Origin of the sequence: Billgrantia antri (assembly GCF_017868935.1) — a bacterium.
In the GTDB taxonomy this organism is placed as follows: domain Bacteria; phylum Pseudomonadota; class Gammaproteobacteria; order Pseudomonadales; family Halomonadaceae; genus Halomonas; species Halomonas antri.
The window spans coordinates 3,759,818-3,812,550 of record NZ_CP053383.1; the positions used below are offsets into that span (position 1 = coordinate 3,759,818).

Consider the following 52,733-nt stretch of genomic DNA (forward strand, 5'->3'; position numbering starts at 1 on the left):
AGTTATGTCGAGGACGAAAACGAAAAAATAAAACTCGTACAAGCGAGAGACACAAGACTAAGCGGACTTCAATCAAAAGTTTATAAAGTAATGGCTATAGAGCTTGAGCAAGGTATAGACCTGGAAGCTTTGTCCAGAATATTTGAAACACTAAACAGAACTGGCGTCCGCTTAAATGCATTCGATTTAATGGTAGCATCCCTCTATCCGAGTGGCTTCCATTTAAGGGATGAATGGGAAAATGCATTGAGCTACTATGAAATAATAAGAAAAATCTCACCCGATGCTTTAGAAATTTTGAAGCTTACATCTCTTGTAGTCAGAGAAACTGTCGGGAGAAAGTATTCCAAGGGTGTAAGGCAAGGTGACATACTTAGCATAGACCGATCACTAATCATTAATAATTGGCCAACATCTTTGGAACTCTATGCCAAGGCACTAGAATATTGCAGAAATAATTTTGGCATCACGACCGGCAATCTCGTACCTTATTGGTCGATGATATTAGGAGTAGCTGCATGGTTGTTAAAGGGAGAAGAAGACGATCGTTTAATAAGCCAATGGTGGACCTCAAGGCTAAGCACCTTGTATTTTTCACAAGCTGCAAATACCAGAATTGTTTCCGATTTCGAAGAAATTTGTAACGGCACCATTAGAACAAACATACAAGATGAAAATTTACGTGAAATACTACTAGAGCCGGCAAAAAGGCATTCATCACTAATGAAAGGCATTGCAGGCTTACTTATTAGGAACGGCGCAACAGACATTTTAACAGAAGAACCTCTCACCAGCACCGAAGAAATCTCCTTTATGGCATATGAGGATGGGAAAATAAGAAAGCTAACCCAACAAGACGGCTTAGCGCGCCTATTCATACTCTCCAAGACTTCCTTTGACAAAATAAGGAAGGGGCTTGACATAGATAAGAACAACCATGCTCACATGGATTCGTTAAAAAGACAAAATGCGAAAAATGACTATGCCGAGAGGGCTAATTTTATTATCGACCTCCTGCAAAGTTAAGGGCAAAGAGAATGAATAATTTTTCAAAGAAAGGATTAGCCGCAATCCTTGCAGCAGGGGTACTTCTTTGGCTTTCCACTTTCATACTGATCCCTTGGGCCGCACAAAGACTAGCTGAATTATCTGCTTACTGCAATGGGGACATTTTAACTGATCGGTGCTATCAATCATTGGTAATCTATGGTTCGATTGGTGATATGTTTGGCGCTACCGCAGCGTTATTTTCTGGGTTAGCTTTATTTGCCGTCGCTGCAACTCTCTGGATAGACATAAATGCTAGACGTGAAGGGAGAAAGCCACTCGTAATCTCCATGCTGGATCAAGAATCGATCTTGTTTAAAAACCCATCCATTAAAAATGGAAGGGAGCTGACAATATCAATCTCTTTAGCTTTATCCAACCAAACTGAGGAAGCCGCCATTAATGTAATGACTTATGGCCAATTAGTGAGCGAGGGGTCAACCGAAACATTTGGCCCATCACATCTTCAAGCTCCTATAATAAAAGGGCCATCGGAATCCATTACAATAGAAAAAACCATAAACGGACACAATCTAGATAAGTTTCTAACCAAACTGACTGAACAAGGATGCATTTTTCTAGAACTAATAACCAGCTATGAAAGTTTGGAAAATGTAAAATGGTCAACCCGCACTACTTATATATTGACAAGCAATGATACCACAAGCACTAAAAGATTGAATGCGATTCGATCAGGAATCACAGAAGATGAAGATTTTGAAGTGCTCTGGGGAAATAAAGCAGCCGCCTCTTTAACCTCTGATGTCAAGGAGGGTTCCTGGAGACACCAAAGGGAAGAATAAAAGAGTGCATTAAACAACACTGCCTCGTTAAAAACCATGCGAGGCAGCGTTAGTTGTCCACTCTAGGAAATCAGCCCCACGTGACATGCTGCATGGCCGCAAGAGGAACCTAAGAATTAAAGTTAGTAGAAGAATTGCCGATCTATACTATATTTTGGAGGCATAAACCATGCAGGCTTCACTTTCAACGTTGTTCGGCTTTCTCGCTATTATTCCAGCTGCGGTTGTTTCACCACTATTAGCCATCTACCTTCATCGTGGTCAATTATGGAAGACAAAGCGCGAGCAAATAAAGGAAATAATAAACGCTTGCAGCACCATAGACACGAGTACTCAATTTTCACATGCGGACCGTGCCCACCTAGAAAGCGCAATATATGACAAATATGGCTCTGGACTATCCTACCGGGCAGTATTACATCTTTTTCGGCGAGAAGAGTTCCCGAGAAACATCAAAATTTACGCCAAGATCCGTCGGCTCATTAGTTATGAAAACAACAACTTTGTATATAAGAACAGCAAACTTGGAAATCTGATAGCCCCTCCCACTGCCAGAAGAATAAAGATTTACGAGAAAATTGGAATTTACTCAGTCTTACTATGGGGAACTCTTACTGTTCCTATCACATTCTATGCAATCGCTTACAAGGAAATGCTCGAGCTGTTCGCGGCCTGGATATTGCTAACCATCCTATATTTAGTGTTAATTTATTTTTTAGGAGCCATCCTGTCCGACATGCGACTTGCACATATCTTACTAAACACCAATAATGAATCCAGCTCCCATCAGCAACCTAAGGAAAAAATTCCGATGCAGTCTTTATCGGAATTAGAATAAGCAAGCGGCTTTCAGACATGCGGACAGAGTTTTTCATAGCCAACAAATAGCCACTTCATCCACAGTACTTAGAGTTCAAAAGCTCTGGATCGACGGTGGCTGCATAAGATGGGCAAGCAAAGCTGGCTTCACCTGAACCTGTACGGCCATCGTCTTTCGTCAGCCAGCCGTCACAGCCATTCAACAATGGTGCTAGGCAGATCGCTATCCAGTTACTTTCAAACTGCACGACGAAGACGTCAAAGCTTTACACAGACTTCGGCCATTGATAGTTCACTCCCTTGGGTCGAAAATTACGCATAATAAGCATTTGCGAATTGAGGCCATCATGCCCCTACCCCAGCTACCCGCCGAAAAGCGCCAGCGAATGAGCGCCTCGGCGATGCGTACGTATCCCAGCATCGCCAACGACTGGGGGCTTAAGGGGCAGGAAGCCGCCTTGCTCCTTGGCGTGCCTGAGTCGACCTATCGGCGCTGGCGCAAGCAGCCTAGAACGGCACGCCTCGACGTCAATCAGCTTGAGCGCATGTCGCTAATCTTGGGGATCTACAAGGCCCTCCAGATCCTGCTGCCGCGCGCCGGCGCCGCGGACTCCTGGTTACGCCGGCCTAATCGCAACCCCCTGTTCGCAGGCCAGTCGCCTCTAGACCGGCTGCGCAGCGGCTCGGTGCAGGATCTCTATGTCGTCCGCCAGCACCTCGATACCGCCCGAAGTGAAGGTCATGAATGACTTTTCAACTCAACGCGAGGACATGACCATGGGCCGTAACATTTTCGAGGAACTCGTCGAAGGCTTCGATGCATTGGCAGATGAGCGCCAAGGCAAGCGCACGCTACGCTCCCACTCCGTACTAGTGCCATTGAGCGCTACGGCACCGAAAACCGCACCTCCTCCACCCTCACCCGAAAGGACGGAAAGTACGCCTCCGTGCCGAAGTGATTGCCTGACTCGACCTGGGTGGGCAGGGTGAAGCCTTCGAAGTTTTGGAAGTCGTCCAGGTAGCCGCCGAAGGGCTGGAGCCGCCACTCCTTCTCCGGGTTGGCGTTGCTCCAGCGTTGGAACTGCACCCAGCGCGGTTGGCCGTTTTCGGCCACGGCGATCTCGATGGCTTGTTCCAGGGTGCCGTGGGTGACGATCGCTCGTGCCAGGTTGGGCTCGCCGGTCTCTTCCCAGCGCACGCCGGCCTCTTCCCAGTGCACTCCGTGCTGGGGCAGCAGGGCTGCCGGGGCCCAGAAGGCGGCTTCCGCCACCGATCGGCCGAACGAGGCGCGCAAGTGATTGTCGTCACCCCCGGCCCTGGCGACGGGCAGCGTGCCGTTGAGCCAGAAGCGCGTCCAGGAGCGGCCATTGGCCATGCCGTCCGAGCCGCTCATCTGCATCAGGCCGGCGCCGGCTCGTTCGAGCCGCCAGAGGAAACCGTGTGGCGGAGCGAGTAGCTGGCGAGCCTGCATGGGGCGATAGCCGGGCGCTTCCTTGGTGCCGAGGCCAATCTCGCCCCTCATTTGGATCTCACTGACCACATGAAGCGGCGTGCCTGGGGCGATGGTGTAGAGGAAGTAGCGCCGTGCCGCCTCGGGCAGGGCTTCCACCATGGCGGGATCGAATTCTTCGACGGTACCGGGCGCATGGGATTGCAGCCAGGCCCAGGCCTTGTCCTTCGCGCGGTTGTCTGCCAGTCGCCAGGCCTGCATGGCCAGTGCCGCTACCAGCAGCAGGCCCACCGCCGTTGCCAGGTACGCCATCCGGTTTCTCCTGCGCTCTGTTCTTGTTCTCTGCTCTTGTTCTCTTCTCGTTCCGCTCTTCCCTACACTGTGCCTTTCTTGTGCGGGGCCCTGATTACTCAACGGGCAAACCCGGGATACCTGGGTAGCTCATCGGCCAGCTCGAACCACTCGGCCTTGGACGAGACCCAGGCGTGGTAGCGCTTGCTGGGTGTTACCGGCGTATCCAGGGTGCCCAGCCTCAGGCGTTTGACCTCGGGCCGGTCGTCGCGGGCGCTGTAAAGCGGACTGCCGCACTCGGCGCAGAATACCCGTGCCTTGTTCGGCGTGGCGCGGTACTCCTTGAGGTATTCCGTGCCCTGGGAGATACGAAAGTCGGCCGAGCGGATGGGCGCCACGGCGGCAAAGGCCGAGCCCTGGGCCTTTCGGCACTGCCGGCAGTGGCACATGGAGACTTCATCGATCTCGCTGCGGTACTCGTATGTCACTTTCCCGCACAGGCAGCTTCCCTGGTGCATCGCGTCTACTCCGGTGGCTTTCGCTTATCTTTCGCTTACGATAGCCCTTTCGTTACTCGATGGCTGATACCGGCGTCAAACACGGCCTGAAGGTGGTAGGGTTCGAGGGAACCCTACCCAATGGCGCAGCGACCATGCCCCACGTCGATATCACCGTGATCTCCGATGCCATCTGCCCCTGGTGCTTCATCGGCAAACGCCACCTCGACCTCGCCTTGGCCGAGCTGCCAGAGGACATCAGCGTATCGGTGGCCTGGCATCCCTTCGAGCTCAACCCCGACATGCCTGCCGAGGGCCTGTCGCGGCGTGACTACCGCACCGCCAAGTTCGGCTCCTGGGAGCGCTCCCGGGCGCTCGACGCCCAGGTGGAGGCCGCTGCCGCCCAGGCCGGTATCAAGATCCACCACGAACGCATGACGCGAACGCCCAATACCTTCAATGCCCATCGGGTGATCTGGCTCGCCGGGGAGCATGGCGTTCAGACAGCCGTGGTCGCAGCGCTCTTCCGCAGCTACTTCGTCGAGGGTGAGGACATCGGTGACGGCGCGGTACTGGCCAAGGCCGCCCGAGACGGCGGGCTGGCGGATGTCGACATAGCCGCCTTTCTGGCGAGCGACCAGGGTCACAGCGAGGTACAAGCAGGCCTCGACGAGGCGCGGCGCCTGGGCGTGAGCGGTGTGCCCACCTTCATCCTCAATAACGCAATCGGCCTGTCGGGTGCCCAACCGCCCGAGACACTGCGCCAGGCGATTCTCGAGTCGAGCGGCAGCGGTCGAGCGCCAGTCTGAACCCGCCTCTACATGCTTGCCCCCTATCGGCGTCGGTGTCATCGTCGTTGGTGATCATCAGCCGCCTGAATCACAAGGAGCTTATCGTGTTCATCGCCATGAACCGTTTTCGGGTCAACCCCGAGAGAGTGGAAGAGTTCGAGCAGATCTGGCTGGAGCGTGAAACCCACCTGCAGGGTCTGCCCGGTTTCGTCGAGTTCCACATGCTGCGCGGCCCCGAGAAGGAGGACCACGTGCTCTACGCCTCGCACACCATCTGGCGCTCGCGCGAGGATTTCGAGGCCTGGACCCACTCCGAGGCGTTCCGCAAGGCCCACGCCAACGCCGGCCAGAGCAAGCGCGAGGGACTCTACCTGGGCCCGCCGAACTTCGAGGGCTTCGAGGTCATCCAGACGGTCGGCAACGATGGCGATGCCTGAGGCCATGCAGCGTATGAGGGCCGGCGCATGAGCGCGGCACGGCGCACGCCGCCGCTGACGCGCCTGGGCGGCCATGACGTGCTGTTCGCGATGGCGGCCGAGGCCGAATACGGGCCGCAACTCAGGCAGCGCTTTACTCCGATCATGACCGGCGTCGGCCCCGTGGAGGCGGCGGTGGAGCTCACCGCTTCCCTGGCCGCCCTCGCCCGTGAAGAGCGCCTGCCGAATCTGGTGGTGTCACTGGGCTCGGCAGGCAGTCGGACGCTCGAACAGACCGAGATCTACCAAGCGACTTCGGTCGCCTATCGCGACATGGACGCCTCGCCGTTGGGCTTCGAGAAGGGCACCACGCCCTTTCTCGACCTGCCGGCGATCGTTCCCCTGTCGCTGCGTATTCCCGGCATACGTGAGGCCACGCTTTCCACCGGCGCCAATATCGTCTCGGGCGAGGCCTATGCCGCCATCGCCGCCGAGATGGTGGACATGGAGAGCTACGCCTGTCTGCGCGCCTGCACCCGCTTCAATGTGCCGCTGATCGTGCTACGCGGCATTTCGGACGGAAAGGCGGAGCTGCACCACGTGAATGACTGGACGGAGTACCTGCACGTCATCGACGAGAAGCTGGCCGCCGCCGTGGACCGCCTCGGCGCGGCGCTGGCCGAGGGGCTATTGAAACGATGACGGTGCGCTGGCTATCCCTTGCCTTCAACCACTGAAGTCGCGGCCGGCATGTATCGCCGGGTGGCGGCCCAGAACGTCAGTGCGACCAGGCTGACCGACGCCCCCAGGACACAGACGCCCTGCCAGCCGGCATGGGCGTAGGTGGCTGTCGTGCTGATCGCTCCCGCCCCGCTGCCGACTGCATAGAACAGCATGTAGAGGCCAATCAAGCGGCTGTGCGCCTCCGGCCGGGTGCGCAGGATCATGCTTTGGTTGGTCACGTGCAGAGCCTGTCCGCCGAGGTCCAGCAACACGATCCCGATCACCAGCGCCCAAAGCGACCACTCCATCAGCGACAAGGGCCACCAGGCCAGCAGCAGCAGTACCAGGGCAGCTGCGCTGCTGCGTTGCCCCAGCCCTCGGTCTTCCCATTGCCCGGCACGCGCGGCGGCCAGCGCCCCGACCACGCCGACCAACCCAAAGGCGCCGATAACGGTATGCGAGAACTCGTAGGGCGGCGCGCTCAACGGCAGCACCAGTGCACTCCAGAAGATGTTGAAGGCAGCGAACATCAGCAGCGCGAGCACGCCGCGGATTTGGAGTGCCCGTTCTTCTTTTGGCAGTTCCAGCATCGAGGCGATCAGGCTCGCATAGCGCATGTTGCCCGGTGCGGCAGCAAGCGTCGGCAGCCGTCGCCACAGCGGTACCGCGAGCGCCAGCATCAACGCGGCGGCACACAGGTACACGCTTCGCCAGCCGGCCAGGTCGCTGACGCCGCCCGCGAATACGCGAGCCAGCAGCAGGCCGATGAACACGCCGCCTTGGGCCGCACCGACCACGCGGCCCTGCTCGTGGGGCGCGGCGGCACTGGCGGCATAGGCAATCAGACCTTGCGTCATCGCTGTACCCAGTAGACCGACGGCCAGCATGCCAGCCAACAGCACCCAGGCGGCTTGGGCCAGCCCTACCACGCCCAACGCGGCAACCAGCGCCAGCAGTTGCCCGGTCATGAGACGGCGACGTTCCACAAGATCCCCCAGCGGCACGAGGAATAGCAAAGCCAAGGCACAGCCAACCTGGGTAGCCGTGATCACGCCGCCAACGGCCGCATGGCTGATACGGAATTGCACGGCCAGGGCGTCCAGCAAGGGCTGCGCGTAATAGACGTTGGCAACGCTCAAGCCACTGGCCACGGAGAACAGCCATACCAAGCCACCGGCCATGCCCGCATGGGGCGAGACGGTGCTGTCGTGGCACGGCGATGCCATCGGGACATGGGTAGTCTTCATGATCCTCAGCCTCATATCGGTTTCAAAATGAAACTCATTGAATGCTGGATCATGCAGTTTTAAAATGCAACCACTAGACCCTTAGGCGAACCCGAAGGGAGGTCCCATGCCTCGCCGCAAGTCCTCGAGTGACGACCCCTGTCCAGTGGCACGCTCCGTCGACGTGATCGGCGATCGTTGGTCGCTACTCATCGTGCGGGATGCGTTTGACGGGGTGCGTCGCTTCGGAGACTTCCAGCGCAGCCTGGGGGTCGCGCGCAATATTCTCTCCGACCGCCTGCATCAGCTTGTCGAAACGGGCATTCTGGCAACCCGGCCAGCATCGGACGGCACGGCGTACAAGGAGTACGTGCTGACCGAGCAGGGAGAAAGGCTGTTTCCCGTGGTGGTGGCGTTGCGCCAATGGGGGGAGCACCACCTGTTCGCGCAGGGTGAGCCGCACTCGCGCTTGGTCGACAGGAAGACGGGCAAGCCCATTCCCTTCATGGCCCCCAGGGCCGACAACGGCGACGAGCTGGCACCCGGCGAGGCCGAGGTGCGGAAACTGACGTAGCCACACGGCCATCGTCGACTGGCCCGGCCATGGCCTGAGAGGCAGGCATTCAGGGTCGGGCAGTTCCCATCGCGTCGTTCAGGCTGGCGCCCCGATCAGGTACGGCTCCAGCCAGCGCTTGAGCTGCGGCCCCTGCATCAGCCCGGCCTGGCGGGCGACCTCACGCCCCTGCTTGAACACGATCAGCATAGGAATGCTGCGGATGCCGAAGCGCCCGGCCAAGGCCTGTTCCGCCTCGGTGTCGAGCTTGGCGAAGCGGATACGCGGCTCCAGCTCGGCGGCGGTCTGGGCGAAGATTGGCGCCATCATCTTGCAGGGGCCGCACCAGCCGGCCCAGAAGTCGACCACCACCGGCAGCTCGCTGCGCTCGATCAGCGCGGCGAAGTTGGCGCCGGTGAGTTCCAGGGGTGTGCCGGTGAACATTGGCTGCTTGCACTTGCCGCAGCGCGAGGCGGCCAGACGCGCCGTGGCCACGCGGTTGATGGCCAGGCAGTGGGGGCAGGCCAGGTGCAGGGAATCGGACATGGCAGGGCTCCAGATGGAATGACGACTGACATGACTATGGAGGCCTTTGCGAGGAATGCAAAGCCAGGCGCAGTCAGGTCGGCACGAGATGAGCCGAATGGTAGACGGTTCAGGCATGCCATCCTATGCGCTGGCGGTGGTGACGAGCACCGACTCCACCGGTCGGCGCAGCGAGCGCGGCATCGTCTTGCCCCGGCCGAACCGCACCACCAGGTCGGGGCGCCCGCCGACGATCCCCAGGGCCTCGGCGAACGCCGGGCGCACGCTCGCCTCCTCGACCGGCTGGTTGATGAAGGCATTGCAGATGCCGAGTGCCGTCGCCTGCAGGGCAAAACGCTGGTAGCAGCGCCCGGCTTCGACCCAGTGCGCCTGGTCGTCGGCTTGTGAGATGAACACGGCAATGCCGGCGGAGCTGCGCACCTGACGGGCGACCTTGGCGTTCTCGGCGTCTTGCCGCAGCAGTGCGCGAAACAGCCAGCGGCCCAGCCATCGCGGGGTCGGTGGGCTCCCCATCGAGCGGGCGAAGAGCCCATCCCCGGCCGTGATCGCCTCTTGGTCGCCGAAGCGGATCCAGGTCTCGAGTTCCTGCCGGAACGCCCGGTTGCCAATCTGCAGACCGTTGGCCTTGAGCACGTACTCCAGCACGTTCTCGATGGCTTTCTTCTCGGTCAGTAGGCTGATGGAGACCCCCTGCCCGGTTCCCGCAGCCTGCAACAGGCTCAGTTCTTCATCGTTGATGGGCGAGCCGTCATAGTCGGTGCGCGAGCACTGGCGTACCGGAATGGCCTCGAACAGCGGGGAAACCTCGGGCTGGCAGGGCGCCAGCGTGACGTGCACCTCCCCGGCCCCTTCGGCATGGAAGCTGACCTCGCCCTGCATGCCGAGCGCCCGCGCCGCCAGGCTCAGGTTCTCGGCGGCGCATCCCAGCGAGACGTAGAGGTGGTGGTCATCCGGGTCGACCACCGGGGTGCGCCGGGTGAGATCCGGCAAGATGGATATGGCATCCTCGGCGATGCGAAAGCGCCAGCACTGGGTGTTGTGGCCGGAGGGGGCCAGGGTGGCATAGCGAATGAGTTCCTTCACCCTGGCGGCCTGGTCGGGCAGTTGCCCGTCTCCATGGCGCCAGAGGTTCTTCACCACCTGCTCGTAGTTCATCGCCTGCCCCATCCCGTCGTCGCCCCTTGCTGACTTCAGTTTAGCGCCAACATTGCTCGCGAGCGCAGGTGACACGCCATGTTCGATGCACTGCCTTGCCAGGTCATTTGCCGGGGTGGCTTCGGGTAACTAGGCTGTTCTCGTCATGTTCGGCATTGCCGGATGACGTCTGTTCGCCGCACCGTTTTCGACAGGAGGTTGAAACCATGTCCAGCCCTGAGCACAAGCAGAAGATATGGAAGATGATCAAGGAGATACAGGTCGGCATGCTGGTTACGCTGGATGGCGACATGCCCCGCGCCCGGCCGATGCACCTTGTGCAGGACGAGTACGACGGCACGCTGTGGTTCTTCACCCGGCGCAGTGCCGAGAAGGTCTCCGAGACCAACCGCGACCACGACGTCTGCCTCAGCTTTTCCGACCAGGAAGAGGGGGTATACGTCTCGCTCTCGGGCAAGGCCAACCTGACCGCCGACCGCGGGCTGATCGAGAAGTACTGGAATCCGTTCGTCGCGGCCTGGTTTCCCGACGGCAAGGACGATCCTGATCTTGCGCTGCTGGAGGTCAAGGTGACCATGGGCGAGCACTGGAAGGCCAAGGAGAGCAAGGTGTTCCAGCTCTATGAGTTCGCCAAGGCCAATGTCAAGAAGGATGCCACGCCGAACCTGGGCGAGAACGAGAAATTCGGCGGCTGACGTCGTGCGCGGGCAGCCCTTGTAAGGCCCTTGCCGCGCGGCTTCGCCATGGCTCCGCAGAGGTGTGCGGGTGAGCGGAGAGCTTACATTTTTTCCGTTGAGCCCGCCGCCTTGCCTCAGGCAGGATGAAGGTAGAAAAGCAGGTTGGTAGACAAGCAACGGCATACCGCTGGAGGAGCCACATGCAACCGCTGAGCTATTACTACTACAACGTGCTGGAAGGTCTCGAAAAGCCGTGCGACGTGCCGTCATCCCAGCTGCAGGAGGGCTACGACATCCTGTATCGACATGGCGGGCGCATCGAAATGGACTTGATGCGCAAGGCCGAGGATAGCAATGCCCAGGGCGCGCCCTACCACTGGTACGAGGCCCTCGATGAAGAGCAGCGGGCGAAACTGCACAAGGCCCTGGACGACGAGAACCCCGCCAAGATTCTCAAGCTCATTCAGCGCAACGGCTATGCTGGCGTGCTCTACCATCATGCCTGGCATCACTTCCGGGAGCCGGGAGCGGCCTGAACCGCTATCGAAAATCCCAGCATGTCGGGTAGGTGATACCGACTGCTAAGTCATCCGTAACGTACAGGGCCGCTTTCCCAGGGAAGCGGCCTTTTTGTTGCCCAGGTCAAGGCGTGACGGTTTGACACCGTCGCCGCTCTGTATTTAACTGCTCTCAAGTTTATATAGATCGGTCTATATAGGAGCGTCTTCAATGCCAGCCTCAAAGCGCGACCAGCTGCTCGCCACGGCCGAGCGTCTCTTCTATGAGCAGGGGTTCCACGCCACCGGCATCGACCGCATCGTGGCGGCGGCCGGCGTCGTGCGCATGACGCTCTACAACCACTTCGCCTCCAAGGAGGCCTTGGTGGCAGCGGTACTTCAGGCCCGCCATGAGCGCTTCATCGCCAGCCTCGATGCGGCGGTGGCCTGCGCCCCGCCGGACCAGGCGACACGGGCCCTGGTCGAGGCCCATGGGCAATGGCTGGAGCGCAACAGCCAGCAGGGCTGCATCATGGTCAAGGCGATGGGCGAGTTCGCCGAGCACAGCGCCGAAGTCCATGCGCTGGCAATATCCGCCAAGCGCGACCTGCTGGCACGCATCGAAGCCGCTGTGGCACGCGATGGCCTCGAGCGTCAGGATGACCTGGCGCGACGCCTCTTCATGGTCTTGGAAGGCAGCAATACGGCCGTAGTGCTGCTGGGCATGCAGAGGGCCCTGGACGATACCCGGGCGGTGACCGACGCCCTTCTCGATACCGCCCTGAGCGAGACTCCATGAGGCCCCTCTCTTCCCTCGGCATGGCGGCCCTCGGCAGCGGGATCATCGCCATCACCTACGGGCTGGCCCGTTTCGTGTTCGGGCTGTTCCTGCCCTCGATGCGCGACGAACTGACCATCTCGCCGACCATGGCGGGGGTGATCGGCGCCCTGCCTTTCCTGAGCTTCGTCTTCGCCATACTTGCGGGCCCCTGGGTCACCCGCCGCCTCGGGATCCGGCACGCCGGGGGCGCGGCCGCCGGCCTGGCCGGCATCGGGCTGATCACGATCGCCCTGGCCCCTTCCTCGCTGCTACTCGCCGTGGGGGTGCTGGTCTGCGGTATCAGCACCGGACTCTCCTCGCCGGCGATGGCGCAGGCAGTCTCCCGGATCGTATCGCCCGAGCTGCGCGGAAGGGTCAACGCCACCATCAATGCGGGCACTAGCGTGGGGATCGCGCTGGCCATGCCCGCGGTGCTGATCTGGGCGGAAGCCTGGCGCAGCGCCTATCTCGGATTCGCCGTCCTGGCGGCACTCGCCGCCTTGGCGGCCCTCTGCTATCTGCCGCGGGAAGCGCCACGCACCCCGACATCACGGTCTCGCCTGGCCGACATGCCGGTGAGCCGTGAGGAGTGGCTGGGGATCGCTCGGCTGAGCGGCCTGGCGGTGGGCATGGGCTGCGTGAGCGCAGCCTATTGGGTGTTTGCCCCCGATGCTGTGATCAACGCCGGCGGGCTCGCGCCGAGCCAGACTGCCTGGATGTGGCTAGCCGTCGGCCTCGGGGGGCTGACCGGCGCTGGCGCCGGCGATCTCATCTCACGCTTCGGGCCGTCCGTGAGCCATGCCACCGGTCTCTTGGTGATGTCCGCGAGCCTAGCGATTCTGGTGATTGATCCCGGTAGCTTCGCCCTCGCCCTGGCATCGGCGGCCCTGTTCGGCGCCGGCTACATGACCTTGACCGGCTTCTATCTGGTGAGAAGCATCCAGATCATGACCGAGGTACCCGCCTTCGCCCCGGTGCTGCCGCTGCTGGCCACCTCGGTCGGCCAGGTCGCCGGCTCTCCGCTGGCCGGCTGGCTGGTCGGGGCGGAAGGCCATGCCGCCACCTTCCTGCTCTTCGCCGTTCTGGGGCTCGCCGTCGCCGGGCTGGGGTCGTGGTTGCTCAAGGAGAGAGCCACCGCGAGCTTGCGCGCTCCCGGATAGCTAGTCCTTTAGCTTGGTCAGCGCCGAGTCCTTGTGCATGGCGATGTGGTCGGTCTTGTCGCTCTGGATCTCGTATTGCGGCTCGTCCTCACTGGCGTGGCGCTTGCGCCCCTTGAACTCCGTCTCCTGGGTGTGGACGCGGATGATCTTGCCACTTACCCGGCCCGCCTCGGAGTTCCAGCTAACGTGATCGCCCACCTTGAAACGTTTGGCCATGCTCACCTCTCCCTGGGAAATGTTTCACGAGCTGAAGCATAGCCCAGGCCCTGAAGGCCTTCCGCCTAGGGGACTTCCGTCACGAGCGCCTTGTCGTCATCGAACGCCAGGTATCCGGCAATCGTCTGCATGCCTTCCAGCGGCTGCTCGTAGCTCCATGCCACATCGGCCCGGTCGTCAAACGAGAAGTAGGCGGCATCGCCCTTGAACGGGCAGTGGGTCACGGTATCGGAACGGGTCAGCCGGTCCATGCGCACCTCTTCGCGGGGAACGTAGAACCGCGGCGGGTAGCCGCGCTCGCGCAGCTCGAGAGCGCGGGTGGTATCGGCGAGCCGGGTGTCGCCGATTGTCACCTGTACCCGGTGCCTCAGCGGATTCAGGGTGATACGAGGCTCGGTGGAGGTCATCACTTCATCTCGAAACCGCGTTGGGTGAGGAAGTCGCGCATGTGGGCGCGCAGCTTGCTGTCGAACAGCGGGGTCAGGTTCTTCGACCAGTTGGCGTCCTTGTTGCCGCCGCGACGCTCGACGTAGTAGCGCTGCATGGCGTCGTCGAAGGCGGCGACCTGCTCGCTGTCGTCAGTGTAGACGTCCTCCTTGAGGATCGCTTCCACAGGCAGGCGCGGCTTGACGTCAGGGTCGGCGTCCGGATAGCCGAGGCACATGCCGAACACCGGGTAGACATGCTCAGGCAGGCGCAGCAGGTCGCTGACGGCCTGGGGATTGTTGCGAATGCCACCGATGTAGCAGATGCCGAGGCCCTCGGATTCGGCGGCGATGGCGACGTTCTGCGCCATCAGCGCGGTGTCGACGCTGGCTACCAGCAGTTGCTCGGTCATGCCGCGCACGACGTTGGCGCCGGTGCGCTCGGAGGCTTCGGTGGGTCGCTTCATGTCGGCGCAGAACACCAGGAAGTCGGAAGCGGAGGCCACATAGGCCTGCCCGCCGGCCAGCTCGGCGATCCTCTCGCGGTTGGCCGGGTTCTTCACATGGATGACGGTGTAGGCCTGGACATGGCTGGAGGTCGCGGCGGCCTGGCCGGCGCGAATCAGCTCGACCAGCAGCTCGTGCGGGATCTTCTGGTCGGTGAATTTGCGAATCGAGCGGTGGGATTTCAGCAGTTCGATGGTGGGGTTCATGTCGCCTCACGGTATGCGTGTCGTTTCGTTACCCTGCTCATTATCTTTCATTCCGGCACGCATTGCATTTCGCCAGGCGCCGGGCTGACCGCTATCTTTGGCATTATCGTCGCTGAAGGGCACTTACATTTAGCCCTTCCAGGCCCTCCCCTGAAGCTCCGGTCAGCCGACACGCAGGAGGCGCAACATGGACCAGTACACCGGCGGTTGCCTCTGCGGCAACGTGCGCATTGTGGCGTCGGGACGCCCCTACCGGGTCGGCATCTGCCACTGCCTGGACTGCCGCAAGCATCATGGCGCGCTCTTCTATGCCTCGGCGGTGTTCCCCCAGGAGGCGGTAACGATTGAAGGCGAGACCCGCGACTACCAGGGGCGTTTCTTCTGCCCCCGTTGCGGCTCGTCGGTATTCGCCCGCACCGGAGATGAAATCGAGGTGCACCTGGGCGCCCTGGACCTCCCCGATCAACTGAAACCCACCTACGAGAGCTGGGTCGTGCGCCGCGAGACCTGGCTGCCACCGTTTCCGTACATGAAACGCTACGACTGCGATCGCGACGAGACAGGGCGGGCTGAGTAGCAGTAAGGAGCAAACGGCCACGTTGGCTGGCGGCTCAGCGGGACAGACTATGTGCCTGACGCCTTTACCAGCTCGATAAAGGCGCGTAGCGCAGCCGGCACGTGGCGATGCCCGGGGTAATAGAGCATCAAGCCGGGGTATGGTGGGCTCCAATCTTCCAGCAGCGCCACCAGCTGGCCCGAAGCGAGGCGCTCGCTGGCGACGATTTCGGGCACGTAGGCAATGCCGAGGCCGTCGGCTGCCGCTTCGGCCATGAGCTCGTTGTCGTCGAGCGTCAGCGCGCCGGGAACGTCGATGGCGATTTCCTGTCCTCGCCGCTCGAACTCCCAGCGGTAGCGCTTGCCACTGGGTAGCCGCTGGCGGATGCAGCGATGCTTGTGCAGGTCGTCGGGCACGCCCGGCGTGCCGAAGCGGTGCAAGTAATCCGGCGAGGCCACCGCCAGGAAGCGCATGGTGTCAACCAGCTTCACCGCGATCATGTCCTGGGGCACCGCCTCGCCCAGCCGAATTCCGGCATCGAACCCCTGCTCGACGATATCGACGAGCCGCCCTTCGCTGACGAGGTCAAGTTCCACCGCCGGATAGCGGCGCAGGTAAGCCGGCACCACATGGGCAAGCAGCAGCCGAGCCGCCGACCTGCTTGCATTGATGCGCAGGATGCCGCTGGGCTCGCCGCGGTCGTCGGCGAGGGTATCCAGCGTGGCGTTCAGTTCACTCAAGGTCGGCGTGATACGCGCCAGAAACCGGCCGCCCGCATCGGTCAGGGAGACGCTGCGAGTGGTGCGGTGGAGCAGGCGCACGCCGAGCTGCTCTTCCAGATGCCGCATTCGGTGGCTCAACGCCGAGCGCGAGACGCCGATGACATCGGCAGCGCGGCGAAAGCTGCGTTCGGCAGCCACCACTGCGAAGGCCTCCAGATCGGCCAGGCTGGGCTTCAGGGTCGGCTTGGTCATGTTCGATCTCGTCATTAGTGAAATTCTCTCACGGATCCATACAACAGTAGCCTACTTCTGCATTCCAATCGGCAGCGCCACCATGGCTTCGTCAATCCACCCGAAGGAAGGAACGGAACGATGAGCAAGACATGGTTGATTACCGGGGCAAGCTCGGGCCTCGGCCGTCTGATGACGGAAAGCCTGCTGGCGCGTGGCGATCGCGTGGTCGCCACGCTGCGCCGGGAAGGTGCGCTCGACGAACTGCAGCAGTCCCATGGCGAACGCCTGATAGTGTTGAAACTCGACCTTACCGATGTAACGAGGATTCGCGAGGCCACGCGCGAGGCTTTTGCCCGGATGGGCAGGATCGATGTAGTGGTATCCAATGCCGGCTATGGGCTCTTCGGTGCCGCCGAGGAGCTCAGCGATGGGCAGATCGATCACCAGATCGCTACCAACCTCACCGGTTCGATTCAGCTCATTCGTGCGGCGCTGCCCTACCTGCGCGATCAGGGCGGCGGGCGTATCGTGCAGGTCTCCTCCGAAGGCGGCCAGAAGGCCTACCCCAACTTCTCGCTCTACCACGCGACCAAGTGGGGTATCGAGGGTTTCATCGAGTCAACGGCCCAGGACGTCGCGCCGTTCGGGATCGACTTCATCATTGTCGAACCGGGCCCCACCGCGACCGACTTTGCTGCGGGCCTCGTGCGTGGAATGCCAATGGCCGTCTATGACGCCACTCCCGCCGGCGATGTCAGGCGCGCCCTGGCAGATGGCAGCTTCGAGATAAAAGGCGATGCCGGCCGAACGGTGGAGGCCATGATCGCCGCCGCCGATGAAGCACATCCGCCCTTTCGGCTGGCACTCGGCAGCACGGCCTATACAGGTATCAAGCAAGCCCTGGAAGAGCGGCTCCATGCGCTCGAGGCACAACGCGACGTGGCCTACTCGGCCGATGTTGGAGATGTCGTGGCGTAACACGGCGTTGATGATAGGTCCTGGAAACAGGACTCGCGCCGAGAAGTTTTGAAGCGCCGCCGTAAGGCGGCGCCCCCTTTGGATTACTGGCTACAGTTTCCAGGTGTTGCCATGCTCAGCTTGCTCACCTCTTCCATGCCCTGCTCTTCATCGACGAGCCGAAGGTTGGCACCACCGACGAACGCCCCAATCTTGATGTACTGCTCGACAAAATAGTTATTTCCCGACTCCGTCATGAGGCTCAGCGTATTGGGAGAAAACTCCGACTCGGTGGCAACCTCGTGTTCTTGACCACCTTCTACTTGGTGATAGAAGAAAACGCCTCGGGCACTTTCACCGATGCACTCGCCGTCGATCCAGATATCTTTCTTAAGCGCAGCCCCGAAAGGGGATTGTTTGCGAAAGACATACACACCTGCCATACCCTCTTCCGGGGCTTCGAACTGCTTGGCTTGAGATGACTCCTGCTGCGACGCCATATTGACCGAGGCGCACCCCGTCATCAGAGCCAGTACCGCCATGGCAGCTGTGGTTTTGAGTAGCTTCATTTCAGTTCCCTTTCTTTTGCGTTTCCAGCAGCTTCAAGCCGCTTTTACTTACTGGCCCCATAGGACCGCGCTTTTGGCTGTTGCCAAAATCCTTCCATTAGGAAAAAGACGCCACGCTTCGCTCTCACAATTTCCGAGAGCGAAGCGTGGCACTCTGGGCGTTTTCCTTGAATCGACAAGTATGATGATAAGAAGTCTGGGCAGTCGCTTATCACTGGGCATCCTTGCGTGCGCTATTGCGTATTGGCAACAAGATTACCATTCCCGGCCGTAAAATCCGGTGCGCCAAGTCAACGGAAAGCAACGAAGCCAGCGTCAGGATCTGACCATGAAACCCTCCCCAGCCAACGGTAGCCACACGTGCTCGTAGCCGATGGTTATCGCGACCCACACCAGCAGCGCCGCCATGGCAAGGCTGAAGCCCTTCAGCAGCCAGGGGTTGGCAAGCCGGTGGCCCACCACGGCGCCCATCAGCGCATAGCTGCCGGGGGCGCCAAAGGCCAGTACAGCCAGCCCCAGCGACCAGAACAGCAGGCTCACGCCATGGATGCCGGCGGCGGGGAACTGGAGGGTGACGATCGGCAGGGTCGCGATCATGGCCTTGGGATTGCACAGCTGCATGATCAGGCCGTCGCGAAACTGCAGCACACGCGGCGCCTGCCGAGCGGCACCCAGATCTATGGTGGAGCGGGCGACCTTGATCGCCAGGTAGAGGATATACCCGCAACCCACCGCCCCCACCACGGCGAGCATGTCGCCACGCATCCAGGCCGCGCCGGCCCAGCCGAACAGCAGGAAGAGCGTGAGCATGGCCAGCCCCACGCCGACGAAGAAGCCGAGGGAGGTTCTGGCCTGGCCGTTGAGGCCGGCGTTCAGGCCGAGCAGATTCACAGGCCCAGGGGTGTACATGACGCCCAGGGCATAGGCGACGATCTCCATGGGAGTCTCTCCGACAGAAGTGTGTTGAAAACCGAGCGGCAGCAGCCAAGCGTCGCTAGGTGACGCTGCGCTGGTACTGATGCGGCGTCTTGCCGTAGATGCGCTTGAAGCGGCGGTTGAAGTGGCTGAGGTCGGTGAAGCCGTAGCGGAAGGCCACTTCCGAGGGCGCCGCACCGGCCTCCAGGGCACTGCGCGCGGCATTGACCCGGCAGCTCAGCACGTACTGGTGTGGGGTGATGCCGAACTGCTGGCGGAACAGACGCAGGAAGTGATACTTGGAGAGGTGGGCGGCCTGGCTGATGTCATCCAGCGAGAGATCCGCCTCCAGGTTGGCGAGGACGTACTCCTTGGCGCGCCGCAGCAGCGCATCGGGACGGCTAACCCTACCGCCAGGCTGGAACCTGCCGGCGCGCTGCACCAGACGAGTCGCCATGCGGTGCAGGGCGTGCTCCTGATCGATACGCGTGCCCTGCCGATGGATCATCAACTGAGCGAGATCGAGGATGGCGTGGCGCAGCTCGGGGTCGGCCAGCAGGGTTTCACTGCCGTGAAACCGAGCGGCACACTCGCTTCCCGCCGCGTCAGCGAACGAGGCCTCGAGCTGGGCGGCGGGTACGTAGATCATCACGTAGCCCAGCGTGGTGTCATCCCCCGGGTGGCCGTCGTGCACCTGCTCGGGGTTGAACTGGATGACATTGCCCGGCGGGCTGCGATGAAACTCACCGCCGCTGAAGAAATCCTGGCGCCCGGAGAGCGTCACGCCGAAGGCGTATTCCTCGTGGGCATGGCGGTCGTAGCTGAAGTCGCTCAGCGACGCCTGGAGTACCGTGAGTTCGGGTATCTGCCGGCTCTTGTAGTAGTCGAACCGGCTGGATTGCCTGGCCATGTCGCGCCTCCCTGAACGTCATTCAGACATAGCGTAAGCCGGGCCCAGGGGAAAGGCTTGGACATAATTGCGGAAACGCCGGCAGCAGCCATCTGCACTGAGCCGTTACTATGTCATGGCTTGCGCGTAGCCCTCACGCCCTTCCAGTCTTCGAGGTCCAGCTCGGGCCGCTCGGCGCGGAAGCGGGCATAGAGATCGATGCCGCGCGTGTCCTCCAGAATATCCACCTGGATCCCTTTTTCACGCAGTAGGGTTTCCGTGCCCGAGGCGTTGGTGACATCGCCCACCACCACGCGGGAGAAGCCGCGCATGTGGAGCAGGGTCGCGCAGATCTCGCAGGGGCTGAGCGAGGTAAAGAGCGTGGTCTGGCTGAAGTCGAGGCGTCCGGCATCGCGGATGGCGGAGGTTTCGCCATGATTGTAGGGATGATTCTCCTGCACCAGGGTGTTGTGTCCCTTGCCGAGAATGCGCCGCGAGGCGTTGTCGACGATTACCGCGCCGATCGGACAACCGCCCTCGTCGTGGCTCTTCTGCGCCAGCAGTACGGCAATTCGCATGAGGTCGGCGTCGGTCAATCGCTGGGCGAACGCTTCGTCCATCAATACCGGCAGGCTCGCCGTCGGCATGTGGGCGATGGCGGCCAGCGCGGCCTGCGTTATCTCCGTGCGAGAATCCAGCAACGTTTCCATGGCGCCTCCGATAAATGATCAGTAAGGGAAAGCGTACCAGCAAAGCCCGTCGCTGCCGTGCTAATCTCCAGTCCATTAGCTCCGTAATGGACTTCATCATGGAAGAGATCGGCCTGAGATGGCTGCTCGGGCAGGGTGTCAGCCTGGTGGCCCTGACCCTGTGCATCGTGGCCTTCGCCAGCAAGCGCGACGACCGGCTGTTCGTGCTGCTGCTGTTCGCCAACGTGGCCTTCGCTACCCAGTTCGCGCTGTTCGAAAGCTGGGTGGCCGCCGGCATCTCGGCGCTGATCGTACTGCGCATTGCCCTCGTGCGCCGCTTCCGTCGCAACCGCGCCTTCATGCTCGGCATGCTGCTCGCCACCCTGGCGGTGGCTGCGCTGACCTGGAGCGGCCCACGTGACATCCCGGCGCTGGCCGCGGGCCTGCTGGGCACTTACGGCATGTTCATGCTGAGTGGCATCCCCATGCGCATCGCCCTGGCCGGGGCGGCGCTGTGCTGGGTCGCCAGCAATGTCCTGGCAGGTTCCATCGGCGGCACCGTCGCCGAAAGCCTGATCTTCCTGACCAACGTGCTCACCATGCTGCGCTTGAGGCGCGATGCTCGAATCCAGTACCCGGCAAGCGAAACCTAATGCGAATCGCATGCGAAACAATTACAACCATATGAATTTAAAAGAGAAATTGACCAACCCTGCGATTGGCCATAGGATAGCCTCATTCCCCTCGCGCTAATGGAAAGGTTCCGCATGAAAGGCAAGCAGAACATCATCGACGCTCTGAACGGGCTGCTAGCGGCGGAGCTCGCCGCCATGGACCAGTACTTCATTCACTCCGAAATGTACGCCGACTGGGGCCTCACCAAGCTCTACGAGCGCATTGCCCATGAGTTCGACGATGAAAAAGGGCATGCCAAGCAGCTGATCGAGCGGATCCTGTTCCTGGAAGGCAAACCCGACATGCATACCCGCACCCCGGTGCGCATCGGCCAGGACGTGGAGGAGATGCTCGGCAACGACCTCCAGCTCGAATACGAGGTCGGCGACGCCCTGAAGGAGGCCATCGCCCTGTGCGAACGGGAGCAGGACTTCCAGACGCGCAACGTGCTAGTAGGCCTGCTGGCCGACACCGAGGAGGACCACGCCTACTGGCTGGAGCAGCAGCTGCGGCTGATCAAGATGCTGGGCAAGCCGAACTACCTGCTCTCGCAGATGTAATCTCTATTCGCCCGATAGAGCCCGACGGCCCTCTGCCGCGGGCTCGACTGGCGGCAGCTAGAATGCCGGCCGCGGTTGAGCGAAGTCCACCACGGGGCGAACCTCGATGGCACCGATGCTGGCCAGGGGGTGACCGCTGGCAACCCGGACGGCGTCTTCAAGATCCTCAGCCTCGATGAGAATGATCCCGCCCAGTACCTCCTTGGTTTCCATGAAGGGACCGTCGGTCGCCAGTACTTTTCCATCTCGCTTTCGCAGCACCCGAGCCGTTTCGGGCAGTTCCAGGGCCTCCCCCATGACGAAATGGCCGCTCTCCCTCAGTACTTCGTCATAACTCGTGCATTTCTCCAATGCGGCGTTGGCTTGTGGGCTTCCGCCAAATAGCAGCTTGGGATCGTAGTAGATGAAGCAGGCATAGCGCATGCTGTTGCTCCTTGCATTGTGTGGAGGGTCATTATCGTTTTGGCGCTCATGATTTCGACATGGCATGCCCTGTCGAAATTACAGCGACTCAACCGAATAGCAGGAGTCAGCACAATCGACTAAACCTCTGACACCACCCTATGGAGTTTGCATATGTCGCGCATGATCTTCGTAAACCTGCCCGTTGCCGACCTCGCGAAGTCGATGGCGTTCTACGAATCGCAGGGCTTTACCAATAATCCGCATTTCACCGACGAGACTGCGGCATGCATGGTATTGAGCGAGACGATCCACGTGATGCTGCTCACCCACGCCAAGTGGCGCACCTTCACCGACCGTCCGATTCCGCCGGCCGATACCAGCGAGGTAATGCTCGCCCTCTCGTGTGAGAGCCGCGAGGCGGTAGATGCCATGTGCGAGGCAGCTTCAGCCAACGGCGGCACGGCGGATATCAACCCGCCACAGGATCATGGCTTCATGTACGGTCGTGCGCTGGCGGACCCCGACGGTCACGTCTGGGAGGCTTTCTGGATGGACCCGACGGCCATACCGTCGGATGCGGCTGCAAACTGACAGGAGTGCTACGCCAACGAACTGACCAGCGCTGCCGATGGCGCGGGCAGCCTTGAGCAGTTCCTTGGCGCGCTTGCGCTGCTGCGCGAGATTTAAGCTACACGGGCGCATGGGGGAGGCGTGGAAAGACGTTTTCTCCCATGCGCCTGTGCCCGTCAGGCAGGCCGGGAGCCGTATGGAATACGTGTTGTGAAGCGATGAGTGCAGCCCTTTCCGCGGACGGGGGCGCCTTGCGGCACTGCTTTAGCCTTCCCGAAGAAACTCAGAAGCCTCAACCCGGGCTCACCCCCGTTCCTTGACCCGCCAATTTATCATGATAAATTTCATGGTATGCGTCGGTACTCCCCTCGCCGGCGCCCGGCGAACAAGGACAACGACATGAGTACAACCGAGCAGGCGCTGACACAGCGCAAGAAGAAGTGGTACCAGACGGTACCCGACCCCATGGTTCTGATCTTCATGATCCTGCTGGCCACCTACGCCCTCACCTTCGTGGTGCCGGCAGGTGAATACGAGCGGGTCGAGCAGGACGGCCGCACCCGCGTGGTGCCCGAGTCCTTCGAATACCTTCCCGATGTAGGCGCCATCTCGCCCTTCGATATCTTCGTGGCGGTCCCACGTGGCCTCAACGAGGCATCGCTCTATCTGTTCATCGTGTTCATCGCCGGCGGCCTGTTTCATATCCTGCAGCGCACCGGTGCCCTGGAAAATGCCATCGGCGTGGCGGTGAACCGAGCCGGTGTCGAGCGACGCAACATCATCATCACCGCCGGCACCTTCATCTACGGCTTCTTCGGCGTGGCCGTGGGCTTCGAGAACAACATTGCCCTGGTGCCCATCGCTGTTCTGATCGCCAGCGCCATCGGCTGCTCCAGTCTGGTCGGTACCACCATGGCCGTCGGCGGCATCGGCATCGGCTTCGCGCTGTCGCCGATCAACCCCTATACCGTGGGCGTGGCACAGGGGATCGCCGAACTGCCTACCTTCTCGGGCGCCTGGCTGCGCACTCTGCTGGTAGTCTCCTCGCTGGCCCTGCTCTCGCTCTACATCTGCAAGTGGGTGGTCAGGATGGATTTCGAGGAGCCGGATAACACCAAGGCCATGACCAAGTCGCTGGATGAGTACCGCCTGACCCGGCAGAACAAGCTGACCCTGGGCGTGTTCATCCTCGGCCTGGCGGCCATGCTGGTGGGCGTGTTCACCCAGGGCTGGTACATCAACGAAATCGCCGGCATGTTCCTGCTGATGGCCATCGTGATCGGTATCGTCAACGGACTTTCGGCCAACGAGATCGTCAAGCAGATGATGGAAGGTGCCTCCAAGGTCACGCCCGGCGCCCTGGTTATCGGCCTGGCGGCTTCCATCCAGGTGATTCTCAGCCAGGCCCAGATCATCGATACCATCGTGCATGGGCTGAGCGGCCTGATCGAGGGAATCCCCGGCGCCATGTCGGCGATCATGGCCAGCGTGGTGCAGGGGGCGATCAACCTGTTCGTGCCTTCCGGCTCCGGCCAGGCCCTGGTCACCATGCCGATCCTGATCCCGGTGGCGGATCTGGTGGGCATGAGCCGCCAGCTGATGATCACTGCCTTTCAGGTGGGCGATGGCCTGACCAACCTGATCGTGCCCACCTCCGGCGGCACTCTGGCCATGCTGGCCCTGGGGCGGGTCTCCTACGTGAAATGGCTGAAGGCCATCATGCCCTTCATGGTGCTGGTATACGCGCTGGCCTGGGTCGGCCTGGTCATCGGCCACTACGTCGGCTACTGATCCAGCTCATGACTGTGTCCCTCATCCACGTGCAGCCGGCGACCGGCACGGTTGCCGCGTTGACTGCCACCGGTGGGGTGGCGGTGGGCGGCTATGTGCACCACGCCTGGCGGGGGCTGGGCGCCTGCACCACCCAGGGGCTGGCGACCCACCCCTGGTATCCCGAGGGTGTCCGCCATGCGCTCGAGCGAGGACATACGGCACAGGCGGCACTCGATCAGGTGACCCGGCCGGACGGCGGCGCAGCAAGGCGCCAGTGTCTGGTGATGGATGCCAGCGGCCGGGCGGCGCTGCATTCCGGTGACGACAACATCGCAGTGGTGGCCGCCGAGCTGCGCCCGACGGTGGCCGCGGCCGGCAACATGCTGGCCGACGAACAGGTCGTGGGGAAACTGCTGCAAACCTTCCTGACGCTGACCTGCGCCAACCCCGACGAGGCCTGGACACAGGCAGCCGCCCCGCGCTACCGCAACGGCTACGAAAGCCACCTGCTGGAGACCTTGGTCGAGAGCCTGGAGGCAGCGCTACTGGCCGGTGGCGACAAGCGCGGTACGCGCTCGGCCGCCCTGCGCATCGAGTCCTTCGATGCGGCCCCCATCGACCTGCGCGTGGACTGGGACGAGGAACCCGCCCGGGCGCTTCGAGCCCTGGCACGGCGCGTACGCGACCCGGCGTTCGCTGCCTTCCTCGCCTCGCTTCCCACGCGTTGATTCAAGGAGATATGCATGTCCGATTCCTCGACGCAGGCGGCACTCGGCCAACAGCTGATGGCGCGGCTGGACGACGCCGCGCACCACTCCCAGCCCGGCCCTGGCGTCACGCGGCTGTTCTGCTCCGACGAGCACCGGGCGGTGCTGGAACTGATCGCCGACTGGATGCGCCAGGCCGGACTGACTCCCGAACTCGATGCCTCCGGCAATCTGGTGGGGCGCAATGAGCGAGCCCGGCAGGGCGAAAGGACCCTGATCATGGGCTCGCACCAGGATACGGTAGCCGAAGGCGGCAAGTACGATGGCATGCTGGGCGTTGCCCTGCCGCTGCAAGCCCTGCAGGCGCTCAAGGAAGCCGGCACCGAGCTGCCCTATGGTGTCGAGGTGGTGGCCTTCGGCGACGAGGAGGGCACCCGTTTCCAGTCGACCCTGATCGGCAGCCGGGCCCTGGCCGGCACCTTAGACCCCGAGAGCCTGAAGGCACGCGACGCCGATGGCGTGACGCTCGGCGAGGCCCTCAAGGCCTTCGGCGGCAATCCGCAAGAGATCCCCCATTTGGCGCGCAGGCCCGAAGCTGTCATCGGCTTCGTCGAGGTGCATATCGAGCAGGGCCCGGTGCTGGAACAGCGCGACCATGCATTGGGTGTCGTCACCGCGCTGACCGGGATCGAGCGCCACCGCATGGTCGTGACGGGCAAGGCCGGCCACGCCGGTACCACGCCGATGCCGGGCCGTCGCGACGCCCTGGTCGGCGCCGCCGAGATGGTGGTGGAAGCAGACAGGATACTGAACGCCACCGACGATCTGGTTGGCGTGGTCGGCAAGCTGGAGGTACGGCCCAACGCCGTGAACGTGATTCCCGCCGAGGTGAACTTCACGCTGGAGCTGCGCTCGCCCCATACCGGGTTACGCGAGCAGGGTCGCAGGGAAGTTCTGGAAGCCTGCCAGCGGCTTGCCCAAGCGCGCGGGCTCGAGTTGTCGAGCGAGCGCACCTACCAGGCCGAGGGTGTCGACTGCGCCGATTGGCTGGTCGAGGCCCTGGAACAGGCATGCCGAGGCTGCGAGGAGCCCGCCGAGCGCATGTTCAGCGGTGCCGGCCATGACGGCCTGGCCATGCACGACCTGACCGACATCGGCATGCTCTTCGTGCGCTGCCGGGACGGCCTGAGCCATCACCCGGACGAAGCCATCAGTGTGGAAGATGCCGGGCGTGCTACCCAGGTGCTGATGCGCTTTCTCACCGACCTGGGTAAGGATGCACGCAGCAGGCGCTGACAGCGAGCCGGGCACGCCGTCAATCGGTCAGGAAACCACGTCGAACCTGGGCCTCGTTGTCGTTCATAACCGCCTGGGCCGAGAGCATGTGTTCGCGCATCAGCTCACGGGCCAGCTCGGCGTCCCCGGCCTCGATGGCGTCCAGCAGCCGGGCGTGATACTGGCAACCGGTGGGGCCGATCTGGTGATCGCCCGGCTCGTAGAGCCGCCGATAGACGGTAAGGTCGGAGAGCACCTGCACGGTGAAGCGAATGATGAAAGACAGCAGAGGATTGCCCCCGGCCAGTTCCGCCAGCATCTCGTGAAAACGCAGCGAATCGATGTGCTGCTGGCGTTCGGTCTCCATGTCGGGGGCCGGCGTGGCGTAGCTGTGCAGGCTTGCGCGCAGCCGGGCCAGGTCGTCGGCGCCGACCCTGCCGGCCAGCGACGCGGCGAGCTCCGGCTCGAGCGCCACGCGGATCTGATAGATGTCGCGGATCGAGATGTCCTGGAAGTAGAAGTAATGGCTGAGCAGCGACGTCGCCTTCGCCTCGCTCATCTTGCATACGAAGACGCCGCCGCCCGGGCCGGTACGCGTCACTACCAGGCCCTGTGCTTCGAGTACGCGGGTGCTTTCCCGAATGGTGCCCTTGGACACGCCAAGGGTTTCCATCAGCTCGGCCTCGCTGGGCAGACGGTCTCCCGGCATCAGCTGGCGATCCACGATCCAGCCCTTGATGGTATCCGCGACGTGATAGGGTAAGCGACGCGATGCAGAACCCGCCATTGCTTCTCTCATGCCAACATCAGGATGCCAAGGGTAAGCCATTCGCCGTCAAGCGAACAGATCGTCCCGCCGATCCGCCCCTGGCGATGTCATCCATGCTGACTGACCTCTTCCCGCTTTCGTTGCCGACCCTTTCGTTCCAGCAGCAGGTAGACCACGCACGCAACCGTCAGGGGCAGCAGGAAATAGAGGGCGCGATAGGCGATCAGCGCGGCAAGAATCTCGCTCTTGGCAATCTGGTGCTGCAACAGCGCCAGGAACACCGCTTCCAGCACACCGAGACCCGCGGGAATGTGGGTAACCACCCCCGCGATGGAGCTGATCAGCAGGATGCCGAGCACGCTGGGAAAGAACATTCCCGACGGCAGCAGCAGATAGATCAGCGCGGCCATCAGGGTCCAGTTTGCCGCTCCCAGCAGCGCCTGCATCAACGCCAGCCTGAGCGGGGGCAGCACGATCTCGTGGCCCCGCACGTGCCAGACGCGGCGCCGGGAGAAGCGACAGGCAGCCAGGTAGGCGAAGGAAAGCGTCAGGAGTCCGACGCCGATGAGCTGCAGGCCCGTGGCGCCGATTTGCCAGGACGGCGGCAGGCCGAGCAGCCGGAAGGAAAATACCGTGCCGGCAAGCAGCATGTAGCCCAGCCAGTTGGCGATCAGGCTCACGCTGAGGATGCGTGTCACGGTGCTCACGCCGAGGCCGAGCCGGGTGTAGAGGCGGTAGCGCATCGCCAGGCCGCCCACCCAGGCTCCCAAGTTCAGGTTGAAGGCGTAGCACACGAAGGCCACCAGCAGGACACGCGGGGCTGACAGTAAGTGTCCGGTGTATCGCTTGCCCAACAGGTCGTAGCTGCTGAACACGGCGTGGCTGGCCACGGTAATGCCCGCTCCTGCCAGCAGCAGCAAGGGACTATAGCCACGCAGCGTCTCGAGGACCTGGGTCCAGTCGACATTGCGGGCCAACGAAAACAGCAGCACCGCGACCAGCACGAAGAAGACCAGCGTGGCCCCCCGCTTTAGCCAGCGACGCCAGGTGCGGGATGGCTTGAGCCTGTCGATGTCGGAAACCTTCATGGCGTTACCTCGCTGGCCTCAATGCAGGGCGCGCTGCTTCGAGTGCTCCTTCGGCGTCAGCGGCTCGAGCCGAGGCGTATGGCCAGGGCTCCAGCCTGCGCTGAGGGGAAAGTGGCGCAGGAAGTGGAAGCTCACGAACATCAGCGGGGCGCGCCACCAGCGCCCCTTCTCCGCGGCCTCGGGGGTGATCAATCGGCAACTGTTCTCGATCAGCTCGGTCAGGTGCTCGCGGATCTGCCGATTGAGGCCGGCATCGCGGATGAACAGGTTGGCCTCGAGATTCAGCGACAGGCTGAGCGGATCGAGGTTGCTCGACCCCACCGTCGCCCAGTCGTCGTCGGCAATGGCGATCTTGCCGTGCAGGGGATGCTCCTGGTACTCGTAGATGCGAATGCCATCCTTGAGCAGGTAGCTGTACAGCGAACTGGAAAACATCCGTGCCCAGGGCATGTCGGGGCGCCCCTGGAGAATGAGCGTCACCTCGACCCCACGCCGCGAAGCGTTACGCAGCTCACGCCAGAGATGGTAACTCGGGAAGAAGTAGGCATTGGCAATCAGCAGCCGCGACTTGGCCGTTCGTATCGCCTCCAGGTAGTGGTCCTCGATGTCGGTACGATGCTGGTCGTTATCGCGAATGGCCAGGCGCATGTCAGCCTCCCCGTGGGGAGAGGTCTCGACGAGTCGGTGGGGCAGCCCCTCGACCGCCTGGTGTTCCAGCAGCAGTGCCGTGGCGGCGCGACGGATATCCGCGACGATCGGCCCACGTACGCGAATGCCGTAATCCTGCTTGCCCATGGTGTACTTCTCGGGCAAGTGGTCCCAGCCGAAGTTGATCCCGCTGATGTAGGCGACTTCGCCGTCCACCACCACGATCTTGCGATGCAGGCGGCGAAACAGGTTGGTGCGCATCCCCAGGCGGCGGGGGCGCGGATCGTAGATGTGCATGTTCACGCCGGCCTCGGTCAGCTCGGCGATGTAGTCGTCGCCCAGGTCCGCCGTGCCGTAGCCATCGACGGTAACCTCGATGCGAACCTCACGAGCCGCGGCCTCGAGCAGGGCTTCCTTGAGCGCCCGACCGACCTCATCGTCGAAGATGATGAACGTCTCGATCAGGATTTCCCGGCGCGCTGTACGAATCGCCTCGAACACGTCGGGAAAATACTCGCTTCCATTGATCAACAGCTCGGCTTGATTGCCTTCCTTCCATTGGAAATTCACAGGCCTATCTCTGCAATGAGTGGAACATGATCGGAGAGATGCGACCACGGCTTGCGATAGAGGGCTTTCGGATTCCGGCAGGTGGCGCTGCGGACGTAGATACGGTCCAGGCGCAGCAGGGGCCAGTGAGCCGGAAACGTCTTTGCCGGGCGCCCCTGGCAGTTCGCGAACGCCTCTTGCAAACCGCATTCGGCCAGCACGCCGTCGGCCTTGAGGCGCCAGTCGTTGAAGTCACCGGCAACGATCACAGCCTCGTCACTGGGCAGTGAGTCCATCAGCTCGCAAAGCAGACGCATCTGCTGCAGGCGATGCTTGTGGCGCAGGCCGAGATGGACGCAAATGGCATGTACCGTCGCTTGCCCCGGAACCGCCAGCCGGCAATGGAGGAGTCCTCGCCTCTCGGTGCCGTGAATCGAGACATCCCTGTTTTCGTACTCGCGGATTGGATAGTGTGACAGCAGGGCGTTGCCGTGATCGCCGTCGGGGTAGACGGCATTGCGGCCATAGGCGAAGTCGGGCCACATGCTATCGGCCAGGTACTCGTACTGCGGCACGCCCGGCCAGTCACGGTAGCGCAGGGAATGCTTACGGTGCTCGCCGTGCACCTCCTGCAGAAACACCAGATCGGCCGAGAGGGTCGTGACGGCATCACGCAGCTCCGGCAGGATATGACGCCGGTTGAACACGTTGAATCCCTTGTGCACATTGAGCGTCATCACCCGCAGCGACCTCACGGGTGCCGCCTGCTGGAGTTCCTGTCGCGGCTTCCCTTCCGTCACACTCACTGCCGACATCCTTTTCCCGCGTTTTGACATGGCGCATCCGGCCATCCGGTCAAAGAAAGCGTAGCAGTTGAAGCGACGACAAGCGTAAGGCCGGCGGGCCGTTCTCTGTGACTTGCCCCTGCCTGGGTTTGCTGGTTGGATACGAATCGGCGAACCGACGCGGGAGTGAGCGAGTGAAGCCCGAAGACCTGGAAAAGCTGGTCAACCGCAGAATGCCGTTCGGCAAGTACGAAGGCCGGCTGATCGCCGACCTGCCGGGGCCCTACCTCAACTGGTTCGCCCGCGAGGGTTTCCCGCCCGGCGAGATCGGCGAACTGCTGCACCTGATGCATGAGATCGACCACAACGGCCTCGGCGCCCTGCTCGATCCACTGCGCCGGTCATGAGCCCGGGGCGGCGGGCAGCCGCTCGGCCAGCGCCCGCTGGAACTCCTCGCGGTGCGCCTCGGCATGCCGGGCCGGGTCGGCGGGGAATCGGCCCAATTGCACGGCCAGTTCGAAGAAGCCCGGCGCCGGCAGGCCATCGCGCTGGCTGACCACCAAGGCGGCGACGAACGGCCGGCCCCGCTCGGCATCCTCGCGCATCAACGCTTCGAGCGCCTGGGTCACACGCTGGATGGTGCGCGGCGGGGTGAGCCCCAGCGCCTCGGCGAGTTGCCGGTAGGTCATCGGCAGCGCCGATGACGGGGCCGCCTCGAGCAGGCGGCGAACCGGCGCGGCCAGCAGGAGAGCGGTCATGAGGGGTGCTTCTGTTGAAAGTCCCGTTGCTGGCGCCTGTCGCTCTGGTTGTCCTCGGGCTTTGCCGAGCCCCGATGTACCAAGCGTTCCGCCTGGTCGAGCCGCGGGTGGTTGTCGAGGAACTCGCGGTGCGGATCGGGCAGCGCATCCAGCGTCTGGAGCGTGTGTGCGAGTACGTGGATGGCAGCCAGCACGTCCCGTGTGTTGCCGGTCTCCGAGATGGTGTGCATGTTGCGGATCGGGAAGCCGATGGAGGTGGCGGCGCAATCCACCGCAGCGAGCACACCGGCCATGCCGTCGGTACCGGTATCGGCGCCGACGATGTCGCGCTGCATGGGAATACCATGCCCCCGGGCGGTGCGCTCGACGATGGCGTTGAGCTGCTCGCTGGCGATGGCCCCCACCGACAGGGTGAAGCCCTTGCCCATCTCGAGCGGTTGCATGCGTCGCTCGCCGATGCCGGGCGCTGCCACGTAGTCGTGGTTGACGTCGACGCCGATGATCACGTCGGGCCTGAGTTCGCCGGCCAGTACGCGGCTGCCGAAGCGACCTATCTCCTCGTAGCTGGCAATGGCGAACAGCACGCGTACCTTCTCGGTGCCGCCCGCTTCGGCGATCAGCCGCGCCACTTCGGCGGTGACGAAGCAACCCAGCCCATTGTCCAGGTAGGCGCCGTAGAAGGTGTCGGGGCTGAAGCCGTGACGGATGGGACGGTCGAAGATGATCGGGTCGCCAGGGCGCACGCCGAGATTGAGCACCTGCTGCTTCTTGTTCTCGCCGTGGATCTGCAGGTCGAGGTAGATCTGTTCCTTCTTGATGCCCTTGCTGCCTTCTCGCTGCGCGGCGTCGGAGAAATGGATGGCGCCCAGCGCCTCCACGGTACCGCCCTGGATGATACGGTAGCGCCCCGCAGACTCGGGATCCTCGCTGAACAGCTTGACCTCGTGGCCGACCAGCACGTTGGGCAGGAAGGCATCGGTGTTGATCCATATCTTGCCGTCATCACCGATGCTGCGTACCTGCATGCGGATCTTGTCGGCATGGCCGATGATCATCACCTTGAACAGGTCGTCGCGGTCCGGGTGGGTGTCCCACACCACGCCGGCATGCCCCTTGTACTGGTGCATGCGCCACCCCGACGGCGCAAAGCTCTCGAAATGGGGCTTGAGCACGCCATAGGTCATGGCACCTTCCAGCCCCACGGGGCTGGGGGCATCCAGAATGCGCCGCATCAGGGTGAACTGCGTCTCCGGCATGGGCTCGGCCCAGGGCGTGTGCGTCTCGCTCATGTGGCTTCCTTTCTCGAATCGGTTGGATATCAGCGTAGTTTGCCAGATGTCACGAAGCCTGGCCTGGCGGGTCAGTCGCATCACGGCCACTTCGACGATGCAGTGCCAAGACAAGACCAGGCGGTCTTGCCTTCGCTGTCACGGCCCGCGGTGCCCTTGCGCCATGGGGAAGGGCTCAGCGCTGCATTGCCTCGGACAAGGTCATGCCGCCATCGACGTCGCTATAGCGATCCTCGTCGTAATCGGTGCCGAGTGCATCGAGTTTTTCCTGACCTATGTGCTCCTGTAGTACCAGTCGCTCACTTTCGAGCTTCATGTCGGCCAGGGGCAGAGCGACGTCGGAGCCACCGAAAATCCAGAAACCGTTCACCGAGACGAGGGCATGCAGGCCGCCAGCAACGTCATGACGCAGCACGTTGCGGACTTCGCCGAGCGTTTCGCCTTCGGCGTTGACGATGGTCATGCCTTCGATGTCATCGGCCGTCAGGTCAGCGAGACTGGGATCCAGCGAGACGTTTGCCGGCCCCCTCTCCTCGAAGCCAGCCTGTGCACTGTCCGCTTCGGCCTGCACGCCGCCAGCAAGACCGGCACAGAGAATACCGATGGCAATGGCCAGCAAGGTCTTATTCATGACACGTCCCCCTTGGACGGATGGACGTAGCCTTGCCAGCCCTGGCCGGTGCCAAGGTGCGTGGCTTCGCCAATCACATCCGGCCGATGCGTCGAGACGTGATTTCGTCCCTGCTGGGTACCGAGGTGGGTGGCCACCATGCGCTGCGGCGCCTCCTGCAGGGCCGGCAGCGTCGTGCCTCGCGGCATCGGCAGACCAGCCCCCTCTTCGCGCCCTTGTCCCGCGGAGCGGGATCGCAGTTGCGAGGTTACCAGCCAGCCCAGGCCGACGCCGGTCACCAGCACGGGCAGGGGATTCTGGCGAATCGAACGCCCCAGTCCAGCCAGGAAGCTTGGCTCCTCGCCATGACGCCTGGGCAGGTGTGCCGATACGTCCCGCTTGAGTCGAGCCGGTGAAAGACGCTGCTCGAGTTCATGAAGAGTGTCGCTGAGATGGGCGCGGGATTGACGAACGTCTGTCTCGAGTTCGTCTACCCGACGCGGCTGATAACGGCTCATGTCACGCCTCCTTGGCTTCACCGTTGACAATGTTTCCCTGAATGCAAGCTGGCCCCGGGAACCGGAATCGTCAAGTGACGACCAGTCCCCTGGTCCCTCAGGCCGCCACGCGCTCGAGGGTCTGTTGGATGGCTTCGCCGCTGGCAGGACGCACCAGCCGCGCCACCTCCTCACCGTCCTGCAGAAACACCAGCGTCGGCCATAGCTTGACGCGAAACGCCCGCCCCAGGCGTCGGCCCGGGCCATCCTCGATCTTGAGGTGATGCACGTCGTGGTGCCGCGACAACGCTTCCTCGAGGCCGGGTTGGGCCATCTGACAGAAGCCGCACCAGGGGGTACCGAACTCGAGCACGGTGACACCGGCAAGGGAGCGCACCTGCTCGAGACTGGGGGCCGGCACCATGTATTCAGCCTGCATGGTCATGCTTCGTCCTCCTCGGCCGCGCTAATTCCATGCCTGAGGAGAACGATAGCAGCCGCCGGCTCCGGTGAGGCGTTGCAAAATGCAACACAGGAGTCGGCAGGCCGGTACCGCGCGGATATGCTAAAGGGATCGTTCTACCGCTAGCGGAGGAAGCCATGTCCGTACTGAATCGCCAACGTCGCCAGCGCGGCGGGCGATGGCCATCACGCATCGCCGGGTTCAGCCTCTTGCTACTGGTGGCGGCCGCGCTGGGGCTGGCCGGTGCCGGACCGGCCTATCGGCTGGACCTGGTGACACTGGGTGGCGCCTTCAATCTGCTGAGATTGGGCGCCCTGCTCGGCCTGGGCGCCATCGCGGTCGCCCTGCTGGCACTGCTGGTGGCGCTACTGTGTCGCCGCAAGGGGGTCGCCTGGATGTCGCTATTCACGATGGCGGCGACCATCGCCCTGCTGGCGGTTCCCTGGATGTACTGGCAGCGCGCCCAGTCGGCGCCACCGATCCACGACATCACCACCGACCTGGAAAACCCGCCCGAATTCGTCGCCCTGGCCCCTGCACGCGAGGCCGCCCCCAACGCCGTCGACTATCCCGGCGAATCGTTCGCGCGCCGTCAGCGCAACGCCTATCCCGATATCCAGTCACGCCACTTTCCCCTGCCCCTGGCGACCGTGCGCGCCGCCGCCGAGGCCGCCGTGCTGGACATGGGCTGGGAGATCGCCGATATCAGCATCGGCGCCGTTGATACCATCGAGGCCACTGCCACCACGACCTGGTTCGGTTTTCAGGATGACGTGGTGGTACGGCTGACCCAGGAGTCCGACGGCATACGGGTCGATGTCCGCTCGGCCTCGCGCCTGGGTCGCGGTGATGCGGGCACCAACGCTCAACGGATTCGCGATTACTTCGAGGCGCTGCAACGACGCACCGGTTGACGACCTCACTCGACCGCCAACCGGCAAGGACACCTGTGCGTGGGCCCCGACCGACGAAACGAACACCGAGTGGCTCCCGGCCAGCCCGAGTGGCCGGCCGGGGCCCGGTTGCGTCATGCTTCGGGCGGAAGCGCCTCAATGGTGCGCAGCGCTTCGCCGACGATGCCCTGGCGCTTGGGCAAGTCGGCCATGCGGTTGGGCGTTTCCATGTTGAGGGCGAAGAACACCGGGCCGGTGGGGCGTTCCACCCAGCCCACCCACCAGCCGAGCTGACCGGTCCAGCCGGTCTTGCCGCGCAGGATCCAGTCGTTGCCGGCGCCGACGATCATCAGGTCCTTGACCAGCCGCTGATCCGCCTCGTCGAACGGCAGCTCGTTGCGGTAGAGCCGCTCGAGGAAGGCAATCTGCTCCTCGGCGGAGATTTCCAGCAAGTCCTCCTCCAGCCAGAAGTGCTCGAGGCGGTCGCCGATATCGGCATTGCCGTAGTCGAGCCTCTCCAAGTAGTCGCGCTCGCGCTCCTCGCCCAGCTCTCGGGCGAAGTGCTGGTAGAGCCAAACCACCGAGTTGCGCATGCCTGAACGCAGATCCTGATCGCCGTTCCACGGCGGGAACTCACGCTCGACGCCGTCCCAGGCGAAGACCTGGAACTCGTTCTTCACCACGCCGGCATCCAGCGCGAACAGGGTGTGGGGAATCTTGAAGGTGGACGCCGGTACGAAGCGTTGCCGGGCCCGTTCGCCGTCATGTACCAGCGTGGCGGTGGTGCCGTCGCGCTTGTCGACCACCAGCAGCGTGCCGCTGGCCTCGTTGGCACGGAAGATTTCGCCCCAATCGGCACGTTCCTGCCAGGTTTCGGCCGCGGCGCTCAAGGGCATCAGCGCCAGCAACAGGGCACCGGCCATCAATGTTTTTAAGGGTGTCGTTTTCAGGATCATGGTTCCTTCCACTCGTCATGGTTAGGGCATTCAATGATGGGCGACGCGTCGGATGGCAGATTAGCGGGATGGCATCCAAGGCCACAAACCATGATATCTTGCAGGAGCCATAAACTGAGTTTGGGCTTATGACGAGACCTTACCTGCCGCTGAATGCGCTGCGCGCCTTCGAGGCCTCGGCCCGGCACTTGAGCTTCACCCGCGCCGCCGACGAGCTGAACGTGACCCAGGCGGCGGTGAGCCATCAGGTCAAGCTGTTGGAAGAGCGTCTGGGCACGGCGCTGTTCAAGCGCCTGCCGCGCGGGCTCATGATCACCGCGGAAGGCGAGGCGCTACTGCCGGTGATGCGGGACGCCTTCGACCGCATGGCAGACATGCTGGAGCGGCTCGAGGGCGGCAAGGTACGCGACATTCTCAACGTCGGGGCGGTGGGCACGTTTGCCGTGGGCTGGCTGCTGCCGCGCCTGGCGCGGTTTCAGGCCAGCCATCCTCAGATCGAGGTGCGCCTGTCGACCCACAACAATCGCGTCGACATGGCCATCGAGGGGTTGGACGGTGCCATTCGCTTCGGCGACGGCGCCTGGCACGGCCTCGAGGCACAGCGGCTGTTCGCTGCGCCGCTCTCCCCCTTGTGTACGCCGCGCCTGGCCGCCTCCCTCGAGACACCGGCGGACCTGGCCCGCCATTCTCTGCTGCGCTCCTATCGCGAGAACGAGTGGACGCACTGGTTCGCCGCCGCCGGCGTGTCACGGCCACCGGCACGCACCCACGGCGTGACGTTCGACTCTTCACTGGCGATGATGGAGGCTGCGGTTCAAGGGGCGGGGGTGGCCCTCGCTCCGCCACGCATGTTCGCCCGCCAGTTGGGCAGCGGTGAGATCGTTCAGCCGTTCGAGATCCACGCCGCGCTCGGCAGCTACTGGCTCACCCGGCTCAAGTCGCGCCCACCAGGTTTCGCCATGCAGGCGTTCGAGACGTGGCTGTTCGATGAGGTGCGCCTGGCCTACGGCGAAGCGGCCTGACACTACCTCGCTCAGCTCAGCGCCTCGGCGATGGGCCGCTCGCCGTCGAGCAGCACGAACTCCCGGTTCATCAGGTCGCGCGCCTGGGCCAGGTGCACCAGGGCATGGGCGACATTGGCTCGCGAGACGCTGTTCTCGCCGCCGGCCTCCGCCAGCGAAGTGGCAACGCGCTGCGTGGCGGGCTCATCGGTCAGTCGTCCCGGTTTGAGGATCAGGTGAGGCACGGCCGAGTTGCGCAGGTGGGCATCCGCGGCGTGCTTGGCCGCCATGTAAGGACGCAGCTTCTCAGGCGCTGCGAGCGGCTTCTCGGCGCGCATGGCGCTGACCATCAGGAAACGCGACAGGCCGAGTTCGCAGGCCAGGTCCACGGCACGAATAGCGCCGTGGAGGTCGATCAGCAGCGTCTTGTCGGGACCGGTGTGCGGTCCCGAACCGGCGCCAAACATCACCTGATCGCAGCCATCGAAGGCGTGATGCAGCTCGCCTTCCAGGTCGGCGGTCACGGTTTCGATGTCGCGCTCTTCGAACCATGGGCGCTGGCCGGAATCGCGAATCATCGCCCGGATGGGTAAGTCCACGGCCTGGGCCAGTTCACAGAACTGACGACCGATCTGGCCGTTGGCGCCGATTACCAGTGTGGTCATGAGCCCCTCGATGCGGTGGAACGGTCGGGTGGGAACCTCGTCGGTCGCTCCATAGCCTAGCTTACGCCTGTACGTGCCTCCAACCAGAGGGGCCACGCTATGGTAGCCTTCGTGCAGACGATGCCTTTCCCCAAGTCACGAGGCCGATATGCTGCGACTCTCCCATAACGTGGAGCTGGCCGACCACGAGATCGAGATCAGCCAGATACGCGCCCAGGGCGCGGGCGGCCAGAACGTCAACAAGGTGGCCTCTGCGGTTCACCTGCGCTTCGACATCCCCGCTTCGAGCCTGCCTCCTTTCTACAAGGAGCGCCTGCTGTCGCTCTCCGACCAGCGCATCACCAAGGAGGGCGTGGTGGTGATCAAGGCCCAGAGCCATCGCACCTTCGAGCAGAATCGAGAGGATGCCCTGGCGCGTCTCAGGGCGCTGATCCAGGAGGCGGTAAAGACGCACAAGGCGCGCAAGCCGACCAAGCCGAGCCGAGCCGCGAAACGCAAGCGCGTGGATCGCAAGACGAAGAAGGGGCAGACCAAGGCGCTGCGCGGCAAGGTAAAGCTCTAATCACGCGACGACTGCTAGGCTTAACGCAACGTCGAGCGCCGCTGCCGAGGAGAGACCATGCCTGAGACGAGCGTCTCGCACCCGCTGAGCCCCGGACTGGAGCGCCTGCACCTGGCCTGGGACCTGCTCATCCTGTTGCTGGTAGTGGCCAATCTGGCGCTGATCCTGTTTGACAGCCTGTTCCTGCTGCCGCCCCTCAACGACGCCTTCGCCACGCTCGCCCCGGGCCTGTACGACGCCTATGACCGCCATGTGCACGCCAACTTCATCGAGATCGACCTGGTTTTCGTGGCGGTGTTCGTGCTCGACGTGCTGCTGGGCTGGGCCGCGGCCATCGCCGAGCGCCGCTACCACCGCTGGTTCTTCTACCCCTTCGTGCACTGGTACGACGTATTGGGCTGCATCCCGCTGGGCGGCTTTCGCCTGCTGCGCGTACTGCGGATCGTCTCGCTGCTCCACCGCTTGCAGCGCCTGGGCCTGATCGACGTGCGTCGCTGGCAGGTCTACGCGTTCTTCGCCAAGTACTACGACATTCTCATGGAAGAGCTGTCCGACCGCGTGGCACTTCGCCTGCTCGACAACATGCAGGAGCAGATCCGCTCCAGCGACTCGCTGTCGACGCGGGTTATCGACCGGGTGGTGATGCCGCGCAAGCAGCAGCTGATCCAAGAGCTCAGCCAACGCCTGGAGGAGATGGCCGGCAATGCCTATGTGCGCAACCGCGAGGAAACGATGCGCTACGTTAGTGCGCTGGTCGGCCGCACCGTGGCGGAGAGCCAGGAGATACGCCGCCTGCGCCGCCTGCCGATGGGCGATGCCGTCGCCCGAAGTATGCAATCGAGTCTCTCGGATCTGGCTTGCCGCCTGGTGCACGAAGCGCTGAAGGGGCTGCGCTCGCCGGAGTTCACCGCGCTGGTGGAGCGCCTGGCCGAGAGCGGCTTCGATACTTGGCTGCAGGTCGACGAGCACACCGACCGGGTGACCGAACAGGTGCTCGTCGACATGCTCGAGCTGATGAAGGAGCAGATCGCCGTCAAGCAGTGGCGTCACCGCTACGACTGACGGCGCAGTAGCTCCGCTCAGGGATGGCGGGAGCTGAGGATATGATGCACCCCACCACAATCGACCATCGGATCGTCGCAGTTGACCACGATCTCCGAGCGCGCCAGCACGTAGCTCTTGCCGGTGATGGTGTTCTCCACTACCTGGTGCTTGCCACCGGCCTCGCGCACCGCGACGACTTCGCCGATGAAGCCGGTCTCGCGTAGCGACACGGTTTCCAGCTTGTCGCCGGGCTTGACGGTGCCTTCGTAGTGCATCAGCGCCAGCCGCGCCGAGGTACCCGTGCCGGTGGTGCTGCGGCAGATCACCCCGGGATGCACATAGGTCGTCGAGCGCGAGCGGTAGAAGTCGTCGGCGATCTGCTCCACCGGCCCCATGAAGTGCAGGAACGGCAGCGGCCCCACGTCGCCCAGGGTATAGTGCGAGAAGCCGCTGTGAGCCTGGATCGCCTCGACGATGCGATGTGCGCACTCGGCCAGGGCGCGCTCCTCCTCACGCTTGAGCGAGAAGCCCAGTTCCTCGGCGTCGACCAGCGCATAGAAGCCGCCGCTGTAGGCGATGCTGTAGGTCACGTCGCCTACCTCGGGGACGTGAATGCGCGCCCGATGGGTGTCGATGTAGCTGGGCAGTCCGCCACAGGTGATCGCCTCGACCACACCGTTCTCGACCCGCGCCTCGATCTGCACCAGCCCGGCCGGGGACTCCAGTGTGAAGTGCTGGATTCCCTCGCGCTTGGGGATCAGTCCCGTCTCGAGCAGCGCGGTGGCGGTGCAGATGGTGTTGGAGCCGGAATAGACCGGATAGCCCATCACTTCCATGATGATGTAGCCCATCTGCGCCTGGGGATCGCAGGCCGGCACGATCAGGTCCACCGACATCTCAGGGATGCCGTAGGGCTCGTTCAGCAGCAGCTTGCGCAGGCCGTCGGCATCGTTCTCCAGGTACTCCATCTGCTGGCGCACGGTATCGCCGGGCAGTGGGTCGATGCCGCCGATCACGATGCGGCTGACATCGCCGCCGGCGTGGGTGTCGAGCAGTTGCAGGGTGAGTTCGTGACTCATGCGTTGTCCTTGAAAGCGGTGCCCTTGAATGCGTCGTTCTCGAGTGCGAAGGGTGCGCCGTGATCGTCCCATTGGGCATCGGGCACGATGACGATCTTGCCCAGGTAGTTGCTGCCACGGTTGACGAAGTAGCGCTCCGCCTCGTGCAGCTCGGAAAGCTTGAACGCGGCATGCAATACCGGCTTGAGCTGCCCCGTACGAATCCACTCGACGAGCTGCTCGGCCTCTTCGCGGGTGCCGTGGGAGACGCCGAAGATCTGCACCTGATAGAGGTAGATGCGGGTCCACATGATCTCGCTGAGGTTGCCGCCGCTGGCGCCGGCGATGGAGAGCCGCGGGTAGGTGCTGCGTGCCTTCATGTCGCTGATCATGGTATCGATGAAAAGATCGGTCATCGCGCCGCCGACCAGATCCATCACCGCATCGATGGGCGCCCCGCCGGTGGCCTCGAGCACGCGCTCGACGAAGGTGGACAGATCACCGCGGTCGATCACCGCCTCGGCGCCCAGCGCCAGCAGCGCCTCGGCCTTGTCGGGCTGGCTCACGGCGTAGGGAATCGCACCGACGATGCGGCACATCTGAATCAGCGCCGCCCCCACGCCGCCGCTGGCGCCGCTGACCAGCACCCGTTCGCCCGCCGCGACCCTGGCCGAGGTCATCATGTGGTAGCCGGTCTGGTAGGAGCACATGCCCATCGCCGCCAGCTCGGCGTCGGCGAGTTCGGGGTTGGGGACGTGGTGGAACTGGTCGGACGGCACGGCGATGTACTCGGCATAGCCGCCGTCGGCGCCGTGGCCGTAGTAGTCCGGCGTCAGGTTGATGTCACGCCGCGCGTCGGGATAAAGGTTGAAGTCTAGCAGGCCACGTTCGCCGATGCGCGAGGTATCGACTCCCTCGCCCACTGCCACCACGCGTCCGGCCACGTCGGCGCCCTGGATCCGCGGGAAGGTCAGGGTCGGCTCGCCGCCCATGGCGAAGGAGGTGACGTCGCCCTTGTCCTTGGTCGGATAAAGCCCCTCACGAGCCTTGCGGTCGGTGTTGTTCTTGGCCGTGGCAGTGACCTGCACCAGCACTTCGCCCGGGCCCGGCCGTGGCGTAGCAACGTCGTCGCGATACACCAGCTTGTCGATGTCGCCGTGGCCGGTCAGGACCATGGCGTGCATGGTGGACGGAATGGTAGGCGCGTTCTCTGTGGGCACGATGGTCCTCCTGGCTGAGCCTCGTTGGCGGTTACCTGGCTCTCCACGCCTGGCCGAAGCCTCCTGCCCTCGTCGCCGCGTGGCCCCTGGCAACGACATGCCGAAGAGCCAGCGCGCGGTTAGCGCCGACCGGGGTCGAAGTGCAACGGGGAAACGATTGAGGTGGGGCAGCCTGTCCGGCGTGTCGATATGGGCAGATTGAATCATGCCCTGCCGGGGGCTGCATACCGTTGATGATTGGGTATTTTTTCTGTTTTTGGCGGCTCCGACTGGGGTTTCTTTCTTCCACCCGTCAGCGGCTAAGCGAACCGGCTATACCTATGCTAAGGCGCATGCAGCGCTTGCTCGCTATCCTTGAGAAAGGACGCCATGGGTGTAAGGAGGCACCGATGACACACTGGCTGATGGCCAATACCGCTGCCGGCGACGGCAGCCACGATACCGCCTTCTGGCGGGAGCATTTGCAGGCGGCGGGCCTTGCTGACCCACAGGTGCGAGACATTGCCGAGAGCGACTGGCATCGCCAGGTCGAGCCCGGCGACCGGCTATTGGTGGCCGGCGGCGACGGCTCGGTCAATCACGCGGCTTCCATCTGTATCGAGCGCAGCGCCGTACTTGGCGTGCTGCCTTCCGGCACGGCCAATGACTTCGCCCGCAACCTGGGGCTTCCCGACGATCCCGTGGAGGTGTGCCGGGTGGCGCTCGGGGCGGATACGGCCAAAGTCGATGCGGCCTGGATCAATGGTCAGCTCTATCTCAACGTCGCCCATATCGGGCTTGGCACCGTGCCCGCCCAGGAGGCCTCCCCGGGCGAGAAAAGGCTCCTGGGACGCTTCAGCTACCTTGCCGCCCTGGCAAGAAAATTCGGCATGCAGCAAGGCTTTCAGGGACGCATCGAGGGCGATGACCAGGCCGTCGAGGGTCGCTGGCTGACCATCGCCATCGCTTCAGGGGCCTATTTCGGTGGCGGCCACGGCATTGCCGGGGCGCGGATCGATGACGGTCAACTGGACATCGTGGCGGTGCGGCAGCGCGCCTGGTTTCACTTGCTGCTCTCTTACCTTTCGACGCGCCTGTTGGGGCATCCTCCCCAGGGCGACGATACCGTGGTTCATCTGCGCTCACCCCAGTGCCACGTGCAACTTCGTCACGCGCATACGCTGACCGCCGATGGCGAAACCCTGGGACGCATGGCCAACGTTTCGGCCTTTACCCGGCGCGCCGTGCTGGAAGTCGCCTGTCAGGACGTAATCGGTGCAAGCGACAGCGCCCTGTCGAGGGAGGCACGAGACGTCGCGAGTGGCCTGTCCTCCTAGAGCGGTAGATGAAGTATCGCCCCACGCAAGCCATGCGCATCGGCCCATAGCTTGCCCAGGGTGAGCGGTAGCCGGAAGCGGCGCTTGCCCGCCGCCCCCGGGTTGAACAGCAGTCGCTCGTGATGCCATTCGTTGCGCGGCTTGTGGGAGTGGCCATGCAGCACGGCATCGCACGCGGTGGTAGGGTCGAAATCAGCCAGGTCGTGAACCAGATGGAGGCGCCAGCCGTTGACGACGAGATCCCGGTGCGGCGGCAACACGCCGGCCCAGCCAGCCGTGTCGATATTGCCGCGCACGGTGTAGAGAGGAGCCAGTTCGCCCAGGCGTTCGAGTATGGCGATATCCTCCGGCTTCGCTCCCACGTCGCCCAGGTGGAGGATCAGCTCGCAGCCCGCCAGCAATGTCAACGCCTCCTCACGCAGCAGACCGTGGGTGTCGGAGATCACGCCGACGGGCGTGGCGATATCAAGATGAACGGATGGCATCGCGCTTCTCGTGCAGGAGCCTTTCGCCACGCTAGCCTAATGCCTCGGCGGTGTCATTGCCCATGCGAAAGGGCATCGCCGAGGCGATGCCCTTGCTGCACAGGATGTGCCGTCTCGCAGCGGTCGTGTCGGGGACGGCTCAGTGATAGTGCTTGCTGCAGTTGGCGATTTCACGTGCCATCTGGTCGTCAGCGCAGCGGTCGGCAATGTCGCTTAGCGTCACAACGCCGACGAGACGCTTGTCACTCTGATTGTTGAGCACCACCAGGCGCTGTACATGCTGCTCCTGCATGTTGCGCAGCACATCCTTCACGTCCTGGTCCTCGAAGGCATACAGCACCTCCGAGGTGGCGATGGAGCTCGCCTTGTCGTCGGGATTCTTGCCTTCGGCAAGGGCGCGAACCGTGAGATCGCGATCGGTCACGGTACCCACGATACGATCTCCCTCGACCAGAGGCTCGAAGCCCGAGTTGTCCTGGCGCATGCGCTCGGCCACCTGACGAATGGTGGCATCGGCCGGGCAGTAATCCGGGCGCTGAGTCATCACTTCGCGTACTTGCATCTCGCACCTCCTTTCATCGATGTATCGCACGGCGAAAGCCGCGCCGCTTCCTGCTTTGCGATGTCTTACCTTCAAAAAATAGTTGCCTGGCCGACGAGCTTCAAAATCCTCTCTGTCTTTGTTTATTGCCATGGGTTACCACAGGTTTCGGCGTTGACGCCCCTCCCCCGGCTGCTAGCTTGACTAGCGAAACCCAGCCGAACCCGAGATCGACAACTACAATCGAGAGGGACGCATCATGACCGCACAGAATGCTCGAGTGTGGCGGTGCGGCGTCGCGCCGCTGGCTCTGCTGCTTGCTTCCTCAGCCTTGGCCCAGACGGACAGCGACGAGCTGCCTCGCCTGCAGAGCGCAGAGTGCCCGACCCAGGCGCTGCGCGAGCTGGACGCCACCTGCCATACCTTTCATGCCCCCGAGAACTGGGAAGACTCCAATGGCAATACGATCTCGCTGCCCGTGGCGGTGATCGAGCCGGAGGGCGGTGCAGCGGACGAAGACAAGCTCCCGGTTTTCTTCTTTCCCGGCGGCCCCGGTTACTCGTCGCTGGGCGAGCGGGAGTACATGGAACAATTGCTCGAGGACATCGGCGAGCGCACCCTGGTCACCATGGACCATCGTGGTTTCATCCATGCCGACCCGTCCCTGGAATGTCCGGAGTACGCCGCCGTCTCTCCCTACCACAACATCATCCATACCCCCGCAATCACCGCCTCGCTCGAGCCGATGCACCGCCTGTCCATCATTACCTCGGAAGTGGAGGCGTGCCATCGCAAGCTGACCGCCGAGGGACACGATGTCAGTCAGTACAACAGCCATGCCGTCTCGCGCGACGTGGACGAGATCCGCCGGCTGCTCGGCTACGAGCGCATCGACGGCTTCGGTTCTTCCACCGGCAGCGGCACCCTCGCCTCGTTCATTCAGTACCATCCCGACAGTATTCGCGCCGCCATCTTCGGCTGGCCGTGGTTCAACCACCTGCGCAATCGACCACCGGTGGACGAACTCTACACGGCCAAGCAGACTTTCACCGATACATTGGCGCTGTGCGTCGCCGAAGATCGGGGCTGTCGTGAGCTGCTGCCCAACTGGATGCAATCCATCGATCGCGCCCGGCGCAGGCTGGATGCCCGTCCCTACGTGGCCCATGTCGCCACGCCCTACGGCCGCACCCAGACGCTCTATTTCGATGGTGCTGCATTTCTCGACACTCTCTATCTGACCCTGGCCAGCGACTATGCCGAACTACCGAGCCTGGTGGCCGACATCGAGGCGGGCGACTATTCACGGCTCGAAGGTTTCTTTCGCATCGAAGATCATGACCCCAACCCCGAGGCGCCCAACTATGCGTTGGGCTACTTCCTCGCCCACGTTTGCAGCGACATGGGAAGCAACCGCCCAAGCCCGACCGACTCCATCGCTGCCGTCGAGCGCGACCCCGCCGTGCTCGGCTTCGAGCCGCCCTGGCTGTGCGCTTGGTGGGGCGAGGATGGCGACGTACCCGCCGAACACAATGACCCACCGGTCAGCGAGATACCCGCCTTGGCGATTCACGGCCAGATGGATCCCTGCTGTGGCACGCGCTGGAGTCGGCATCTGCAGCGCACCATGCCCAACCTGCAGTTCGTCGAGCTTCAGGCACTCGGTCACAACCCGATCAACGAGTGTCGCTCGAGCATGATCCAGGCCTTTCTCAACGATCCGGAGCGCCCCGTCGACGCCAGCTGTCGCGAGGAAACCGCCCGCGAGCCATGGGTGACCGAGCCTCCCGGGGCCATGGAAAACGACGACGCATGAAATGACCTCCCCCGATCGTCGACGGTAACCGCCGTCGGCGGTCGCTCGAAGCACGCCACCACCTGCCTGACCGGCACGAGCGGCCAGCGCACTGTCCCTATTCCCCACTCCCACACGGCCGCGTCAGCCGCCAGTCGGCACCGACTCGGCCGGGATGACGTGCGCGGCTGTTCGATGGCTTGTGGGTTTATTGCTACGTTGGGGGCATGGTGGGAAAGCATGGAGAAAAAGCATGGCAGTTCTAAAGGATTAGTATGAGACAGGAGTTCACCCATCGCACTCAAACACTGCGCCGTGCGGCGAACCGGTCTGCGCTCCCGATCCTCCTGGCTGGCCTGCTGGCCAGCGTACTGATGGCGGCCAAGGCTCACTCCGGCCAGGTCGGACTGCCTCGCTTCCCCTCGATCAGCCCCGATGGTTCGGAACTCATCTTCAGTTGGCGCGGCGATTTGTGGCGAGCCTCCAGCGAAGGCGGCGTGGCAGTGCGCCTGACCCGCCACAACCTCGACGATCTGCACTCCAGCTGGAGTCCTGACGGCGAGTGGGTGGTGTTCGCCTCGATGCGCGACGGCTATCTCAACCTGTGGCGTATGCGCCGTGACGGCAGCGAGCTCAGCCAACTGACCCATGGCGACCAGCACCTGCGCAACCCTTCCTACGCCCTCGACCGGAATGGCGAGCCGGTGATCACCTTCTCGGGCATGCTCGAGGCCGACGTCTACCGCGACCAGCGCCCTTACCGGATCTCCCCGGAAGGTGGCGATTACGACCGGCTGCACGATGCCTTTGGTTCCGAGCCCCAGCTCTCACCCGACGGCCGGCGCGTCATCTTCACCCGCGGCGGGGCCTATCACGACTGGAACCGACGTCACTACCGCGGTCCGGACGCCATGAACATCTGGCTGCACGAGTTCGGGACCGGGCGTTTCGAGCCGTTGACCGAACGCGACGGCGACGACGGCATGGCCCGCTGGGTCGATGAGGACACCCTGCTGTTCATGTCGGACCGCGAAGACCAGACGGTCAACCTGTACCGCATGGAGCTCGACGCCGAGCGCTCCATCGAACGACTCACCGAGTTCGACGAGCACGACCTGCAGCATTTCGATGTGTCCCGCGACGGCAGTACTGCCGTGCTGCAGGTGTGGGATAACCTGCTGACCCTCGACCTCGAGGCGCCTGATGCCGAGCCCGAAGCCATTTCGCTGCGGGCACCGGAGGATGGACGCGACCTGTATGCCTTGCGTCGCATCGACCGCGACGTCAGCGAAGCGGCGCTGAGCCCCGACGGCAAGACCATGGCCTACATCGCCTATGGTCGCGTCTATGTGCGTCATGTCGACGAGCAGAGCCCGACGCTCGCCGTGACCCCCGGCACCCATTCTCGCCACGAAGATCTTGCCTGGTCGCCCGATGGCCTACGCCTTTACTTCGTCAACGACGCTGACGGCACCCAGTCTATCCATGAGGCGCGTGTCGCCCTGACCCGCGAAGAAGTTCGCCGTGTGCACGACCGGCAGCAGGGGCGCGGGCGTGCCACCTCCCGGCGCTGGGATGGCGACTCCACCGTCTCTCTCGCGACGGCCACGCCTGCCCCCGAGCCGGCCACCGAGCAGGCCGAAGAGGTACCCGATGCCGACCTGGATCCGGACATTCGGGTTCGCGGGGAAGAACCCGAGGATCCTTTCGCCCCGCAGGACCCAGGCCTGGTACTGGATCCCATCGTGACGCCGATGCCCGCCGACCCGCCGACCTTGCCCGAACCCACGCAGCAGACCCAGGAGAATATCGGCAGCATTCCCGAGGAAGATCTGGTGGAAGAGACCGACGACGTCCCGGAGGATCGCGACCCAGCCCGCTGGCACGACGCGATCCAGTTCGAGGTTCGCCCGGTGGTGGCCGGCGAGCACAATGACCGCGACGTCTCGCCCTCCCCCGACGGTCGCATGCTGGCCTTTCGTCGTGGACGCGGCGATCTGGTCATTCACGACCTCGCGAGCGGCGAAACACGTACCCTGGTCGAGGGCTGGGACAGCTTCATTCACTGGCGCTGGTCTCCCGACAGCCGTTACATCGCCTACTCGCAGAATGATCTCGACTTCAGCGCCAACATCTTCGTGGTGCCGGCGGACGGCTCGGCGGAGCCGGTCAATATCACCCGGCATCCACGCAACGACCTGAACCCACGCTGGTCGGCCGACAGCCGTAAGCTGAGTTTCATCTCCAATCGCTCCGGCGAGAACTACGACCTCTACCGGGTCTACCTGGACCGTGAACTCGAGACGCTGACACCGCGCGAGATCTCCACCTATTACCGCGATGCCAGGGAGGCGACCCGTGACGCATCGCCACTGCCAGTGGAGGGGCAGGACGGTAATACCGCGGCAGCAGACACTCCCGAATTGGAGCTGGACGATGCCTGGCGCCGCATCGAACCGGTCACGGCATCGCCGGTCCACCACACCGGCAACGAGATGACGCCGGACGGGAGTCGCTATGTCTTCAATGCTGGCGGTGAAGGACTCGTGGCGATGAGCTGGGATGGTAGTCAACGCACCCGTATCGCCCCAAGCGCCAACGTCCAGCAGCTCAACCTGAGCGGCGAACAGGTCGTCTTCATTCGCGGCGGACGAGTCGGTGTGGCCAACCTCTCGGGCAGCGGCTCACCGCGCTACCTGAATATCAGCGACCGCATACGCATCGATCGACGCAAGCAGGCGCTGCAGAAATTCCATGAAGCGGCACGCGTCATCGGCGTCAACTTCTATCGCCAGGACATGAAGGGACTGGATTGGCCGGAGGTAGTAGCGGATTACGCCAGCCTGATCCGTCGCGCCCGCACACCGAGCGAATTCAGCGATATCACCAACGGCTTGATGGGTGAGCTGGCCGCCTCGCACATGGGCGTCTCCAACCCCGGCCCGGTGTCGGCGTTGCGCGAACCCTCGGGCCGGCTGGGCATCGAGTACCAGAGCATTATCTCCCAGCAGGATGAACGCCAGGGCTATCGAATCACCGAAGTGATACCGGGGGGGCCGGCCAGTCGCGGCCCCATGCCGCTGGAGCCGGGCGACATCATCACCGAAATCGGTCTGCAGCCCTTCGCGGAGGGCGAGACCCTGCTGCAGCGCTTGCGCGGCCAGGTAGACCAGGAGGTAGTGGTCACCTTCGACCGCCCGGGCCGCAATGGCTACACCGAGTATCGCACCATTCTCACGACGGTGGACCTGGCCGATTTCGCACGCCTGAAATACGATGCCTTTCGGGAAGAGAGCCGCCGCCAGGTCGACGAGCTCTCCGACGGGCGACTGGGCTACCTGCACATCCAATCGATGAACCAGACCTCACTGGAGGGTTTTCAGGGCGACCTCTATGCCGCGGCCGCCGACAAGGACGGCTTGATCATCGATGTGCGCAACAATGGCGGCGGCCATACCACGGACCGTATTCTCACCTCGATCATGGCCGAAGAGCACGCCTACACGATCCCGGCGGGTGCCGACCGCGACAATACCGGTCACTACCCACAAGACCGGCTCGATGCCCCGCGCTACACCTTGCCGGTCAACATGCTGGCCAACGAGAAGAGCTACTCCAACGCCGAGATACTGGCCCACGCCTTCCGCACCCTGGAGCGTGGCCATCTCGTCGGCGAGCAGACCTACGGCGGCGTGATCTCCACTAACAGCCATACCTTGATCGACGGCGCCACCGTACGGCGCCCCTTTCGCGGCTGGTATCTTCCCGACGGCACTGACATGGAACACAACGGCGCCATGCCCCACCTGAGGGTTGAACAGACGCCGGAGGACGAGGTAGCCGGGCGTGACCGGCAGCTCGAAGCGGCGGTGGATGACCTGCTGAAACGTATCGACGGCGGCGAGTGAGCCAGGTCGGCTCACTCGCCGAAGCCGTAGTCGCGCTCCACACGGGCCACCCGCACCCGGTAAGCCGCGTACCACTCGCTGCGTCCCAGGCGCTGGGCTTCGCGGTGCTCCACCTGCTGCTTCCAGCGCTGGATCGCTTCGAGGCTGTCCCAGTAGGAAACCGTCACGCCCAGCGCCTCGCGCGCCGACTCCATGCCGAGAAACCCCGGCTGCTGGGCGGCCAGTTCGGTCATGCGCTCGGCCATCAACGCGTATCCGTTGTCTTCTGCGGTACGGAGTGACGTGAAAATGACGGCGTAATAGGGTGGCTCGGGGGTATTCGCGATGCGTGTCATAAGGCCTCTCGTAAGTCATGATCGATAGAGGGTGTTTCCCCTGGCGCCATTCTCGGAGAGTATAAGCGCGCGCGCAGCCCGCGCGCTCCTACCTCTGCTGCGGGAGACGGCATGCCGACGCTGACGCTGGATCATGGAAGACGGGTCACCCTGAGCTATTTCGTCGTCTTCATTGCCATCGGCATGTGCGTCGGCCTGCTCGGCCCGACGCTCCCCTACCTCGCCGACATGACGGGATCGGGCATGAGCCAGATCGCCATCCTGTTCACCGCCCGCGCGCTGGGGACCATGCTCGGCTCGGTGCTCTCCGGGATACTGATCGACCGCTTCGACGGACACCGCGTGCTGGCGACGATGCTGCTGCTGCTCGCGGCTGGGCTTACCGCCGTGCCGTTCAGCCAGGCACTGGCCCTGTTGACCGTCGTGCTGTTCCTGCTCGGCCTGGCCGAGGTGTCGGTCAATGCCGGGGCCAACACGCTGCTGCTGTGGACTCACGGCCCGGCGTCGCCGCCCTGGATCAGCGCGCTGCATTTCTGCTTTGGCCTCGGCAACATGTTGATACCGCTCGTACTGGTGGCAGTGCTACGCCAAGGGTTCTCGTTCGCCTGGGCGTTCTGGCTCGTCGCCCTGTGCGTTACGGCACTGTCGTTTCCACTGCTACGTCAGTCGAGTCCGAAGCCACCCGATATCGCCATCACCCACCGCAGCGCCCCCCCGCCCCGGGACGGCTGGCGGCTGGCCATCTTCCTGCTCATGTTTGGCCTCTACGTCGGCATGGAAGTCACCTTCGCCGGCTGGGTGACCGCCTATGGCGTACTCAGCGGCACGGCGCCGGCGGACGCCGCCCTGCTGGTGACGCTGTTCTGGCTGACGCTGTCGGCCGGACGCCTGCTGGCCATTCCCCTGATTCGCCTGCTGTCGCCCTGGAAGGTCTTGCGCGTCTGCCTCTCACTAGGCCTGTTCGGCGCCCTGGCGCTGCACTTCCTGTGGCTGCCGTTATCGTTGGTGGCCCTGCTCTTCGGCCTGGCGTCATCGGCCATCTTTCCCACCCTGTTTGGCCTGAGCAATCAGCTGATGCCCAGCAGCGGGCGTACCACCGGCTGGATCTTCCTGGCCAGCGGGCTCGGCGGCATGGCGATACCCTCACTGACCGGGCCACTGCTGGAACGTGCCGGGACGAACGCCTTTCCCGTTCTGCTGATCGCCCTAGTCGGCCTGTTGCTGCTGGGGCTCACCCTCCTCCGCGCCAGGGTCAAGCGCGGCACTGGATGCTGAACGCCCTCAGTGCTGTTTCACCCGCCAGATACGCCAGGCCAGCAGACCGATGATCATACCGCTCAAGGGTCCCAGGATGAGCGCCGCCGTATGCGGGGGAATGGCGATGCCGAGCGCTTCCAGGCTCTCCAGCCCCAGCTTGAACAGGCTGAACACGTAGTAGCTGATGACGATGATCGACAGCCCCTCCACCGCCTTCTGGATCTTGAGCTGGCTGCTGGCCCGCTCGTCGAGGCTGTTGAGGATGCTCGAGTTCTGCTCCTCGATCTCGACCTGGGCCCGGGTACGCAGCAGGTCGTTCAGGCGCGCGGCACTTTCGGCCAGGCTCTCCTGGCGCTGGTGAATGGCGGCACAGTAGTGCACCGTGGGCCGGAAGCGGCGCAGAAGAAAGGTGCCCAGGCGCGGGCAATGGTCGACCCGCGCCTCCCTGAGCTCCTCGATGCGGGAGAAAACGATGCGTGCATAGGCTTCGGTGGCACTGAAGCGCTGGCGCGAGCGAGCACCGCTGCGCTCAAGTCGCGCAGAGAGCAGAGAGAGAGCCGTCAGTAGCGGGCGCGGATTGGCATCCTCCTGTTCGGCATTGCGATCGGACAACTCTCCCAGCTCCAGCTCGTAGGCCTGCAGCTCGAGCGCCAACTCCTTGGCTAGGGGCAGCGACAGCGATGCCATCATGCGGTAGGTCTCGATTTCGAATAACCGGCGCACCATCCGCCCGAGCCGAAAGGCGTTGAGGCCATGATTGAGCAGTAGCAGACGGGTGTAGCCTCCCGCATCGAGACGGAAGTCGCCCCAGATCGTCGCGTCGCCACCGCCGACCTGCGAGCCGGCCGGGTCGGTGAAACCGTAGGCCTCGGCGCTGCCCCGCCAGGCATCATCGCCTTCCACCAGCACCAGCGTGGCGTTGATCAGCGCATCGCTCTGGGATTCGACGACCGGAGCCAGCCACGCCGGGGGTGCCGCCCAAGGCTCGACGCCCGCCGCCTTGGGCACCATCACGGTAAGCGTCGAGAACTCGGTGTGCCGCTCCCATTTCAGCACCTTGTCATCGAGCGTGAGAATCTGCTGGACGGCATCGTTGTCGAAGGCGAGACCGGTGGCCTCTCCCAAGTGGATCAGGAGCTCGGCATGCGCCTGGGCATCGGCCAGGAAAGCATAGTGGTAGAGATGGGCCGGCTCCGAGAAATAGATCGACGGTCGGGCGTGCAGTTCGTTATGCAAGCGTTCGCGTTGTGAGTGCATTCGATGGGCCTGAAAGGGGGTCGATCCTTGAGACTAAGGTCTAAAGAGCGCGCCGCCAACCCCGCTTTCGACTGCCATGGCACACGCTTTGGTACTAGCGAGACCTCGTGCCGGCGGAGGAGGGTTCGGAAACGCCTTCATCGACCAGGACCTCCAGCGGCACCGGCCCCTGCAGGAAGCGCCCGATCCAGGCCAAGGCGCTGGGCAGGCTGGCGCGCCACACGCGCCAGGTATGACCGCCGCGCAGCACCTCCATGGCCACCAGGTCCGGCTGGTGCGGAACCAGCGCCTGGCGCACGAGCCGCGTATGATGCTCGGCATTGTAGACGTCGCGATTGCCGGCACTGAGATAGAGAGGCACTACCGCGTCTCGTTCCAGGTAGCCTTCCAGGTGGGTGGTGTAGTTGCGGCGCTGCCACAGCGTCTCGTCGAAGTCGCCCGTCTCGTCGAGGAAGGCGGGGTGCCGCCAGGCCGAGGAGTTCCGCGGCGGCAATGGATGGTAGCTGGCCGGACTGAGGGCCGCCGCCGCGGCGAACAGGTCCGGCCGCTCGAGCACGAAGTTGAGCGTGCCGTAGCCGCCGGCCGAAAGCCCGCCAATGGCGCGCCACTCGCGTCGGGGCACGACCTGCCAGGTCTCCTCGACGGTGGGCATGAGTTCCTGGA

The 52,733-nt window shown here is 63.2% G+C and carries 61 protein-coding genes (2 of these 61 running past the window's edge); 29 read left to right on the top strand and 32 right to left on the bottom strand.

The window, feature by feature from the left end; all coding sequences use genetic code 11:
* The 4 genes from HNO53_RS17345 to HNO53_RS17360 all read left to right on the top strand — a co-directional run.
* On the top strand, nucleotides 1–1,026 hold the 3' portion of the coding sequence (locus HNO53_RS17345; RefSeq protein WP_209473835.1) for a GmrSD restriction endonuclease domain-containing protein. It extends 477 nt beyond the left edge of the window; 1,026 of the gene's 1,503 nt are visible here — the last part of the coding sequence; the start codon falls outside the window, past its left edge; it ends in the stop codon at nucleotides 1,024–1,026.
* An 11-nt stretch (nucleotides 1,027–1,037) separates the two neighbouring features.
* Entirely contained in the window at nucleotides 1,038–1,850 is an 813-nt protein-coding gene (locus HNO53_RS17350; RefSeq protein ID WP_209473836.1) for a hypothetical protein, read from the top strand.
* A gap of 169 nt (nucleotides 1,851–2,019) precedes the next feature.
* Complete coding sequence (locus HNO53_RS17355) at nucleotides 2,020–2,688, top strand: hypothetical protein (protein ID WP_209473837.1); 669 nt, start codon at nucleotides 2,020–2,022, stop codon at nucleotides 2,686–2,688.
* 328 nt (nucleotides 2,689–3,016) lie between these two features.
* Nucleotides 3,017–3,418 (top strand): MbcA/ParS/Xre antitoxin family protein, encoded by a 402-nt coding sequence (locus HNO53_RS17360; RefSeq protein WP_209473838.1) that lies wholly within the window; start codon nucleotides 3,017–3,019, stop codon nucleotides 3,416–3,418.
* A gap of 137 nt (nucleotides 3,419–3,555) precedes the next feature.
* Here HNO53_RS17360 and HNO53_RS17365 read toward each other — a convergent pair whose 3' ends face one another.
* Both HNO53_RS17365 and HNO53_RS17370 read right to left on the bottom strand, forming a co-directional pair.
* Nucleotides 3,556–4,431 carry a DUF6544 family protein gene (locus HNO53_RS17365; RefSeq protein ID WP_209473839.1) on the bottom strand — a complete coding sequence of 292 codons (876 nt, stop codon included), beginning with the start codon at nucleotides 4,429–4,431 and terminating at the stop codon, nucleotides 3,556–3,558.
* Between the two features lie 98 nt (nucleotides 4,432–4,529).
* A complete protein-coding gene (locus HNO53_RS17370; protein WP_209473840.1) occupies nucleotides 4,530–4,928 on the bottom strand; it encodes a GFA family protein in 399 nt (132 codons plus the stop codon).
* A gap of 134 nt (nucleotides 4,929–5,062) precedes the next feature.
* Between HNO53_RS17370 and HNO53_RS17375 the strand changes: the two genes are divergently transcribed.
* The 3 genes from HNO53_RS17375 (at nucleotide 5,063) to HNO53_RS17385 (ending at nucleotide 6,816) form a co-directional block, all read left to right on the top strand.
* Entirely contained in the window at nucleotides 5,063–5,716 is a 654-nt protein-coding gene (locus tag HNO53_RS17375) for a DsbA family oxidoreductase (RefSeq protein ID WP_209473841.1), read from the top strand.
* Nucleotides 5,717–5,802: 86 nt separating this feature from the next.
* Nucleotides 5,803–6,135 (top strand): heme-degrading protein HmuQ, encoded by a 333-nt coding sequence (gene hmuQ / locus HNO53_RS17380; protein ID WP_167113393.1) that lies wholly within the window; start codon nucleotides 5,803–5,805, stop codon nucleotides 6,133–6,135.
* Between the two features lie 27 nt (nucleotides 6,136–6,162).
* Entirely contained in the window at nucleotides 6,163–6,816 is a 654-nt protein-coding gene (locus HNO53_RS17385; protein WP_209473842.1) for a 5'-methylthioadenosine/S-adenosylhomocysteine nucleosidase, read from the top strand.
* Between the two features lie 11 nt (nucleotides 6,817–6,827).
* Here the strand turns inward: HNO53_RS17385 and HNO53_RS17390 are convergent, their stop codons facing one another.
* Nucleotides 6,828–8,084, bottom strand: coding sequence for an MFS transporter (locus tag HNO53_RS17390; RefSeq protein ID WP_209473843.1), 1,257 nt, complete (start codon nucleotides 8,082–8,084; stop codon nucleotides 6,828–6,830).
* Between the two features lie 106 nt (nucleotides 8,085–8,190).
* Here HNO53_RS17390 and HNO53_RS17395 point away from each other — a divergent pair, with 106 nt between their 5' ends.
* Entirely contained in the window at nucleotides 8,191–8,637 is a 447-nt protein-coding gene (locus HNO53_RS17395; RefSeq protein WP_209473844.1) for a winged helix-turn-helix transcriptional regulator, read from the top strand.
* A gap of 78 nt (nucleotides 8,638–8,715) precedes the next feature.
* Here HNO53_RS17395 and trxC read toward each other — a convergent pair whose 3' ends face one another.
* Together trxC and HNO53_RS17405 are read right to left on the bottom strand one after the other, a co-directional pair.
* A complete protein-coding gene (gene trxC, locus HNO53_RS17400; RefSeq protein ID WP_209473845.1) occupies nucleotides 8,716–9,162 on the bottom strand; it encodes a thioredoxin TrxC in 447 nt (148 codons plus the stop codon).
* A gap of 123 nt (nucleotides 9,163–9,285) precedes the next feature.
* Nucleotides 9,286–10,317 carry an Acg family FMN-binding oxidoreductase gene (locus HNO53_RS17405; RefSeq protein WP_209473846.1) on the bottom strand — a complete coding sequence of 344 codons (1,032 nt, stop codon included), beginning with the start codon at nucleotides 10,315–10,317 and terminating at the stop codon, nucleotides 9,286–9,288.
* A 206-nt stretch (nucleotides 10,318–10,523) separates the two neighbouring features.
* Here HNO53_RS17405 and HNO53_RS17410 point away from each other — a divergent pair, with 206 nt between their 5' ends.
* The 4 genes from HNO53_RS17410 to HNO53_RS17425 all read left to right on the top strand — a co-directional run bounded on the left by HNO53_RS17410 (nucleotide 10,524) and on the right by HNO53_RS17425 (nucleotide 13,471).
* Nucleotides 10,524–11,012 carry a pyridoxamine 5'-phosphate oxidase family protein gene (locus HNO53_RS17410; RefSeq protein WP_209473847.1) on the top strand — a complete coding sequence of 163 codons (489 nt, stop codon included), beginning with the start codon at nucleotides 10,524–10,526 and terminating at the stop codon, nucleotides 11,010–11,012.
* 182 nt (nucleotides 11,013–11,194) lie between these two features.
* Nucleotides 11,195–11,530: a hypothetical protein gene (locus HNO53_RS17415; RefSeq protein WP_209473848.1), complete on the top strand. Its 336-nt coding sequence runs from the start codon at nucleotides 11,195–11,197 to the stop codon at nucleotides 11,528–11,530.
* 193 nt (nucleotides 11,531–11,723) lie between these two features.
* Nucleotides 11,724–12,290 carry a TetR/AcrR family transcriptional regulator gene (locus HNO53_RS17420; RefSeq protein ID WP_209473849.1) on the top strand — a complete coding sequence of 189 codons (567 nt, stop codon included), beginning with the start codon at nucleotides 11,724–11,726 and terminating at the stop codon, nucleotides 12,288–12,290.
* The gene (locus HNO53_RS17425) at nucleotides 12,287–13,471 is read left to right on the top strand and encodes an MFS transporter (protein WP_209473850.1); all 1,185 of its coding nucleotides are present in this window, start codon (nucleotides 12,287–12,289) and stop codon (nucleotides 13,469–13,471) included. The genes HNO53_RS17420 and HNO53_RS17425 overlap by 4 nt, the downstream gene beginning before the upstream one ends.
* Here HNO53_RS17425 and HNO53_RS17430 read toward each other — a convergent pair whose 3' ends face one another.
* The 3 genes from HNO53_RS17430 to nfsA form a co-directional block, all read right to left on the bottom strand.
* Nucleotides 13,472–13,687 (bottom strand): hypervirulence associated TUDOR domain-containing protein, encoded by a 216-nt coding sequence (locus HNO53_RS17430; protein WP_209473851.1) that lies wholly within the window; start codon nucleotides 13,685–13,687, stop codon nucleotides 13,472–13,474.
* 65 nt (nucleotides 13,688–13,752) lie between these two features.
* Nucleotides 13,753–14,094 (bottom strand): DUF427 domain-containing protein, encoded by a 342-nt coding sequence (locus tag HNO53_RS17435; protein ID WP_209473852.1) that lies wholly within the window; start codon nucleotides 14,092–14,094, stop codon nucleotides 13,753–13,755.
* Entirely contained in the window at nucleotides 14,094–14,825 is a 732-nt protein-coding gene (nfsA, locus tag HNO53_RS17440) for an oxygen-insensitive NADPH nitroreductase (RefSeq protein ID WP_209473853.1), read from the bottom strand. Before nfsA ends, HNO53_RS17435 begins: the two co-directional genes overlap by 1 nt.
* 187 nt (nucleotides 14,826–15,012) lie before the next feature.
* Between nfsA and HNO53_RS17445 the strand changes: the two genes are divergently transcribed.
* Nucleotides 15,013–15,402, top strand: coding sequence for a GFA family protein (locus HNO53_RS17445; RefSeq protein WP_209473854.1), 390 nt, complete (start codon nucleotides 15,013–15,015; stop codon nucleotides 15,400–15,402).
* Between the two features lie 47 nt (nucleotides 15,403–15,449).
* Here the strand turns inward: HNO53_RS17445 and HNO53_RS17450 are convergent, their stop codons facing one another.
* Entirely contained in the window at nucleotides 15,450–16,355 is a 906-nt protein-coding gene (locus HNO53_RS17450; protein ID WP_209473855.1) for a LysR family transcriptional regulator, read from the bottom strand.
* 120 nt (nucleotides 16,356–16,475) lie between these two features.
* Here HNO53_RS17450 and HNO53_RS17455 point away from each other — a divergent pair, with 120 nt between their 5' ends.
* Entirely contained in the window at nucleotides 16,476–17,315 is an 840-nt protein-coding gene (locus tag HNO53_RS17455; protein ID WP_209473856.1) for an SDR family oxidoreductase, read from the top strand.
* Between the two features lie 83 nt (nucleotides 17,316–17,398).
* Here the strand turns inward: HNO53_RS17455 and HNO53_RS17460 are convergent, their stop codons facing one another.
* From HNO53_RS17460 to HNO53_RS17475, 4 genes are all read right to left on the bottom strand, one after another.
* Nucleotides 17,399–17,863, bottom strand: a complete 465-nt coding sequence (locus HNO53_RS17460; protein WP_209473857.1) for a DUF2846 domain-containing protein — start codon at nucleotides 17,861–17,863, stop codon at nucleotides 17,399–17,401.
* 315 nt (nucleotides 17,864–18,178) lie between these two features.
* Nucleotides 18,179–18,802, bottom strand: coding sequence for a LysE family translocator (locus HNO53_RS17465; protein ID WP_242597461.1), 624 nt, complete (start codon nucleotides 18,800–18,802; stop codon nucleotides 18,179–18,181).
* Nucleotides 18,803–18,857: 55 nt separating this feature from the next.
* A complete protein-coding gene (locus HNO53_RS17470) occupies nucleotides 18,858–19,688 on the bottom strand; it encodes an AraC family transcriptional regulator (protein WP_209473858.1) in 831 nt (276 codons plus the stop codon).
* A gap of 113 nt (nucleotides 19,689–19,801) precedes the next feature.
* Entirely contained in the window at nucleotides 19,802–20,377 is a 576-nt protein-coding gene (locus tag HNO53_RS17475) for a nucleoside deaminase (RefSeq protein ID WP_209473859.1), read from the bottom strand.
* A 98-nt stretch (nucleotides 20,378–20,475) separates the two neighbouring features.
* Between HNO53_RS17475 and HNO53_RS17480 the strand changes: the two genes are divergently transcribed.
* Nucleotides 20,476–21,009: a YgjV family protein gene (locus tag HNO53_RS17480; protein ID WP_209473860.1), complete on the top strand. Its 534-nt coding sequence runs from the start codon at nucleotides 20,476–20,478 to the stop codon at nucleotides 21,007–21,009.
* Between the two features lie 114 nt (nucleotides 21,010–21,123).
* Entirely contained in the window at nucleotides 21,124–21,591 is a 468-nt protein-coding gene (gene bfr, locus HNO53_RS17485) for a bacterioferritin (RefSeq protein ID WP_209473861.1), read from the top strand.
* A gap of 57 nt (nucleotides 21,592–21,648) precedes the next feature.
* Here bfr and HNO53_RS17490 read toward each other — a convergent pair whose 3' ends face one another.
* Nucleotides 21,649–22,014: a YciI family protein gene (locus HNO53_RS17490; protein ID WP_209473862.1), complete on the bottom strand. Its 366-nt coding sequence runs from the start codon at nucleotides 22,012–22,014 to the stop codon at nucleotides 21,649–21,651.
* A 153-nt stretch (nucleotides 22,015–22,167) separates the two neighbouring features.
* On the opposite strand from HNO53_RS17490, the gene HNO53_RS17495 reads away from it, so the two are divergent.
* The 4 genes from HNO53_RS17495 (at nucleotide 22,168) to HNO53_RS17510 (ending at nucleotide 26,342) form a co-directional block, all read left to right on the top strand.
* The gene (locus tag HNO53_RS17495; protein WP_209473863.1) at nucleotides 22,168–22,587 is read left to right on the top strand and encodes a VOC family protein; all 420 of its coding nucleotides are present in this window, start codon (nucleotides 22,168–22,170) and stop codon (nucleotides 22,585–22,587) included.
* Between the two features lie 378 nt (nucleotides 22,588–22,965).
* A complete protein-coding gene (locus HNO53_RS17500) occupies nucleotides 22,966–24,357 on the top strand; it encodes a YfcC family protein (protein ID WP_209473864.1) in 1,392 nt (463 codons plus the stop codon).
* Between the two features lie 8 nt (nucleotides 24,358–24,365).
* Nucleotides 24,366–25,067: a DUF1028 domain-containing protein gene (locus tag HNO53_RS17505; protein ID WP_209473865.1), complete on the top strand. Its 702-nt coding sequence runs from the start codon at nucleotides 24,366–24,368 to the stop codon at nucleotides 25,065–25,067.
* A 15-nt stretch (nucleotides 25,068–25,082) separates the two neighbouring features.
* Nucleotides 25,083–26,342 (top strand): allantoate amidohydrolase, encoded by a 1,260-nt coding sequence (locus HNO53_RS17510; protein ID WP_209473866.1) that lies wholly within the window; start codon nucleotides 25,083–25,085, stop codon nucleotides 26,340–26,342.
* Between the two features lie 19 nt (nucleotides 26,343–26,361).
* Here the strand turns inward: HNO53_RS17510 and HNO53_RS17515 are convergent, their stop codons facing one another.
* The 4 genes from HNO53_RS17515 to HNO53_RS17530 all read right to left on the bottom strand — a co-directional run bounded on the left by HNO53_RS17515 (nucleotide 26,362) and on the right by HNO53_RS17530 (nucleotide 30,181).
* Nucleotides 26,362–27,108 (bottom strand): FadR/GntR family transcriptional regulator, encoded by a 747-nt coding sequence (locus tag HNO53_RS17515; RefSeq protein WP_209473867.1) that lies wholly within the window; start codon nucleotides 27,106–27,108, stop codon nucleotides 26,362–26,364.
* An 89-nt stretch (nucleotides 27,109–27,197) separates the two neighbouring features.
* Nucleotides 27,198–28,178 carry a lysylphosphatidylglycerol synthase domain-containing protein gene (locus HNO53_RS17520; RefSeq protein WP_209473868.1) on the bottom strand — a complete coding sequence of 327 codons (981 nt, stop codon included), beginning with the start codon at nucleotides 28,176–28,178 and terminating at the stop codon, nucleotides 27,198–27,200.
* An 18-nt stretch (nucleotides 28,179–28,196) separates the two neighbouring features.
* Nucleotides 28,197–29,396, bottom strand: coding sequence for a cardiolipin synthase ClsB (gene clsB / locus HNO53_RS17525; RefSeq protein ID WP_209473869.1), 1,200 nt, complete (start codon nucleotides 29,394–29,396; stop codon nucleotides 28,197–28,199).
* Nucleotides 29,393–30,181, bottom strand: coding sequence for an endonuclease/exonuclease/phosphatase family protein (locus HNO53_RS17530; RefSeq protein ID WP_419976683.1), 789 nt, complete (start codon nucleotides 30,179–30,181; stop codon nucleotides 29,393–29,395). Before HNO53_RS17530 ends, clsB begins: the two co-directional genes overlap by 4 nt.
* Nucleotides 30,182–30,354: 173 nt before the next feature.
* On the opposite strand from HNO53_RS17530, the gene HNO53_RS17535 reads away from it, so the two are divergent.
* The gene (locus tag HNO53_RS17535) at nucleotides 30,355–30,567 is read left to right on the top strand and encodes a DUF3820 family protein (protein ID WP_209473870.1); all 213 of its coding nucleotides are present in this window, start codon (nucleotides 30,355–30,357) and stop codon (nucleotides 30,565–30,567) included.
* Here the strand turns inward: HNO53_RS17535 and HNO53_RS17540 are convergent.
* The 5 genes from HNO53_RS17540 to HNO53_RS17560 all read right to left on the bottom strand — a co-directional run bounded on the left by HNO53_RS17540 (nucleotide 30,562) and on the right by HNO53_RS17560 (nucleotide 33,759).
* The gene (locus HNO53_RS17540) at nucleotides 30,562–30,918 is read right to left on the bottom strand and encodes a hypothetical protein (RefSeq protein ID WP_209473871.1); all 357 of its coding nucleotides are present in this window, start codon (nucleotides 30,916–30,918) and stop codon (nucleotides 30,562–30,564) included. The genes HNO53_RS17535 and HNO53_RS17540 overlap by 6 nt on opposite strands.
* Complete coding sequence (locus HNO53_RS17545; RefSeq protein ID WP_209473872.1) at nucleotides 30,915–32,207, bottom strand: M20/M25/M40 family metallo-hydrolase; 1,293 nt, start codon at nucleotides 32,205–32,207, stop codon at nucleotides 30,915–30,917. The genes HNO53_RS17540 and HNO53_RS17545 overlap by 4 nt, the downstream gene beginning before the upstream one ends.
* Before the next feature lie 175 nt (nucleotides 32,208–32,382).
* Entirely contained in the window at nucleotides 32,383–32,838 is a 456-nt protein-coding gene (locus HNO53_RS17550; RefSeq protein ID WP_209473873.1) for a PRC-barrel domain-containing protein, read from the bottom strand.
* The gene (locus tag HNO53_RS17555; protein WP_209473874.1) at nucleotides 32,835–33,335 is read right to left on the bottom strand and encodes a DUF3618 domain-containing protein; all 501 of its coding nucleotides are present in this window, start codon (nucleotides 33,333–33,335) and stop codon (nucleotides 32,835–32,837) included. The genes HNO53_RS17550 and HNO53_RS17555 overlap by 4 nt, the downstream gene beginning before the upstream one ends.
* 97 nt (nucleotides 33,336–33,432) lie before the next feature.
* Nucleotides 33,433–33,759 carry a thioredoxin family protein gene (locus HNO53_RS17560; protein ID WP_209473875.1) on the bottom strand — a complete coding sequence of 109 codons (327 nt, stop codon included), beginning with the start codon at nucleotides 33,757–33,759 and terminating at the stop codon, nucleotides 33,433–33,435.
* Nucleotides 33,760–33,914: 155 nt separating this feature from the next.
* Between HNO53_RS17560 and HNO53_RS17565 the strand changes: the two genes are divergently transcribed.
* Complete coding sequence (locus tag HNO53_RS17565) at nucleotides 33,915–34,691, top strand: DUF1499 domain-containing protein (RefSeq protein ID WP_209473876.1); 777 nt, start codon at nucleotides 33,915–33,917, stop codon at nucleotides 34,689–34,691.
* Nucleotides 34,692–34,804: 113 nt separating this feature from the next.
* Here HNO53_RS17565 and blaOXA read toward each other — a convergent pair whose 3' ends face one another.
* Complete coding sequence (blaOXA, locus tag HNO53_RS17570; protein WP_209478703.1) at nucleotides 34,805–35,593, bottom strand: class D beta-lactamase; 789 nt, start codon at nucleotides 35,591–35,593, stop codon at nucleotides 34,805–34,807.
* Nucleotides 35,594–35,754: 161 nt separating this feature from the next.
* Between blaOXA and HNO53_RS17575 the strand changes: the two genes are divergently transcribed.
* Nucleotides 35,755–36,648 (top strand): LysR family transcriptional regulator, encoded by an 894-nt coding sequence (locus HNO53_RS17575; protein WP_209473877.1) that lies wholly within the window; start codon nucleotides 35,755–35,757, stop codon nucleotides 36,646–36,648.
* An 11-nt stretch (nucleotides 36,649–36,659) separates the two neighbouring features.
* Here HNO53_RS17575 and HNO53_RS17580 read toward each other — a convergent pair whose 3' ends face one another.
* Nucleotides 36,660–37,292, bottom strand: coding sequence for an NAD(P)H-binding protein (locus HNO53_RS17580; protein WP_209473878.1), 633 nt, complete (start codon nucleotides 37,290–37,292; stop codon nucleotides 36,660–36,662).
* A gap of 148 nt (nucleotides 37,293–37,440) precedes the next feature.
* Here HNO53_RS17580 and arfB point away from each other — a divergent pair, with 148 nt between their 5' ends.
* Nucleotides 37,441–37,854, top strand: coding sequence for an alternative ribosome rescue aminoacyl-tRNA hydrolase ArfB (gene arfB / locus HNO53_RS17585; protein ID WP_209473879.1), 414 nt, complete (start codon nucleotides 37,441–37,443; stop codon nucleotides 37,852–37,854).
* Between the two features lie 57 nt (nucleotides 37,855–37,911).
* Nucleotides 37,912–38,916, top strand: coding sequence for an ion transporter (locus HNO53_RS17590; protein ID WP_209473880.1), 1,005 nt, complete (start codon nucleotides 37,912–37,914; stop codon nucleotides 38,914–38,916).
* 17 nt (nucleotides 38,917–38,933) lie between these two features.
* On the opposite strand, the gene HNO53_RS17595 is transcribed toward HNO53_RS17590, so the two are convergent.
* Complete coding sequence (locus tag HNO53_RS17595) at nucleotides 38,934–39,977, bottom strand: proline racemase family protein (RefSeq protein ID WP_209473881.1); 1,044 nt, start codon at nucleotides 39,975–39,977, stop codon at nucleotides 38,934–38,936.
* Nucleotides 39,974–41,140, bottom strand: a complete 1,167-nt coding sequence (locus HNO53_RS17600) for an alcohol dehydrogenase catalytic domain-containing protein (RefSeq protein ID WP_209478704.1) — start codon at nucleotides 41,138–41,140, stop codon at nucleotides 39,974–39,976. Before HNO53_RS17600 ends, HNO53_RS17595 begins: the two co-directional genes overlap by 4 nt.
* A 425-nt stretch (nucleotides 41,141–41,565) precedes the next feature.
* On the opposite strand from HNO53_RS17600, the gene HNO53_RS17605 reads away from it, so the two are divergent.
* Nucleotides 41,566–42,492: a diacylglycerol/lipid kinase family protein gene (locus HNO53_RS17605; protein ID WP_209473882.1), complete on the top strand. Its 927-nt coding sequence runs from the start codon at nucleotides 41,566–41,568 to the stop codon at nucleotides 42,490–42,492.
* On the opposite strand, the gene HNO53_RS17610 is transcribed toward HNO53_RS17605, so the two are convergent.
* A complete protein-coding gene (locus HNO53_RS17610; RefSeq protein ID WP_209473883.1) occupies nucleotides 42,489–42,977 on the bottom strand; it encodes a metallophosphoesterase family protein in 489 nt (162 codons plus the stop codon). The genes HNO53_RS17605 and HNO53_RS17610 overlap by 4 nt on opposite strands.
* 139 nt (nucleotides 42,978–43,116) lie before the next feature.
* Nucleotides 43,117–43,539 (bottom strand): CBS domain-containing protein, encoded by a 423-nt coding sequence (locus HNO53_RS17615; RefSeq protein ID WP_209473884.1) that lies wholly within the window; start codon nucleotides 43,537–43,539, stop codon nucleotides 43,117–43,119.
* Between the two features lie 238 nt (nucleotides 43,540–43,777).
* On the opposite strand from HNO53_RS17615, the gene HNO53_RS17620 reads away from it, so the two are divergent.
* Both HNO53_RS17620 and HNO53_RS17625 read left to right on the top strand, forming a co-directional pair.
* Nucleotides 43,778–45,334 carry an alpha/beta fold hydrolase gene (locus HNO53_RS17620; protein WP_209473885.1) on the top strand — a complete coding sequence of 519 codons (1,557 nt, stop codon included), beginning with the start codon at nucleotides 43,778–43,780 and terminating at the stop codon, nucleotides 45,332–45,334.
* Between the two features lie 254 nt (nucleotides 45,335–45,588).
* A complete protein-coding gene (locus tag HNO53_RS17625; protein WP_209473886.1) occupies nucleotides 45,589–49,221 on the top strand; it encodes a S41 family peptidase in 3,633 nt (1,210 codons plus the stop codon).
* Between the two features lie 11 nt (nucleotides 49,222–49,232).
* Here HNO53_RS17625 and HNO53_RS17630 read toward each other — a convergent pair whose 3' ends face one another.
* Nucleotides 49,233–49,556, bottom strand: a complete 324-nt coding sequence (locus tag HNO53_RS17630) for an antibiotic biosynthesis monooxygenase family protein (RefSeq protein ID WP_209473887.1) — start codon at nucleotides 49,554–49,556, stop codon at nucleotides 49,233–49,235.
* A 111-nt stretch (nucleotides 49,557–49,667) separates the two neighbouring features.
* On the opposite strand from HNO53_RS17630, the gene HNO53_RS17635 reads away from it, so the two are divergent.
* Nucleotides 49,668–50,831 (top strand): MFS transporter, encoded by a 1,164-nt coding sequence (locus tag HNO53_RS17635; RefSeq protein WP_209473888.1) that lies wholly within the window; start codon nucleotides 49,668–49,670, stop codon nucleotides 50,829–50,831.
* A gap of 6 nt (nucleotides 50,832–50,837) precedes the next feature.
* Here the strand turns inward: HNO53_RS17635 and HNO53_RS17640 are convergent, their stop codons facing one another.
* Together HNO53_RS17640 and HNO53_RS17645 are read right to left on the bottom strand one after the other, a co-directional pair.
* A complete protein-coding gene (locus HNO53_RS17640) occupies nucleotides 50,838–52,070 on the bottom strand; it encodes a DUF3422 domain-containing protein (RefSeq protein WP_209473889.1) in 1,233 nt (410 codons plus the stop codon).
* 94 nt (nucleotides 52,071–52,164) lie between these two features.
* Nucleotides 52,165–52,733, bottom strand: partial view of an alpha/beta hydrolase gene (locus tag HNO53_RS17645; protein ID WP_209473890.1) — the 3' portion only. It continues 355 nt past the right edge of the window; the window shows 569 of its 924 coding nt (coding positions 356–924); its start codon lies off the right edge, out of view; its stop codon occupies nucleotides 52,165–52,167.

What these genes read in the sequence shown, in the direction of transcription:
- HNO53_RS17595 (WP_209473881.1), bottom strand. Translation starts at nt 39,977, where the DNA reads ATGAGTCACGAACTCACCCTGCAACTGCTCGACACCCACGCCGGCGGC.
- HNO53_RS17545 (WP_209473872.1), bottom strand. Translation starts at nt 32,207, where the DNA reads ATGAGCGAGACGCACACGCCCTGGGCCGAGCCCATGCCGGAGACGCAG.
- HNO53_RS17420 (WP_209473849.1), top strand. Translation starts at nt 11,724, where the DNA reads ATGCCAGCCTCAAAGCGCGACCAGCTGCTCGCCACGGCCGAGCGTCTC.
- HNO53_RS17465 (WP_242597461.1), bottom strand. Translation starts at nt 18,802, where the DNA reads ATGGAGATCGTCGCCTATGCCCTGGGCGTCATGTACACCCCTGGGCCT.
- HNO53_RS17425 (WP_209473850.1), top strand. Translation starts at nt 12,287, where the DNA reads ATGAGGCCCCTCTCTTCCCTCGGCATGGCGGCCCTCGGCAGCGGGATC.
- HNO53_RS17635 (WP_209473888.1), top strand. Translation starts at nt 49,668, where the DNA reads ATGCCGACGCTGACGCTGGATCATGGAAGACGGGTCACCCTGAGCTAT.
- HNO53_RS17480 (WP_209473860.1), top strand. Translation starts at nt 20,476, where the DNA reads ATGGAAGAGATCGGCCTGAGATGGCTGCTCGGGCAGGGTGTCAGCCTG.
- HNO53_RS17565 (WP_209473876.1), top strand. Translation starts at nt 33,915, where the DNA reads ATGTCCGTACTGAATCGCCAACGTCGCCAGCGCGGCGGGCGATGGCCA.
- HNO53_RS17435 (WP_209473852.1), bottom strand. Translation starts at nt 14,094, where the DNA reads ATGACCTCCACCGAGCCTCGTATCACCCTGAATCCGCTGAGGCACCGG.
- HNO53_RS17385 (WP_209473842.1), top strand. Translation starts at nt 6,163, where the DNA reads ATGAGCGCGGCACGGCGCACGCCGCCGCTGACGCGCCTGGGCGGCCAT.
- nfsA (WP_209473853.1), bottom strand. Translation starts at nt 14,825, where the DNA reads ATGAACCCCACCATCGAACTGCTGAAATCCCACCGCTCGATTCGCAAA.
- HNO53_RS17580 (WP_209473878.1), bottom strand. Translation starts at nt 37,292, where the DNA reads ATGACCACACTGGTAATCGGCGCCAACGGCCAGATCGGTCGTCAGTTC.
- HNO53_RS17360 (WP_209473838.1), top strand. Translation starts at nt 3,017, where the DNA reads ATGCCCCTACCCCAGCTACCCGCCGAAAAGCGCCAGCGAATGAGCGCC.
- HNO53_RS17375 (WP_209473841.1), top strand. Translation starts at nt 5,063, where the DNA reads ATGCCCCACGTCGATATCACCGTGATCTCCGATGCCATCTGCCCCTGG.
- HNO53_RS17630 (WP_209473887.1), bottom strand. Translation starts at nt 49,556, where the DNA reads ATGACACGCATCGCGAATACCCCCGAGCCACCCTATTACGCCGTCATT.
- HNO53_RS17390 (WP_209473843.1), bottom strand. Translation starts at nt 8,084, where the DNA reads ATGAAGACTACCCATGTCCCGATGGCATCGCCGTGCCACGACAGCACC.
- HNO53_RS17370 (WP_209473840.1), bottom strand. Translation starts at nt 4,928, where the DNA reads ATGCACCAGGGAAGCTGCCTGTGCGGGAAAGTGACATACGAGTACCGC.
- HNO53_RS17575 (WP_209473877.1), top strand. Translation starts at nt 35,755, where the DNA reads ATGACGAGACCTTACCTGCCGCTGAATGCGCTGCGCGCCTTCGAGGCC.
- HNO53_RS17475 (WP_209473859.1), bottom strand. Translation starts at nt 20,377, where the DNA reads ATGGAAACGTTGCTGGATTCTCGCACGGAGATAACGCAGGCCGCGCTG.
- HNO53_RS17600 (WP_209478704.1), bottom strand. Translation starts at nt 41,140, where the DNA reads ATGCACGCCATGGTCCTGACCGGCCACGGCGACATCGACAAGCTGGTG.
- HNO53_RS17560 (WP_209473875.1), bottom strand. Translation starts at nt 33,759, where the DNA reads ATGACCATGCAGGCTGAATACATGGTGCCGGCCCCCAGTCTCGAGCAG.
- HNO53_RS17445 (WP_209473854.1), top strand. Translation starts at nt 15,013, where the DNA reads ATGGACCAGTACACCGGCGGTTGCCTCTGCGGCAACGTGCGCATTGTG.
- HNO53_RS17605 (WP_209473882.1), top strand. Translation starts at nt 41,566, where the DNA reads ATGACACACTGGCTGATGGCCAATACCGCTGCCGGCGACGGCAGCCAC.
- HNO53_RS17460 (WP_209473857.1), bottom strand. Translation starts at nt 17,863, where the DNA reads ATGAAGCTACTCAAAACCACAGCTGCCATGGCGGTACTGGCTCTGATG.
- HNO53_RS17620 (WP_209473885.1), top strand. Translation starts at nt 43,778, where the DNA reads ATGACCGCACAGAATGCTCGAGTGTGGCGGTGCGGCGTCGCGCCGCTG.
- HNO53_RS17395 (WP_209473844.1), top strand. Translation starts at nt 8,191, where the DNA reads ATGCCTCGCCGCAAGTCCTCGAGTGACGACCCCTGTCCAGTGGCACGC.
- trxC (WP_209473845.1), bottom strand. Translation starts at nt 9,162, where the DNA reads ATGTCCGATTCCCTGCACCTGGCCTGCCCCCACTGCCTGGCCATCAAC.
- HNO53_RS17590 (WP_209473880.1), top strand. Translation starts at nt 37,912, where the DNA reads ATGCCTGAGACGAGCGTCTCGCACCCGCTGAGCCCCGGACTGGAGCGC.
- HNO53_RS17610 (WP_209473883.1), bottom strand. Translation starts at nt 42,977, where the DNA reads ATGCCATCCGTTCATCTTGATATCGCCACGCCCGTCGGCGTGATCTCC.
- HNO53_RS17495 (WP_209473863.1), top strand. Translation starts at nt 22,168, where the DNA reads ATGTCGCGCATGATCTTCGTAAACCTGCCCGTTGCCGACCTCGCGAAG.
- HNO53_RS17615 (WP_209473884.1), bottom strand. Translation starts at nt 43,539, where the DNA reads ATGCAAGTACGCGAAGTGATGACTCAGCGCCCGGATTACTGCCCGGCC.
- HNO53_RS17555 (WP_209473874.1), bottom strand. Translation starts at nt 33,335, where the DNA reads ATGAGCCGTTATCAGCCGCGTCGGGTAGACGAACTCGAGACAGACGTT.
- HNO53_RS17515 (WP_209473867.1), bottom strand. Translation starts at nt 27,108, where the DNA reads ATGGCGGGTTCTGCATCGCGTCGCTTACCCTATCACGTCGCGGATACC.
- HNO53_RS17505 (WP_209473865.1), top strand. Translation starts at nt 24,366, where the DNA reads ATGACTGTGTCCCTCATCCACGTGCAGCCGGCGACCGGCACGGTTGCC.
- HNO53_RS17455 (WP_209473856.1), top strand. Translation starts at nt 16,476, where the DNA reads ATGAGCAAGACATGGTTGATTACCGGGGCAAGCTCGGGCCTCGGCCGT.
- HNO53_RS17640 (WP_209473889.1), bottom strand. Translation starts at nt 52,070, where the DNA reads ATGCACTCACAACGCGAACGCTTGCATAACGAACTGCACGCCCGACCG.
- HNO53_RS17350 (WP_209473836.1), top strand. Translation starts at nt 1,038, where the DNA reads ATGAATAATTTTTCAAAGAAAGGATTAGCCGCAATCCTTGCAGCAGGG.
- arfB (WP_209473879.1), top strand. Translation starts at nt 37,441, where the DNA reads ATGCTGCGACTCTCCCATAACGTGGAGCTGGCCGACCACGAGATCGAG.
- HNO53_RS17550 (WP_209473873.1), bottom strand. Translation starts at nt 32,838, where the DNA reads ATGAATAAGACCTTGCTGGCCATTGCCATCGGTATTCTCTGTGCCGGT.
- HNO53_RS17490 (WP_209473862.1), bottom strand. Translation starts at nt 22,014, where the DNA reads ATGCGCTATGCCTGCTTCATCTACTACGATCCCAAGCTGCTATTTGGC.
- HNO53_RS17520 (WP_209473868.1), bottom strand. Translation starts at nt 28,178, where the DNA reads ATGAAGGTTTCCGACATCGACAGGCTCAAGCCATCCCGCACCTGGCGT.
- bfr (WP_209473861.1), top strand. Translation starts at nt 21,124, where the DNA reads ATGAAAGGCAAGCAGAACATCATCGACGCTCTGAACGGGCTGCTAGCG.
- HNO53_RS17540 (WP_209473871.1), bottom strand. Translation starts at nt 30,918, where the DNA reads ATGACCGCTCTCCTGCTGGCCGCGCCGGTTCGCCGCCTGCTCGAGGCG.
- HNO53_RS17365 (WP_209473839.1), bottom strand. Translation starts at nt 4,431, where the DNA reads ATGGCGTACCTGGCAACGGCGGTGGGCCTGCTGCTGGTAGCGGCACTG.
- HNO53_RS17410 (WP_209473847.1), top strand. Translation starts at nt 10,524, where the DNA reads ATGTCCAGCCCTGAGCACAAGCAGAAGATATGGAAGATGATCAAGGAG.
- HNO53_RS17510 (WP_209473866.1), top strand. Translation starts at nt 25,083, where the DNA reads ATGTCCGATTCCTCGACGCAGGCGGCACTCGGCCAACAGCTGATGGCG.
- HNO53_RS17355 (WP_209473837.1), top strand. Translation starts at nt 2,020, where the DNA reads ATGCAGGCTTCACTTTCAACGTTGTTCGGCTTTCTCGCTATTATTCCA.
- HNO53_RS17470 (WP_209473858.1), bottom strand. Translation starts at nt 19,688, where the DNA reads ATGGCCAGGCAATCCAGCCGGTTCGACTACTACAAGAGCCGGCAGATA.
- HNO53_RS17625 (WP_209473886.1), top strand. Translation starts at nt 45,589, where the DNA reads ATGAGACAGGAGTTCACCCATCGCACTCAAACACTGCGCCGTGCGGCG.
- HNO53_RS17415 (WP_209473848.1), top strand. Translation starts at nt 11,195, where the DNA reads ATGCAACCGCTGAGCTATTACTACTACAACGTGCTGGAAGGTCTCGAA.
- HNO53_RS17450 (WP_209473855.1), bottom strand. Translation starts at nt 16,355, where the DNA reads ATGACCAAGCCGACCCTGAAGCCCAGCCTGGCCGATCTGGAGGCCTTC.
- HNO53_RS17500 (WP_209473864.1), top strand. Translation starts at nt 22,966, where the DNA reads ATGAGTACAACCGAGCAGGCGCTGACACAGCGCAAGAAGAAGTGGTAC.
- blaOXA (WP_209478703.1), bottom strand. Translation starts at nt 35,593, where the DNA reads ATGGCCGGTGCCCTGTTGCTGGCGCTGATGCCCTTGAGCGCCGCGGCC.
- HNO53_RS17430 (WP_209473851.1), bottom strand. Translation starts at nt 13,687, where the DNA reads ATGGCCAAACGTTTCAAGGTGGGCGATCACGTTAGCTGGAACTCCGAG.
- HNO53_RS17405 (WP_209473846.1), bottom strand. Translation starts at nt 10,317, where the DNA reads ATGAACTACGAGCAGGTGGTGAAGAACCTCTGGCGCCATGGAGACGGG.